The following is a 56,200-nucleotide window of genomic DNA, read 5'->3' on the forward strand; positions in this document are numbered from 1 at the left end:
CAGGCGCACGATCGGGTCGACGGTGATGGAAGCGGGGGCGAGAAGCTGCGAGGCGCCGTGCGGCATGCGAGGTCTCCTGGAATCGGAATGGAATGGCGGGGCGCGCGATGGCGGCGCTCCATCCCGAACGGCCGGAAACAGCCGGGGAGGAAGCCGCGCCGCGGCCGATGCTCTACTCTACGCGACGCCAGATGGCCGACCTCCGATATTTTCCGCCGCGATTCATTGAGGATTCGACTAAATCGACACGGCGTAGCGCCCGGCCGACCGGCTGATGAAAATGTTTATGCGCATAAACTTAAATTTCTTATATTTCTAGTAAGCGCAACACGATGCGGCCGGCGTTGACGACATTTTTACGCGGCCGCCCGATTTCTTAAGGTTGCGCGATCCGGCCGAGCGCTACGCTGCAAACATCTCGATTCCGGGGCATCGTCCATGCTCAAGCTGCTGGTTCCCGTCGGTCATTCGCCCCGCTCGCTTCAGGCGGTGCGCCACGCGACCTTCCTGTATCGCGAACGCTGCGCGTCGGAGATCGTGCTGATCAACGTACAGGCGCCGCTCGAAGCGACGCGGCTCGAGGCATTTCACCCGCTATCGCGGCTGCGGTCGATCGAGGACAAGTTCGCGTGCGACGATCTGGCGACGGCCGAGCGGGTGCTGCGGGAAGCCGGCGTCCGGTACAGCGTCGTGAAGAAGGTCGGGCCGGTGGCCGACACGATCGCGGCCGCAGCCGCCGAGACCGGCTGCGACGAAATCGTCGTCGTCGCGCCGCGGCACGATCCGTTTCACACGATGCTGTCGATGTTCCGCCGCAGCGTGATGAGCCGGCTCGTGCGGATTTCGAATGTGCCGGTGACGGCGGTGCGATAGCGGGCTGAATGCAGCCGCGTCGCCGTCGCGTCGTGCGGCACCGCGCCGCAAACCTCGATGCGCGCAGCCCGATCAGGTCGTCATGGACCCGCTTCGGCGGGTCGTTTCATTTGAGTCGACGCAACGATGCGTCTTGCACGACGCAAAGCCGTCGCATGCCATGCGCGAACGCTGCGATGCGCCTATGTGCGCCTTCGCGCGGGGCCGACATGCTTACTTGATGACCTTGCGCACGAAGACGAGATAGGTCGCCAGCGAAGACGCACCCAGCAGAATGACCCACAACGGCGCCATGCTGATCAGGACGGAAGAGACGTTAAGAATTTGGATTCCTCACTATTTCGATAGCGATGTTCAACACGTACAAGCTGCGTTCGGAACCGCTGCGCCCATCGCTTGCCGCGCATCGCGTTCCGCCAAAACATGCATCCATGCTATCGCTTTGACCGGTAGCGTGACCGGCTCGCCCTGCCGGTATCCTGACATTCGTCAAACTCGCGTCAATCGCGCGCCTGCCCGACGGACCGCCCTCCTTTTCCGCTGCTCCTGCGGAAAAAAGGACACGATCACTGCCGCCAGCCGCCGTTTCAGCAGACGTTTACCGGGGGAAGCCCCAAGTGCTTCGAGAAACGTGTCCGCGTTACGCTTGAGTGACGAGGAGACGAATCATGAGACGAGTGGTACACATCGCTTTTTTCGCGCTGCTGGCCTACCTGATCGGAGATCGGGCGCTGCTGCACGCGCAAGGCCGCGATGCCAGCCCGATGGCATGCTCGCAGGGCGCCGAGCAGGTGAAATACGACGCGCTCAGCCGAGGCTTCGGCAACGCGGCAGCCAGCAGCCAGAGCGAGGCATTCATGTCGGGCTGCCTCGTGAGCGGGCGCAGCAATCAGGACGTCGCGATGGCGGCTCGTTGAGGTCGAACGGGCGCCATGCCCGTTGTCCTCATGCCGCGCTGCGTGGCCGCGAGACGGTCGCGACCGGCGCTTTCCGCCTGTTCCGCTTCGCCCCGCCGCCATTGGCGCGCCGGTAGCCTGCAATACGCCGTCGGCCCGGCGCTCGACGCGACCGATGAGCGGTCGCCAGGACATGTCACGCACGTTCTCGTCATAGCGCCGGCAACGTCCATCGCTACCCCGGTCCGGTCGCGCTCGTTCACGTGCGCGCCATGCGCTCCCTCCCGTATCCCCGCTTCCCACGCGCCCCCCCCGAGACGGCACGCTGCCGTACCGCGCGTCGCGGCCGAAACGCATCGTCCGGTCGATGCCGACCCGCCGCCGGGCTGACCCGATTCGCGCGCTCTACTGGAGTGCGGTCATCAACGGGGTGACGGCTGTTCCGATCATGGTCGTGATGATTCTGATGGCCGGCAGCAAGCGCGTGATGGGCAAGTTCGCGGTCACGGGCGCGCTGGCATGGGGCGGCTGGGCCGCGACGCTCGCGATGGCGGTCGCGGCAATGGGTGTGTTCGTGCCGGGATAAGCCGCCTCGGCCACGCGCGCAGGACCGTCCGCGCGATCAGGCTGTCTCCGGGCGAATCACCAGTTCGTTGAACCCGGTGCCCGCGTCCGGTTCACGCGAGAAACGATGCGCGGGCAACAGCACGAGCAGGATCTCCGCGGTCGTGCGCACCACGCAGCCGCTCGCGACATGTCCGCCCGATACACGGCCGTGTGCGTCGGAGACCGACATATGCAGGTGTGCGCCGTCCGGCGAGACCGAACCGGCGAGCGTCAGGATCTCGAGGTCGCCGCGCAGTTCGGTTGGCGAATCCACGCCGGCAAAGCGCAACTGCGCGACGTTCAGGCTGCCGATGCCCTGGATCACGAATGCCGCGTGCGCGTCGAGGCGACGCAACGCTTGCTCGATCGACGCGCGCAGATCGTCGCCGGGGGAAAGGCGCAAAGGATGGGCTTGCATGGTCGATAACCTGCTGGCGGGTCCGGGTCTCGACCAAGAGTACGTTGGGCCCGGCAATCCGGCAAGCGGCCGCCTGCCGGATGGAACGCCGCGCGTGCGTGACCGCAACGCGCGGCGCTCGCCCTACACGGTGAACCGCTCGCTTGCGAACTGCGCGTCCGGGATGCCGGCGGCGACGGCGACTTCCCGCGCACCTTCGACGAGCGGCGGCGGTCCGCATACGTAGACATCCGGCAGCATGTCCGCCTGCGCGAGCGCCGCGTGCAGCGCATCGACCGGCGTCCCGCGGAAGCCCGCCCATTCGATACCCGGTCGCCACACGCACGGATCGACCCGCAGTTGCGGCAACTCGGTCCGCAACCGCTCCAGCTCGTCGAGCATGAACAGTTCGCTTTCCTCATTGACGCCGAAGAACAGCCGCGCGTCGCCCATCTCCTGATACTCGGCCATGCGCCGCAGCATCGACAGGATCGGCGCGAGCCCCGTGCCGCCCGCGACGAACCAGCGCGGTCGCAGGCTGTCCGCGAACAGGCCGAATCCGCCCATCGGCACGCGCACGGTCAGCGGATCGCCGGGCCGTGCGCGCTCGCGCAGATAAGTCGAGAACCAGCCGCCCGGCCGCAGCCGGATCAGGAACTCGAGGCGGCCGTCCCAGTTGCTCGTGTTCGCGAGCGAATACGGCCGGCGCAAGCCGCTGCCCGGCACCTCCAGCTCCGCGAACTGGCCGGCTTCGAACTCCGCCGCCGCGCCGAACGCGTCGTCGGGCTCGATCTGCAGCTCGACGCGCATCGTGTCGCGCGCGATCGTGTCGAGTGCGGCGATCCGTGCCGTGCGTACGGGCACCGGCTGCAGCAGCACCTTCGTCCGGTCGTACGGCGCAGCCACCCGCAGATCGCCGAGCGGCGTCGTCCGGCACAACAGCACCGCGCCGGGCTGGCCGGCCGGCAATGCCTCGGCGCCGTGCGCCTGCATCTCGTACGGGCCGTCGACGACAGTCGCCTGGCATGCGCCGCAGCTGCCGCGCCGGCATTGCGACGGCAGCGTGATGTCGGCTTGCGCTGCCGCCGCGAGCAGATCCTGGCCCGGCTCGCAGTCGAAGCCGAACGGCGCACCATCGCGCGTCGTGATCTCGATCCGGTAGCTCATCGAACGATCCCGCTCACGCAGCCCGGCGCGCGAGCGCCGCGGCCAGGTCCGCACCGGCATCGCCGATCGGCTGGATCCCGAACTGCTCGACCAGTACCGCAAGCACGCCCGGCGTGATAAACGCCGGCAGCGTCGGCCCGAGCCGGATGTTGCGGATACCGAGCGCAAGCAGTGTCAGCAGCACGGCCGCCGCCTTCTGTTCGAACCACGAGATGACGAGCGACAGCGGCAAGTCGTTCACGCCGCACTCGAATGCATCGGCGAGCGCGGTCGCGATCCGGATCGCCGAATAGCTGTCGTTGCACTGCCCGACGTCGAGCAGGCGCGGAATGCCGCCGATATCGCCGAACGCGTGCCGGTTGAAGCGATACTTGTTGCAGCCGAGCGTCATCACGACCGTATCGTCGGGCGCCTGTTCCGCGAACTCGGTGTAGTAATTGCGCCCCGGCGCCGCGCCGTCGCAGCCGCCGATCAGGAAGAAGTGGCGAATCTGTCCGGCCTTCACCGCATCGATGACCTTGTCCGCGACGCCCAGCACCGCATGCCGGCCGAACCCGACGGTGATCGTCTCCTCCGGCGCGGTGGCCGCGAACCCGGGCAGCGCCTGCGCGGCACGGATCAGCGTCGAGAAATCGTGATGCTCGAGATGGCGCACGCCCGGCCAGCCGACCGGCCCCGTCGTGAAGATGCGCTGCCGGTATTGCGGCAACGGCTCGATGATGCAGTTGGACGTCATCAGGATCGGCCCGGGGAAACGCGCGAAGTCGCTCTGCTGGTCCTGCCACGCGCCGCCGTAGTTGCCGGCCAGATGCGTAAAGGCCTTGAGCGCCGGATACGCGTGGGCCGGCAGCATCTCGCCGTGCGTGTAGACCTGGATGCCGGTGCCCGCCGTCTGTTCGAGCAACGCATGCAGATCGCCGAGATCGTGGCCCGACACGAGGATCGCCTTGCCGGCCACCGGCGACACGCGCACGGCGGTCGGCTGTTGCACGCCGAAGCGGCCGGTGTTCGCGTTGTCGAGCAGTTCCATCACCGTCAGGTTCAGCCGGCCGAGATCGAGCGCCTGCGCGAGCAGTGCGTCGACGTCGGTGGGATTGCTTGCGAGAAACGCGAGTGCGGCCTCGACGCCTTCGTAGATGTCGTCGCGTTCGTAGCCGAGCACCCGCGCATGATGCGCATACGCGCACACGCCCTTCAGGCCGTACAGCACCAGCGCACGCAGCCCGACGATGTCCGCGCCCACCGTGTCGAGGCCAGCGTCGATGCCGACGGTCGCCGCCTGCCTCAGCAAGCCCGCCAGATCGTCGGCCGGCTGCCATGCGGCCGGCCCCTGCAGCACCGGCACGGTCGTGCCCGCGGCGCGTGCGTGCGCTTCGCACGCGGCCTTCACGCGATCGCGCATCTGTGCCGCTTCACGCAGCAGCGCGACGAAGCGCGCCGCATGGAAGTTCACGTTGGTCAGCGTGGTGAACATCGCGTACAGCACGAACCGGTCGGCTTCGCGGTCGGGCACGCCCATCGTGCGCGCGATCGCGCCGTACTGCGCGATGCCCTTCACCGCATGGATCAGCAGGTCCTGCAGGTCGGCCGTCGTCTCGTCCTTGCCGCAGTTGCCCTTCGCCGATGCGCAGCCGGGCCGTGCGCCGGTCCGGTCGGTCTGTTCGCATTGATAGCAAAACACGGTGCTCTCCTTTATCGATCATGGGGGGCGGGTCGGCTCTGACGGCGGCTGGAAGCGTGTTCCAGGCCACCGGGCATTCCGCCCGCTTCAAGATGCTTGCTTTATGCATCTTTTCGCATGATGTTTCGGCGCACCTTCGGCCACCGTGACGCAGATCAACAAACCACCGGCGCACGGTGAGACAACTTGTCGCTACGACTGCCCACCCGCCGACGCCGCAGTTGCCTTGTCGCTTTCGTCATCCTCGCAGTCGATGCCCCAGTCGCCGTATCGATACCAGTCCTCGCCGAGCAGTTCGCACGGGTGCTGGGTCCGGCTGGAGCCATTGCCGCAACGCATCGCATGCGTCGGGCAGTAGTTGTCGCATCCCCAGCAGATCCGTTCCGGATGGTTGGGATGCAGCGGAAATTTCTTGGCCATGATTCGTTGTCTTCCCGGTGTCGTTGCGTCCGCACCGTTCGACTCTAGTGCACCGGTACACGCCTGCCATGCGGCATTCTTTCGCACCGGCCGCAGTGCGTCGGCCAGGCACGCGGAGGCGATTGATCTGGTCTGCACGGTATTGCGCGACGTAAGCCGACAACCTCAACCTTGCGTGATGGGTTCAAACATCGGCGTGGCGCTGGCATCTATCGGAAAAATGGACGATGGATTGGACCATGCCGGCAGCCAAGAACAAAAGGCCCGAGCATTGCCCGGGCCTTCCATGTCAACCGTTGCAGCCAGCCGTGCTTACGCTTCCAGTGCCTCCAGCACCTTGCCCTTCGTCTCGATCCCGACGAAGTGGACGGTCAGCGCCGCGATCAGCGGCACGACACCGATCAGGTAGAACGCCGGCGCGAGATTGCCGCCGATGATCGCGTGCGGCACGATCATCGGCGCGGCGAACGACGCGATCTTCAGCCACGCGCTGCCGAGCCCGCAGCCGGACGCACGGATGCTCGTCGGATACTGCTCCGGCGTATAGACGTACGCAGTGATGAAGCCCGACGCCATCAGCCCGAGCGACAGCGAGCAGAAGATCGCGACGACATACACCGACGATGCGTGATAGAGGCCCGCGAGCGCCAGCGACAGCGCGCACAGCACGAACGACCATACGATCACCGGCTTGCGGCCGAGCTTGTCGACCAGCAGCGCGGACGCGAGCGAACCGAGCACGCCCATCACGGAACCGATCACCGCGAGATTCAGCGCGAGCTGCAGCGGTGCGTGATAGAAGTTCTTGTAGATCGTCGGCAGCCAGGTGGACAGCCCGTACTGGATGAACCCGCAGGTCGCCCACAGTGTCGCCACCGCGAGCGTGCGCTTGCGATACGCGGCACTGAACAGGTCGCTCATCCGGCGCTTCGGGTGCTGACGCACCATCTCGTCGTATGCGGCCACCTGCGTGACCGGCGGCAGCTCGCCGCGCACCGACGCTTCGAACACGCCCACCGCCCGCCCGGCTTCCGCGAGCCGTCCGCGCGACGCGAGCCAGCGCGGCGATTCCGGCACGAGATGCGTGAGCACCAGTGCGAGGATCAGCGGCAGCCCGCCGACGAAGTACATGATCTCCCAGCCGAACCGCGGCACGAGCCACGCGCCGAGCGCCATCGACACCAGCAGGCCGATCGGGAACACGATCTCGTACAGCAGCACGAAGCGCCCGCGGCCGTGCGCGCGCGTGATTTCGTTGATGTACGTGGCCGCGACCGGCAGTTCGCCGCCGAGACCGAGCCCCTGCAGGATCCGCAGCAGCACGAACACCTCGAACGTCGGCGCGAAACCGCACGCGATGCTGGTAATGCCGATCACGGCCGAGCTCCATGCGATCGCCTTCACGCGGCCATGCTTCTCGGCGAGCGTGGGAAACAGGAACGCGCCGATCAGCTGGCCGATCGCGCCAGACGCGATCAGCATGCCGATCTGCGTCGGCGACAGCCCCCACTTGTGAATCAGCAGCGGCAGCGTCGCCGCGATCGTGATCACGTCGAAGCCGTCGAAGAACGTCGCGGTGCCGATCAGCACACGCGCGCGGATCTGCATCGAGTTGGTCGGAAGCCGCTCGAGCCGCGCGATGATCGCGCCGGGCGTGGAGGCGGCAGCTTCCATCGTGGCCCTGCCGGCCACGACGTTGTCGAAAGTGCTCATGCGGGGTGTCTCCTGGATCTTTTGGTCGTCTTGGCCGGTCAGGCCAGCGCTTTGGTCGTGTCCGCCAGGACTTCCGTATCCACTGCCCGGCCCTGGTTCATCCACTTGCGTGCGAGCTTCAGCTCGCGTGCGTTGTTGATGGCGATGACACCTCTCATATGCCCATCGCCCACGAAAAACAGCGTCGCGCGGCGCGCGGCAAGATCGCCGCGCACGACGAGCTGCGCATCGGCCGGCAGATCACCGAGGATCTGCAGGTTCACGTCGTACTGATCGGACCAGAACCACGGAATCTCCGCGTACGGTGCGCGCACGCCGAGCACGGCCTTCGCGGCCGCGATCGCCTGGTTCTGCGCGTTCGCCCACGATTCGAGCCGCACGCGCCGTTTCAGCCAGCCGTTGTGATGGTTCGCGACGTCGCCGCACGCGAAGATCGCCGGATCGCTGGTCGCGCCGAATTCGTCGACGACGATGCCATCGTCGATCGCCAGCCCGGCGTCGCTCGCGAGCGTCGCGTTCAGCGCAAGGCCGATGCCGGCCACCGCGAAATCGGCGTCGATCGTCGTGCCGTCGGCAAGCGTCGCGCGGACCTTCGATGCGTCGTCCGGCTGCGCGTCGAGCGATGCGAGCGCCGCGCCAAGACGCACGTCGACGCCATTCGCGCGATGCAGGCCGAGCAGGAAATCCGACACGATCTGCGGCACCGATCGCCCGCACAGACGCGGCGCGCCTTCGACGACGACGGCTTCGACACCGAGCTTGCGCGCGGTCGCCGCGACCTCGAGGCCGATCCAGCCGCCGCCGATCACGAGCACGCGCTTGCTGGCGCGCAGTTTCTCGCCGAGCGCGGCCGCTTCGTCGAGCGTGCGCAGATAATGCAGGTTCGTCGTCCTGACGATCGCATCGGGCAAGCGGCGCGACGTGCCGCCGGTCGCGATCACGAGCCGGTCGTATTCGATCTCGCGGCCACTATCGGTCTTCACCACGCGGCGCGCACGGTCGATCGATGCCGCGCGTTCCGGCTGCCACGCCTCGACGCTCAGCGCGTCGAATTCATCCGGGCGCACGACGCGCACGGTCTCGATGTCGGCGTCGCCGGCCAGCACGGCCTTCGACAGCGGCGGACGCTCGTACGGCAGGTGCGGCTCGTCCGCGATCATCACGAGGCGGCCCGCGAACCCTTCCGCGCGCAGCGTCTTCAACACCCAGCCGGCGGCCTGGCCGCCGCCGATCACGACGACGGTGCCGGGCGCGGCCTGATCCTGCGTGTTCGCTTCGATCATGATTTGCGCTCCGTCATGAACTTGCCTTCCGGCGCCTTCACGTTCTTCTGCCGGCGCGTGTTGCCGTCGAGGCCGCCGTCGACGGCCCATTCGGCGAACACGGTCGGGCCCGGTTCGAATTCGCGCGGCTGCCACTCGGGCGTCAGCACGTCCTCGTCCGCGTAGTACTCGATCAGTGCGCCGGCCGGATTCTGGAAGTACCAGAAGTACGCGGACGACACAGGGTGACGCCCCGGGCCGAGCTGCGTTTCCCAGCCGCAGCGGTCGATGTGCATGCCGCCGCCGAACACCTCATGGATGTCGCGCACGGTGAACGCGACGTGGTTCAGGCCGCGTTTGCCATTCGGCAGCGCGAGCAGGAACAGGTCGTGGTGGCCGCCGTGCGGTGCGCAGCGCATGAACGCGCCGCGGCCCGGATAGCGGTCTGAAGTCTCGAAGCCGAGCAGTTCGTGATAGAACTTTTCCTGCGCGTCGAGGCAGTTCGTGAAGAACACGACGTGCCCGACCTCGACCGGCTCGGCGCGCGCATAGATCGGGCTCGGCTGGTCGACCCGCACCGTCCGGCCCCACACGTTCGACGGCGAACCGGTGATGTCGAGCGCGCGCTTGCGCGTCACTTCGATGCGGATCGCCATCCCGTTCGGATCGATGCAGCCGACCGCATCGTCCCGTGCGTAATAGCCGGGCTGGCCGGCCAGCTTCGTGCGCAGCGCGTCGACTTCCTGCCGCGTCGCGACGCCCCACGTGACTTCACGCAGCGTCGGGCCCGCTTCGAACGCGGGCGGCAGCGACGGATCGTCGGCCTTGACGACCAGCACGGTGCAGCCGTTCAGCGTTTCGAAACGCGCGCGCGCGTCGTCGTGCGCGACTTCCTTCAAGCCCCAGTCGGCGAAAAAGCGCCGGCACGTCGCGAGGTCGTCGACACCGTACGTGATCTGCTCGATACCCAAGATGCTCATTGCGTCATTCCCCTTCGCTCAGTTCGCCCACGGCAGCGGCGCGTCGTTCAAGCCCCAGTAGAGGCTCTTCTGCTGCATGTACTCGCGGATGCCGAGACGCCCCTTCTCGCGCCCCATCCCGCTCTCTTTCCAGCCCGAGAACGGCGTGGAGATCGAGAACAGCTTGTACGTGTTGATCCACACGGTGCCCGTCTCGAGCGCGCGCGCGATGCGCCATGCACGCTTGTAGTCGCGCGTCCAGATGCCGGCGGCAAGTCCGAACACGCTGTCGTTCGCCTGCGCGATCAGCGACGCTTCGTCGTCGAACGGCATCGCGACCAGCACCGGCCCGAAGATTTCTTCCTGGCAGATGCGCGCGCTGTTCGGCAGACCTTCGAGAATCGTCGGCTGGTAGAAGAAGCCGTCCTCGCGCCCGTCGCCCGACGGCCGTTCGCCGCCGCACAGCAGGCGGCCGCCTTCCTCCAGCCCGAGCGCGACATAGCGCTCGACCGATTCGCGATGCTTCGCGGTGATCAGCGGGCCCATCTGCGTGTCGAGACGCGTCGGGTCGCCCACGCGCAGCTTGCGTGCGCCGGCCACCAGCCGCTGCATGAATTCGTCGTACACCGCACGCTGCACGAAGAGGCGCGAACCCGCGATGCACGCTTCACCCGACGAGCTGAAGATGCCGTAAAGCACGCCATTGACCGCGTGATCGAGATCGGCGTCGTCGCACACGATCGTCGGCGACTTGCCGCCGAGCTCCAGCGACACGGGCATCAGCTTCTCCGCCGCGATGCGCGCGATGCCGCGGCCCACCTCGGTGCCGCCGGTAAACGACACTTTCTTCACGAGCGGATGACGCACCAGCACGTCACCGATCACCGAACCCTTGCCCGGCAGCACGCTCAGCACGCCCTTCGGCACGCCGGCTTCCTCGCAGATGCGGGCCAGCGCGAGCGACACGAGCGGCGTGACTTCGGCCGGCTTGAGCACCACCGCGTTGCCGCCGGCGAGCGCCGGCGCAAGCTTCTGCGCGTCGGATGCGATCGGCGAGTTCCACGGCGTGATCGCCGCGATCACGCCGATCGGCTCGTGCACGCTCATCGTCAGGTAGTCGCCGCGCGACGGCGTCAGCTCTTCGTCGAGCGTTTCCAGGCAAGCCGCGAAATAGCGGAACGTGTTGGCCGCGCTCGCGACCAGCACGCGCGTCTCGCCGATCGGCTTGCCGTTGTCGCGACGCTGCAGGTTCGCGAGCGCCTCGTGACGCTGCATGATCAGGTCGGCGATCCGGTACAGCACCAGCGCGCGCTGATGCGGCTTGAGCCCGGCCCAGTCGGCGCGACGCCACGCGGCGTCGGCGGCCACGACGGCTTCGGCCGCGTCTTCCGCGTTCGCCGTCGATACTTCCATGTTCGGCGACTGGTCGGCCGGATAGATGCTCGCGTAAGGCGCGCCACGGCCGCGCCGCCACTCGCCGCCGATCAGGATGTCGCCGTTGGGTACGAGGCTCGTATCGAATGAAGTCATGTCGCAAGTCCCACAAATCTGTCTTTGCGCTGCCGCCCGCGCCGTGGCGCAGGCGGGCGCTCAATGGCCCGAAGGTCCGGATCGCACGCTCAGATCACGCAGCGGGCCGCGCGGTTGCGCAGCGCACGGATCGCGCAGTACGCGGTCAACGCGGACGTCTTCGGGTTGTCGGGCAACGGCTTGCCGCTCATTTCGAGCGACATCTCGCCGAACGCGCCACGGGCGGTGATGCGGTGCACGTTGCGCGCGACGGCCGGATCGGCAATCAGGCGCACGCGCGTCGCATCGAGGCCGAGGCCCGCGAGCGCGACGGTTGCAGCGACGTTCGCGTTCTTCGGATACAGCCGCGCGGCATCGCGTGCAGTGCCTTCGAAGATCACCTTCTCTTCGGTCATCGCACGCAGGTCGCACAGTGCCTCGGCGGGCGTGCCGAGCCAGCCGAGCGGCGGCTTGCGGCCGACGTACAGCACCTCGTCGAGGCCGCCCTGCTTCGCCGACGCCAGCGCGTCGATCCCGCCGATCGCGCCGGACAGCAGCGTGAGCGTCGCGTCGCCTTCGTCGGCGGCCTGCGCCAGCACGTCGAGCAGCGCAAGATCGGACAGCGCGCCGATCGACGCGACCGCGCAGTCGGTGCCGGCCTTCAGCAGCGGCACGACGTGATCGACGAGCGCGCTGTGGCCCGCGCATTCGAGCGCGAACTCGGGGCGGCGGGCCAGCGCGTCGACCGACGACACCACCTCCACCGCACCGCCGAGCTCGCGCTGCACCGCGTCGCGCTGGTGCTCGGGCACGATCACGTGCGCGACGCGCAACGACGCATCGTGCTCGACCGCGTGATACACGGCGGCACCGATCGCGCCGAAGCCGATCATCGCGACGTCGACGGGCGCATGCGCGTGTGCGTGGTCCGGGTTGCGTCCGTTAAGCATATTGGCGCTCCGACGGCGTTTCCTCCTTCTTCACCGGCGGGCCCGCGAACGCCGATGCGAACGAGCCGACCGACAGCATGTCGACCTCGACCATCACCGGTCCTTCCTTCGCGATCCCTTCGCGCACGATCGCTTCCGCCTGGTCGAGCGATGTGATCCGGTAGTGCGTGAGGCCGAAGCTCGCGCAGAACTGCGCGAAATCGGGCTGGTGCAGCTGGACGAAGCAGCGGCGGCCGCCGTAGTGCGCGTCCTGGATGTTGCGGATCACGCCGTAGCACTGGTCGTTCATCAGCACGATCATCACGTTCGCGTTTTCCTGCACGGCCGTCACGAGCTCGCCGACGTTGACCATCAGGCCGCCGTCGCCGACCAGGCAGACCGTCTTCGCCGCCGACCCGGCCAGCGCCGCGCCGATGCCCATCTGGATGCCCTGGCCGATGCCGCCGCCGAGCGCATGCACGCCCGCGCGCGGTTCGAAGATCTTCAGCAGGCGGTTGCCCCACGTGCTGTTCGAGATCGTCACGTCGCGCACCCAGTTGTAGTCGCGGCCCACCGCGCCCTGCAGCGTGTCGACCAGCGTCTTGTACGGCCCGAGACCTTCCGCCACGCTGGCGACGGCCTGCTCGCGCGCCGCCGCGAGATCGCCCGCGAACTGCGGATCGACGGACAGGCGGCCTTCGAGGCGATCGGCCAGCTCGGCCAGCACGCGCTTCGAATCGCCGTGCACGAACAGCTCGTTGCGATAGCCGCGGTTGTCGGCAAGCGCGTCGGCGTCGATGCGGAACAGCGGCTGCGGCAGCGCGAGCTTGTACTTCAGCGTCTCGTTGCCGCGCAGGCGCGAGCCGACCACGACGAGCGCGTCGCAGGTCTTGTAGAACGCTTCGACGGTCGAATGCACGTTGAACGCGCCGAGCGTCGCCGGGTGATCTTCCGGCAGCACGCCGCGGCCCTGCACGCTCGTCACGACGCCGAAGCCGAGCTTCACCAGGCGCTCCACCTCCGCACGCGCATGGCGCGCACCGCCGCCGAGCCACAGCAGCGGACGGCGCTTGGCCGCCAGCGCGTCGGCGAGCTTCGCAACGCGTGCGTCGTCGTGCTCGCGCACCGCGACGTGCGCCGGCGCGAGGTCTTCCGGCCATTCGATTTCGGCGGCCTGGATGTCGATCGGAATCTCGACCGATACCGGGCCAGTCGGCGCGGTCTGCGCGATGCGCACCGCTTCGCGGATCGTCGGCAGCACGGTTTCGACCGTACGCACGCGGAACGCGGCCTTCGAGATCGCGTCGAGCATCGAGAGCTGGTCCGGCGCTTCGTGGATGTAGGCCAGGTCCTGGTCGAGGTACGGCGTCTCGATCTGCCCGGTGATGTGCAGCAGCGCGGTGCCGGCCGTCAGTGCCTCGACCATCGCGCCGGCCGCGTTGCCCGCCGCCGTGCCGGTGCTCGTGAACGCGACGCCGAGGCCGCCCGACACGCGGGCCAGGCCGTCGGCCATGTTCAGCGCACCCGCTTCACCGCGCGCGCCGACGTACCGGATGTTGCCGCGCGAGTTGATCGCGTCGAGGATCGGCATGTTGTGGATCGAGATGACACCGAATGCGGTTTTGACATCGCACTGCTCGAGAAAGGCGGCAATCAGCTCGCCAACCGTGGTTTTTTTAGACATGGCGTGCAAAGCCTCCAGAAACGTCGATATGGCTGCCCGTCGTATAGGACGACAGATGCGTTGCGAGATAAAAAAGTGCCCAGGCTGCCTCGTCGGGCCTGCCGAAGCGGTTCAGCGGAATGTTCTTCTTGCGGGCGAGCGCGCCCGTCCAGTCCTCCCAGCTTTCGCCGGCCTGCGCCTGCGCTTCGTAGCGGCGGCGCCATTGACCCGACTCGACGATGCCGATCAGGATCGAGTTCACGCGGATGCGCTGCGGCGCCAGTTCGGTCGCGAGCGACTTCACGAGGCTCAGCACGCCCGCGCGCGCCGACGACGTCGCGACCATGTGCGGCTCCGGCTGCAGCGCGAGCAGCGAGTTCACGCAGGTGATCGTCGGCGCGGCCGCATCGCGCAGCAGCGGCAGGAACGCGCGCGTCGGGCGGATGATGCTGAAGTACTTCAGTTCGAGCTCTTCGCGCCACGCGTCGTCGGTCGTGTCGGCGAAGGTCGACACGCGGCCCTGGCCCGCGTTGTTGACCAGCATGTCGGCCCGGCCGAAACGGTCGGAGACGGCCTGCGCGAACGCGGCCACGTCGGCTTCGTCGAGCACGTTGCAGCGCACGGCGAGCAATTGCGCGCCCGGGTATTTTTCGCCGAGCATCGCTTCGGCGCGCGCGAGGCGTTCGCCGTCACGGCCGCAAATCGCGACCGACGCGCCGGCCTGCAGAAACCGTTCGGCAGTCGCGAGGCCGATGCCGGACGAACCGCCCGTCACCACCGCCACCTGCCCGGTCAGATCGATCTCAATCATGTCGTCAGCCCTCGCCGGGCCGCCCCAAGAGGGCCGGCAGCCCCCTCGGGGGGCAGTGAGCAAAGCGAACGTGGGGGCTGTTTCATCAGTCGCCGGGCCGCCCCAAGAGGATTGACCGCCCCCTCGGGGGGCAGCGTGCGAAGCATGCGTGGGGGTCTCATTTCAATCCTAAAGCCTTCAGAAACGTGTGCTCGTCATCCGAGCGGTAATTGAGCCGCCGCGACAGTTCCGCCGCCGCGCGCTGCACCTTGTCGAACAGGCCGTCGGCGATCAGCGCCGCGTCGATTTCCGGCCTCGGCACCGTCACCGTGATGCACGCGACGATCTTCTGCGTGTCGTTGCGCACCGGCGCCGTAACCACCGAGATCCCGCGTTCAAACGACGAATTGCTGATGCCGTAGCCGCGCAGTGCGTCCTCGCGGATCATTTCGTACAGCGCGTCGACCGTTTCGGGCGTCGCACTCGTCATCCGGTTCAGCGTGCCTTCCGGATACAGCGCACGCAGCTCCTTCAGCGACAGGTCGCCCATCAGCACGTGGCCGTGGGTCGTCGCATGCGCGGGCAGCCGCGTGCCGACGTTCACGCGAATCGAGCTGAACACCGGCGACTGGCTTTGCGCCTTCGCGACGAACACCACGTCGCGGCCGTCGCGGATCACGATATGCGTCGTGAAGCCGGTCGCATCGCGCAGGCTCTCGATCACCGGCAGGCCGAGATCGGTCAGCTCGAGCGAGCTCAGGTATTCGAAGCCGAGCCGCAGCACGGCAATGCCGAGCTTGTAGTTGCGATCCTTGTCCGCGCGCTCGAGAAAGCCGAGCGATTCGAGCGTCTGCAGCAGACGGAATACCGTCGTGCGCGGAATGCCGAGTCGCTTGGACAGTTCCGGCGCGCCGAGCACCGGCTCGCGCGGCGAGAATTCGGCGAGGATCCGCAATCCGCGTTCGAGGCCTGGCACGACGTAGCTGGCCTCGGACTTTGCGTTTTCCGCGTCCTCTTGTTGCAACGGTTCGCTCATGATGCCTCCCGCCGGGCCGCCCCAAGGGAGGCATCGGTCTTCTGGGGATGAGGGGGCTGCGCCCCCCCAAGCGAACGAATGTGAGCGTGGGGGTAGTTCATTCCAGCCCCCGTTGACGGTCGCATTGACGGCAGAACGCGTCGATCAGCGACGAGTAGACCGCCGGCGCTTCCACATAACCCGCATGCCCCGCTTGCGGAATCACCTGCAGCCCCACGTGCGCGGCCGCGGCGATCCGCTCGCATGCGGCGGGCGGCGTGATCGCGTCGTTCGCGCCGACAGCGACTGCCGTGCGGCCGCGAAAGCCGGCGAGATCGGTCGCGAGATCGGCGTTCGCGAGCAGATGCGTGGCCTGCGCGTAGCCGGCCGGCACGATGCGCGCCATGTTCCAGCGCACCCACGCCCGCGCATCCTCATTCGCGAATCCGGACAGCATGTTGCCGCTGCGCTGCTCGGCAAGCCCGGCCGGACCGAGTTCGGCGAGCATCGCGAGGCGCGCGTCGCGGCGCGTATCGCGCGTTTCCGCGGGCGCACTGCCGTAGCCGCCCGCAGGCGAGATCAGCAACAGGCCGGCAATCCGCGCGGGCATCACGCGGGCCAAACCGCCCGCGATGATCGCGCCGAGCGAATGCCCGACCAGCACGCAGCGTTCGATGCCGAGTGCCTCGAGCCACGCGTTCAGCGACACCGCATAGTCGGCGGCGGCCGGCGACGCGCCGTGCACGGCAGTCGACACGCCGTAGCCGGGCGCATCCCACGCAAGCACGCGTCGCGACGCGCCGAGCGTGTCGAGCTGGCGCACCCACGATGCGGCGCCCGAGCCGATCCCGTGCAGCAGCACGACGGGCAGCGCGTGGCCCGCATGCTGCGCGCCGGCCTCGCGATAACCGATCGTGCCCGCCGTGCCGGCCGCGCAGCGCTGTTCGGGAAACTGCCCGAGCAGCGCGGCGAACGCCGCGGTGCGGTCGCGTTCACGTTTGTCGATGACACTCATTGCTTGCTCCGCCCCGTCTCAGCGCTTGATCTTCGCGAGCGGCGAATCCGGCGGATACGTCGGCGTGATCGGCTTCGACGAACCGAGCATCACGCACATCAGCGCGTCTTCCTCGCCGATGTTGATTTCCGTGCGATACACGCCCGGCGGTACCGAGATCAGGTCGCGCTCGCCGAGGATCGCTTCCCAGGTCTCGCCGTCGCGCTCGCAGATCACCTTCATCTTGCCGCGCAGCACGAAGAAGATTTCCTCGACATCGATGTGGATGTGGCTCGGACCGATGTTGCCGGCCGGAATGACCATCGTCGAAAACGTGAAGTTGCCGGCCGGCACCGTGTTGACGTCCTTCGCGACGCCCGTGCCGCCCGTGCCGACATAGCGCATCTGCGCACGGCGGTACTTCGGGTCGTAGTCGGCCTGGAACTTCAGCGCGTCCCAGTCGTAGCGCCGCGTTTCGTAGCGCGCGACGCGCCCTTCCATCCAGTCGCCGAAGCTTGCGCCTTCCGGCTGGTCCCACGACTTGCGTTCGAGATCTGCGTCCGCCATCGTCCTCTCCTTTATTTCCAGTGAAAACTTCGATTCAATTCATTACGAAGCCGCCGTTCACCGGCAGCAGTTGACCCGTCACGAAGCGCGCGCCGTCCGACAGCAGGAACAGCACGGGGCCCGTCACGTCGTCGGGCACCTGCGCGCGCGTCAGCGCGCGGCCCTGCATGTAGAACGCATGCCGTTCGGCCGGCACGTAGGCCGTCGCCTCGACTTCGGTGAGCCCCGGCGCGATCGCGTTGACCGTCACGCCGTGCGCGCCGAACTCGCGTGCCTGCGCATGCGTCATCGCGATCACCGCGCCCTTGCTGGCGACGTACGCGAGCAGCTTCGGCGCGCCCCACAGCGCGGTGTCCGATGCGAGGTTCACGATCGCGCCGCGACCCGAGCGCGCAAGGTGCGGCAACGCCGCATTGCTGACGAGCCACACGCCGCGCACGTTCACGTTCATCACGGCGTCCCACGTCGACACGTCGAGTTCCGTCGACAGCTTGCCGCCCGAGTTCGTGATCGCCGCGTTGTTGATCAGCGCGTCGATGCCGCCGAGCGCTGCCGCGCCCTGCGCGACGAACGCATCGACGCTCGCCGGATCGGCCAGGTCGAGCGCGAAGAAATGGGCGGTGTGGCCGGCTTGCGCGAGCTGCGCGGCCAGCGCGCGGCCTTCTTCGGCGAGCACGTCGCCGAACGCGACCTGCGCGCCCGCTGCGACCAGCGCCTTCACGAACGCGGCGCCGAGACCGCGCGCACCGCCCGTGACGAGCACGCGGCGCCCCGGCAGCGACACGACCGGTGCGAGCTCAGCCATTCGCGGGCTCCGATGCGGCGTGCGCCGCGCGGTGCGCGTCGAGCGCGGACAGGTGTTCCTGCGCGCGCTGGCGCAGCATCCGGCGCACGCGCGTGATGCCGACGTCGTGCTGGTACAGGTATTCGTGATCGCGCGCGTGCGGCGCGAGGCTTTCGAGGACGTAGCGGTCCTGCTCGAGCACGTCCCAGTGCAGGCCCTCGAGGCGGTTGCGGTACATGAAGCGCCACACGTCGCGCTGCCAGCCGCTGACCTTGCGCGTACGCCAGAAGTAGACCTGGCAGTTGTCGCCGTCGACCGGCGTCGCGAAGCCGATGATCCCGAAGTTGCCGCCCGGGCCGAACTTCTGCTTGTACGGAATCGCGAGGCGCATCCACAGGCAGCCGGTTTCGCCGAGCTCGACCCAGTCGAAGTTCACGTCGCGCTGGCCGATCTTCTCGAACATCAGGCCCGTTTCCGTCTTGCGCACGCGCATGTCGGCCTGCTTGTCGCCTTCGGCCATCGAGTGCGACGTCGCGTGCAGGTACGCGCCGTGCATCGGGTCCATCACGTTGTCGATCGCGTACTGGTAATTGCACTTCCAGTTCGACACGCACAGGAAGTGGCCGTACTCGTCGGCAACCAGTTCTTCCGGCAGGTTCAGCGGTGCCGGCTCGCCGTGCGCTTCGTCGCCGAACCACAGGAAGATCGCGCCGGCCTTTTCTTCGACCGGATACGACTTCACGCACTTCGAGCCTTCGAGCGGACAGTTCGACACTGCCGGCACGCGGTTGACCGTGCCGCCGCCGTCGACTTCGACGCCGTGATACCAGCAGGCGATGCTGCCGCCGAGGTTCCAGCCGAGCGACAGGCGCGCGCCGCGGTGCGGGCAGCGATCTTCCAGCGCGTGGACCTTGCCCTCGTGATCGCGCCACAGCACGATCTGCTCGGACAGGCGCGTGAGGCCGACGGGCGCGTTCGACACCTGCCAGCTCGGGGCGACGGGATACCAGTAGTTCTTGATGCCGCGATCGAGGTAGTCGCGGACCGGGTCGTGTTGGGCTTCGTGTTGTGCGGGGGACGTCATCAGTGTGCTCCGGATGCGGTTGTCGTCGGGTCGGCGGTCACGCGGCTCGCGCGCTCATTCCGCCAGCGAGGCCATTTCGGCGCGGAAGCGCTCGGGTGTCCACGCGGTGCCGTCCGGTGCGCGGAAGCCGATGCGGTTCAGGCCCGCGACGACATCGTCCAGCTCGGTCGCACCGCTCTCGAACACGCGTTCGAGCGCATCGCCGAGATCGTTCTCGTACTGGGTCGGCTCGGCCTTGCGGTTCTGCCAGACCTGGTTCTCGACCTGCCCGGGGATCTCGATCTGCCCCTTGCCCGCGACGTTGTTCGGCTGCGGTGCCATCCACGGCTTCAGGAAGGGATTGAAGTTGACGGTCGCTTCTTTCATGTCATTCCACCTTGATCTGGATTTCCTCGCCGGCAAGGCGCACCGCGTACTGCTTCAGCGCACGCCCGCCCGGGCCCTTCAGGCATTCGCCCGTCTTGATGTCGAACACGGCTTCATGCAGCGGGCATTCGACCGTGCCTTCGTCGACGAACCCCTGCGTCAGCAGCGCGTATGCATGCGGGCACACGTTCTCGAGCGCATACACCTCGTCGCCGACGCGGTAGATCCCGATTTCGACGCCGTCGGTCCGCTTGAACTCGATCGGCGTGTCTTCCGACAGCGCGCCGGCGTGCCCGGCACAAATCCATTGTTCAGACATCTCACACCCTTCCTTCTGATCGACTCTCGGTTCGCCCCGGGTTTGTTCCATACCCGGAACATCAGTTTATGGATGGTGATTATAGGAGCGACTTTCCACGAGTAAAACAAAAAGCTGCATGTCCTAGGGAAAATACCGACCGCCGGGTCGGCAGTCGCTCTCGCCACCTCAGTCAGATGTAATTTTTTGTTTTATGACGGGGGTTTAAGTCATATTTTCAGGACTCTCGAACCCGTGTTTCGGATCGCCCTCGTCCGCATCCGGCCCGAAAAATTTATTTTTGATCCTGTGCGTGACACCTCTATACTCCATTCCATCAGAGGCACGCTGTTCCTTGTATGGAACGAAAGGAGTGCCCGCCCGGCGGTGAAGAGCGCGCGACGGCCGGCCGTCCCCGCGCCCGCCGCCACGGCACGTTTTCCATCAGGTTTGGAGAGTCAGGAGATCAAATGGTCAAGCATGCGGTAGCAGCAGCAGTCATCGGAATGGGCGCCGTGTCGGGCGCCTGGGCGCAGAGCAGCGTGATGCTGTACGGCAGCATGGATGCCGGCGTCGCGTACGTGAACAACGTCGGCGGCCACGCGAAGTGGGCGATGATCCAGGGCAACACGCAGCCCGATCGGTGGGGCCTGAAAGGCAAGGAAGACCTCGGCAGCGGCCTGTCGGCGATCTTCCAGCTCGAAAACGGCTTCTATACGAACAACGGCCAGTTCGCGACCGCGAACACGATCTGGAACCGCGCGGCGTTCGTCGGCCTCAGCTCGGATCGCTACGGCACGCTGACGCTCGGCCGCCAGACGCCGCTGACGTTCGACTATCTCGATCCGCTCAGCACCGCGTACCTCGCGATGAGCTGGTATGCATTCCACCCGGGCAACATCGACGGGCTCGCCGCGACCGGCAACGTGCCGTACAACAACGCGGTCAAGTACCGCTCGCCGAGCTTCGCCGGCTTCTCGGCCGCGGCGGCGATGGCGCTCGGCAACACGACGAACTTCGCGACCGGCAAGTCGGTCGGCGTCGCGCTGAACTATGCGAACGGGCCGTTCAAGGCGTCGGTCGTCTACTCGAACGAGCACGACCGCTCGATCCTGATCAGCCAGACGGGCATCACGTCGTTCCAGGGGCAAAACACCGCGAACGGCTATCTCGCGAGCAAGGTCGAGAACATCGGCGCGGGCGCGTCGTACCAGTTCGGCGACTTCCTCGTGCACGGCCTCTACACGCGCGCGAAGATGCAGTCGAACGGCTATTCCGACACGTTCCAGAGCTACGACGCGGGCGTGAACTACCGCAGCAGCGCGTTCAACACGATCGCGGGCGGCGCAGCGACGACGACGCTGGCCGGCCGCCGCTGGACGCAGGTCGAGCTCGGCGACATCTATTCGCTGTCGAAGCGCACGCAGCTCTATGCGAACGTGTTGTACGAGCACGGCTCGGGCGGTGCGAAGGCCGCATTCTTCACGGCCGGCACGTCGAGCACCGCGAACCAGGTGATCGTGCTGACCGGCATTCATCACTCGTTCTGAGCAGCACGGGTACATGCGCCCGGCCGCCGAAGCAAAAAGAGCAGCCCCTGGGCTGCTCTTTTTGCATGCGAAGCCGCGCGACGCGGCTCGCTCGACGGGATCAGAAATCAGAACATCGCGACCCGATGGCGTGCGTGCGCGAACGTCGGGTCGCTTTCGAGCGGCCGGTAGTTCAGGCGCTGCGACAGGTCGACCGCCGCGCCGCACACCGCTTCGACGAGCCGCTCCTTCTCGCCGGCCTCGCCGATCTCCGAGCGCGGCACCGTCGCCGTGATCGCCGCGACGATCGCGCCCGAATGGTCGCGCACGGGCGCGGTCACCGCCGAAATGCCGCTCTCGAATGCAGCCTCGCTGACCGCGTAGCCGAGCCGCGCGTAATGACGCACGCGCTCGTACAGCTCGTCGACGGTGCTCGGCGTGCGCTCGGTGAACTGCTCGAGCCGCTTTTCCGGATAGAGCTGGCGCAGCGCGTCGCGCGTGAGGTCGCCCATCAGCACGTGGCCGTGCACGGTCGCATGCGCGGGCAGCCGCGTGCCGACGTGCACCTTCACCGAACCGAACATCGACGTATTGCTCTGCGCCTTCGCGACGAACACGACATCGCGCTGGTCGCGGATCAGCAGGTGCGTCGACAGGCCCGTCGCGTCGCGCAGCCGCTCGAGCACGGGCGTGCCGAGGTCGGTCAGCTCGAGCGAATTCAGGTATTCGAAACCGAGCCGCAGCACGCCGACACCGAGCCGGAAATAGCGGTCGCCGTTCACACGCTCGAGAAAGCCGAGCGCTTCGAGCGTCTGCAGCAGGCGGAAGGTGGTCGTGCGCGGAATGCCAATGCGCTTCGACAGCTCGGGCGCGCCGAGCACCGGCTCGCGCGCGGAGAATTCGGCCAGGATCCGCAGCCCGCGTTCAAGGCCCGGCACCAGATACGACGACGCGCCACCGGACGAGTCGTCGTCGCCCGCACCCTGCTTCGACGCGTCGCGGTCGACGTCGTCGCCGACTGTCGCGCGCGGCGCGCTTGCCGGCTTCGCCGGCGGTTTCGATGCGCCGCTCATCGTTGGATTGACCCTGTGCACATGGACGGAATGGAAGCGTTCACGAAAGACCCGCAATGCTTGATTATGGATTTTCGACCGGACCGGATCAACACGATCCGGCGCAGGCGGGCCGGACAGCCGGACAGCCGGGCTGTCGCATAGCCTGATGCGATCGAAAGGATAACAGCGATAGACAGGACTGCCCACCGGAACATCGCCTGCATGGCGCGGCCGGCGAACGATGGGTGAACGCAAACGCGCCGCGTGCGACGTCGCATGCGGATCGATTCGGGCAAGTCGGATGGCGGGAAAAGGGCCAGGGAAAACGCGTGAACACGAACGACCGCACCGATCCGCGAACGGGATCGGCGCAATGCGACGTCAGGCCGTCACGGCGTCGTCATACTCGGCACGCGCGAGCTGACCGGCGGCGTACGCGTCGGCTTCGCCGCGAAAGCCGTCCGTGCTGAATGCAACGACTTTCACACCGACGCCGGACGCCCGCTTCACCGTCAGCGCCCATTGCCATCCACCGTCTTGTTCGAAGACGTGCAGCGAGGGTTCGAGGGATGAGTCCAGTACGGTCACGGGGTATGCTCCTGCCCTGCGCGTCGCATCGGCGACGCGTCGGGCATGTCGAAAAAAGCGCCGGCTCGCGGCGCGTTTCAGCCTTTTGACAGTCTAGTCAAGGAATGTTGCGACGCACCATCAGGGCTTACACCTGCCTATCAGAACCGGGCGGTCAATCAAATCCACCTGAAACCCGCCTGAAACCCATACGGAACGGGCCTCGCGAGCATATTCCCGAGGCGCGGCACACCACGCGTGCGGCAACGTGCCGCATGGGCGATCGACAGGCCGGATCGGTTGAAAAACGGGTCGCGATCCCGAGCGACCGAGGCATCGATCGACGCAGCTACCGGCCCGCCTCCGCCGACAATACCCGCCGGAACGTCAGGTTGACGCGCTCGCCCTGCACGGCCGGCGCCTTCGGCACGCGGTGCTGCCATTCGGCCTGCGTGCGGCCGCGCATCACGAGCAGGCTGCCGTGCGTCAGCCGGTACGCATGCACGACGCCGGTCGCACGGTGACGAAGGTCGAACACGCGCATCGCGCCGAGGCTCACCGACGCGATCACCGGCGCGTCACCGAGCTCCGGCTCGTTGTCCGCATGCCAGCCGAGGCTGTCCTGCCCGTTGCGGTAACGATTGAGCAGCACGCTGTTGAAACGCGCGCCGCAGGTCGCCTCGACCGCTCGCTTCAGGTCGAGCACGGCCGGCGTCCACGGCGCGGGTACGTTGCGAATCCCCGAATAGACGTAGACGGCATCGGGCTCGCCCTGCCACGCGGTCAACCGCGGCAGCGGAATGCGGCCGCGCGGCGTGCGGATCGTGTCCTGCCGCCACGCGACCTCGTCGATCAGCGCGGCCAGCACGCGATCGGCGTCGGCCGGCGCGAGCCAGTCCGGGTACCAGTCCACGTCGGGCACGGGGGTATCGGCGAAAAGATCGGGCGTCGACATGTCGGGATCAGGCAGCAAATGAACAAGGCTGGCGAATCATGTCTGCATGGTAGACAACGGCGACGCGCGCCGCCATGCGCTGTCATTCCGCCGCGCGACGAGGCCGCACGCACGCATCGCCGATCGCGAAGCCGATGCATGTTCGGCACGTCACGCTATCATCGCGGCGTGTCGCAAAGCGTCTATATCCGGGGCGCAGTCTTCTTCCGCAATGCCGGCCGGCGCGACTCGGCCGATTTCTTCCGTGACCCACCATGACGCTCTCCGATTCCGCCCTCGACCAACTGTTCCTCACCGCGCGCACGCACAACGCATGGCAGGACAAACCGGTCGACGACGCGCTGCTGCACCGGCTGATCGACCTGACGAAATTCGGCCCGACGTCGGCGAACGCAAGCCCCGCGCGCTTCGTGTTCGTCAAGTCGCCCGAAGCGAAGGCGCGCCTGAAACCCGCGCTGTCCCAAGGCAATCTCGCGAAGACGATGGCCGCGCCCGTCACCGTGATCGTCGGCATGGACTTCGCGTTCCACGAGCACCTGCCGCGCCTGTTCCCGCACGCCGACGCGCGCAGCTGGTTCGCCGGCAACGACGCGCTGATCGAAGCCACCGCATTCCGCAACTCGTCGCTGCAGGGCGCGTACCTGATCCTCGCCGCACGCGCGCTCGGCCTCGATGCGGGCCCGATGTCGGGCTTCGACGCCGCGAAGGTCGATGCCGAATTCTTCGCGGGCACCGCGATCCGCACCAACTTCCTCGTGAATCTCGGCTACGGCGACCCGGTGGGCCTGTTCCCGCGCAGCCCGCGCTTCGATTTCGACGATATCGCGCGCATCGTCTGACGCACGCTACCGCCCGCGCGTCAGACGGATCAGCGTGATTTCGGACGGCACGCCGAAGCGGTTCGGCGGCCCCCAGTAGCCGGTGCCGCGGCTGGTATAAAGCCACATCGCGCCGAACCGGTTCAGCCCGCCGATCACCGGCTGCTGCAGGCGCACGAACGGCGGCCACGGCAGGAACTGGCCGCCGTGCGTATGGCCGGACAGCTGCACGGTGAAGCCGGCGCGGCTCGCCGCGTCCGCGCTGCGCGGCTGGTGCGCGAGCAGGATCTTCGTCGCGACGTCGCGCGGCGCGCCCGCGAGCGCCTGCTCGGGATCGCTGCGATGCGCGGGATCGAACCCGCCCGCCGTGAAATCGGTGACGCCCGCGAGCACCGCCCGCGCGCCGTCGTGCTCGATCAGCACGTGCTCGTTGAGCAGCACCGTCAACCCGATCCGCCGGAATTCGTCGATCCACGCATGCGCGCCGGCGTAGTACTCGTGGTTGCCCGTCACGAGGAAGCTGCCATGCCGCGACTGCATGCGGCCGAGCGGCGCCGTATGCTCGCGCAGCCGCTTGACCGAGCCGTCGACCACGTCGCCCGTCACGGCGACGAGATCCGCATCGAGCGCATTGACCGCGCGCACGATCCGCTCGATATAAGGCCGTTTGATCGTCGGCCCGACGTGAATGTCCGACAGTTGCACGATCGTCAGCCCGTCGAGCGCCGCCGGCAGCCCGTCGACCGGAATCGACACGCGCTTGACCGCCGCCGTGCGGCGCGCGCCGACGAATCCGATCGCACTGACCAGTACCGCCCCCGCCAGCACGCCGAGTGCCGTGTCGGATGCCGCGCCGCTCCACGCGCCGTCGTGCCCGAACTGCCGCCCTATGAAGACGCCGAGCAACACCAGCTCGCGCAGGAACGTCAGCACCAGCAGCGACGAGAAGAAGCCCATCGCGACCGAGCCGGCCCAGCCGAACAGCGTCGCGACCCAGCCTTCGTCGAAGCGGCGCGAGAACATGCCGACCGGGATCAGCACGACGAAGCTCGCGAGTACCAGCGCCGCGATCGTGCGCGCGAGCGGCGACGCGAATGCGTCGGGAATGATCCGCAGCCCGACATACAAATGGAACAGCACGCCGATTGCAATGAACCGGACAAAGAAACTTCGCATGGAATACTCGTCCTCGTTGCGATACCGCTGCCGCGCGTCGGATGGGACCGTGACGCCAAGTCTCGTCATGCCCCGCGCCACGCGCCGCGCCATTCGCACGATGGTACACAGATACCGGCCGACACGACCGGTCACGACCGCGGCGGGCGCGCCGGACGTCCGGGCGTGCTGACAGGCACCGGCGTGCCGGTCGATCGCCGCACGACACGACGCATCGCAACGACGATGACGCGACGCAGAGCGTCGGTCATCGACCTGCATCGCGGACGAGCGCAGCCCACCTGGTCCGCCACGCCACGTCAGAATGCGGATTCGCTCGCGTTCACGCGGCAATCCGGTCTTCGCGCGGCGATTCCCACCGATCGGCGAACAAACGCCACCGGCTCGGTTTCGCCTGACGATCCTTTACAGTCCGTCAGCAACCCGACAAGCGCATGCGCTGGCAGAATCGCGCCCCGGTCATGACCTTCCCGGGATGCCCGCCGGGCGGCCCGCCGCATGCTGCCGATGCGCGCCGCATCGCTGGCGGTCCGCATCGCGCTGATTTATTATCGGCTCCGTATCGCGGAATCGTCGTCGCGGCGACGAACCGCCTTGCGCCGCGCCCGGCATCCACCCATCACGTCGAGCTCGTCACACCATGAGAAAAACAACGCCGCGCGCGACCCTGCGCGTCGCCGCCGTCCTGGTGCCAGCCCTGCCGCTCGCGGGCTGCACGTCGCGTGGTGCACCGTCGTACGTCCTGTTCGGCGCATATTTCCCGCTCTGGCTCGTCAGCGCGATCGTCGGCATCGTCGGTGCGATCGTCGCGCACCGCGTGTTCGTCGCGACCGGCTGGGCCGCCACGGTGCCCTACCAGCTTGCCGTCTGCACCGCGATCGGGCTCGTGGTCGCCGTGATCGTATGGCTCACCGGCACGGGGCCGTTCGCATGAAGGCCGCCGGAATCGCCCGACCCTCCACGAAAGGCCGCGTGATCGCGCTGGCGATCGTCGCGCTCGGCATCGCGGCGCTCGCGTACGCGTACCACCGCACGACGGCCTACCCGTCCACCGACGACGCGTCGATCGACGCGGACGTCGTCCACGTCGCGTCGCCCGTCGGCGGCCGCATCGTGCAGCTCGCGGTACACGAGAACCAGCACGTCGCGAAAGGCGACCTGCTCTATGAAATCGATCCCGTGCCGTACCGGCTGACGGTCGCGCAGGCGCAGGCCGATCTCGAACTCGCGCGCGCATCGCTCGACACGCGTCGCCGGTCGCTGATCGGCGAGCGTTCGAACGCGGCGGTCGCAGCCGAACAGGTCAAGCGCGCGACGCAGAACTACGACCTCTCGACACGCGACGTGAACCGCCTCGCACCGCTCGCCGCGCAGGGCTACGTCAGCGCGCAGCAGTTCGACCAGGCGAAGGTCCGGCAACGCGACGCCGCCGTGTCGCTCGCGCAGGCGCAGGAACAGCAGCGATCGTCCGCGCGAACGATCGGCGACGACGCCGACGCGATCGCGACGCTCCATGCGCGCGAAGCCGCGCTCGCCCGCGCGCAGCACGCGCTCGACGACACGGTCGTGCGCGCGCCGCACGACGGGCTCGTGACGGGCCTGACCGTGCTTGCCGGCGAAACCCTCGCGCCGAACCAGTCGATCTTCACGCTGATCGATGCGAGCGAATGGTTCGCCGTCGGCAATTTCCGCGAAACGTCGCTGAACCGCATCGCGGTCGGCGACTGCGCGACCGTCTATTCGATGATCGACCGCAGCCGTCCGCTGACGGGCAAGGTGGTCGGCATCGGCGCAGGCATCGCGGACAGCGATCGCATCAACCTGCCGCGCGCACTGCCGATCGTGCAGCGCTCGGTGAACTGGGTGCATGTCGCGCAGCGCTTCCCCGTGCGCGTGAAGCTCGACGAACCCGACGGCAAGCTCGTGCGTGTCGGCGCGAGCGCGATCGTCGAGGTCCGGCATGGCTCAGCCTGCCGCTGAGGTCCGCGCGCCGGGCCCGCGCGAAGTCCTGCGATTGCTCGCGTCGTTTCCGGGCCGCACGTCGATCGCCGTGCGGGTTGCACTGATCTGCGCGCTGACCGTGCTCGTGACGAGCGCGTACGGTACGCCCGAAGCTGCGCTGTCCGCCTACGTCGTGTTCTTCATGATCCGCGCCGACCGCATGACGAGCGTCGTGCTCGCGGCTGCGCTGCTCCTGATCGTCACGATCGTGATCGGGCTCGTGCTCGGCATCGCGATCTTCAGCATCGACTATTCGATCCTGCGGGTCGCGTGCATGGCCGTGCTGTCGGTCGGGCTGCTGTACCTGACGTCGGCCAGCAAGCTGCGCCCCGTGGGCGCGATCCTCGCGATGATCGTCGGCTTCGGGCTCGACCAGCTCGGCCTCGCGCCGTTCGGCGAAGCCGCGACGCGCGCGCTGCTCTATATCTGGCTGACGATCGCGATTCCGGTCGGCGTCGCGATCGTCGTCAACCTGCTGATCGCGCCGTCGCCGCGCCGTCTCGCGCTCGCGCAGCTCGCAAAGCGGCTGCGGCTCGCCGCGCTCCGGCTGCGCGACGACGACGACACGTGCGCGGCATTCGACGCGAGCCTGCGCGACGGCGACAAGCAACTCCTCACGTGGCTCAAGCTGTCGAAATTCGAAGGCTCGTCGACCGCCGCGGACGTCGCCGCACTGCGGCAGGCCATTGCGTCGAGCACGGCGCTGCTGGTCGGCGTCGCGCTGGCCGATCGCGAACCGGACGCGCGGCTGCCCGCCGCGTTTTCCACGCCGATCGCGGCCACGCTCGACGAGATGGCGGCGATTCTCGAACGCGGCGGCTATCCGGTCGACGTGACGCTCGCGCTGCCGCCTGCCGATGCGCTGCCACCGCTCGCGCGCATCGCCGCGACGGATCTCCATGCGGCGATCACGCGCTTCGCGGAACCGGGCGCAGTTGCCGACGCAGCGGCACACGCGCCGGCCGCCCCTGTCAGCACGTCCGCAGCCACCCGCCCCGAACCTGCCGCATCGCCCGCCAAGGCACCGGGCGGCGGCTTCTTCCTGCCGGATGCACGCAGCAATCCCGACCACATCCGCTATGCGCTGAAGACGACCGCCGCCGCGATCTTCTGCTATCTCCTGTATTCGCAGCTCGACTGGTCGGGCATCCATACGTGTGTCGTCACCTGCTACATCGTGTCGCTCGGCTCGACTGCAGAGACGGTCGAGAAGCTCACGTTGCGGATCGTCGGCTGCATCGTCGGCGCGCTGCTCGGTACCGCGGCGCTCGTGTTCGTCGTGCCGGCGCTGTCTTCGGTCGGCCAGTTGATGGCGCTGGTGTTCGCCGGCGCATGGCTGTCCGCATGGGTCGCGTTCGGCTCGCCGCGCATCGCGTACGCAGGCTTCCAGATCGCGTTCGCGTTTTTCCTGTGCGTGATCCAGGGCGCCGGCCCCGGCTTCGACCTGACGATCGCCCGCGATCGCACGATCGGCATCCTGCTCGGCAACGTCGTCGTGTATCTCGTATTCACGCGCATCTGGCCCGTGAGCATCGGCAAGCAGATCGACGTCGCGCTCGCCACGCTGCTCGAGCAGTGGCGCCGCGTCGTGCAGATCGCGCAGCCGGCCGAACGCCGCACGCTCGCCGCCGAAGCCTTCGCGCGGCACGGCGCAATCGCGCAGGAGCTCGGCCTCGTCCACTACGAGCCGTCGTGGGTTCGGCCGGCCGCCACGTGGCTCGCCACCCGGCGACGCGCACTTGCGGAACTCGGCGCGCTCGAAGGCCCGCTGTTCCTGCTCGCAGAACGTAGGCCGGGCGACGCGGCGATCGGCGCACGGCTCGCGCGCGTGATCGACCTGCGCGACGGCGACCCGGCTGCCGACGCCGCTTCGCCGGCGCCGTCGTCGACCGCAGGCGCCGCAGCCGTGCCGGCCGCCGCGCCCCTCGACCCTGCACGCGACGCGCTGCTGAACCTGATCGACACGCGGCTTGCGCACATCGCCGACGCCGCGCGTCAAGCCACCCCGAAGGAGCCTGCCCCTCATGCGCGTCCCTGAACCGCCGAGCGCGTCGATCGCCGCCGCGCTCGCGACCGCCATCGCGCTGACCGGTTGCGCAACGTCGTCGATCGATCTGGCGCCGGAGGCACCCGACCGCCCGTGGCAGCCGCAAACGTCGGCCGCGGGCGACATCGTGCCGGCGCCGCCGCTCGCATCCGCACAGCGCGCGCCGCACGACTACACACTGCCGGCCTCGCCCGCGCTCGCGTCGGTATCGCCGCCCGCCGCGCTCGATGCCACGCATCCGTACACGCTGCCGGAGCTGATCGACCTCGCCGAATCGACGAACCCGCTGACCCGCATCGCATGGAACGACGCCCGCAACGCAGCACTCGCGGTCGGTATCGCAAAGGCCGCGTACCTGCCGAACCTGTCCGCGACCGCGATGGGTGCATACCAGACGAGCCACGGCTCGACATCGACGATCCTCGGCGACGCGTCGAGCAACACGACCGTGCACGGCACGATCTCGGCGCTGTCGCTGCAATGGCTGCTGTTCGATTTCGGCGGCCGCGCGGCGCGCGTCGAGGCGGCCGAGCAGGCGTCGGTCGCGTCGAACGTCGCGTTCACGGCCGTGCACCAGCAGGTGATCCACGACGTGACCGTCGCGTACTACCGGTACGAAGCCGCCCGCTCGCGCGCGGCCAGCGCGCAGCAGGGTCTGTCGAATGCGGATGCAATCCTCGCGGCGTCCCGCGCGCGGCTCAGGCAAGGCGTCGGCACCGTTGTCGAACTCGCGCAGGCGACGCAGAACCGCGCACAAGCGAATCTCGCGCTCGTGCAGGCGACCGGCGCGCAAAGCGACAGCTATCTCGCGCTGGTTTCGGCGCTCGGCATCTCGCCGCTGTCGAAGCCGTCGATCGCCGCGCTGCCCAAGCGCCCGCTGCCGCCCGCACTTGCTTCGTCGGTCGACGCGATCGTGTCGGATGCGATCGCGCGCCGTCCCGACCTGCAGGGTGCGTATGCGCTCGAGCAGGCCAACCGCGCGAAGATCAAGGCTGCGGAAGCCGCATTCATGCCGAAGATCTTCCTGTCCGCGTCGACGTCCTATGCGAGTGGCGGCACCGCGATTACCGCGATTACCGCGCTGCCCGCGATCGGCGACCAGGCACCGACCGTGAACCTGAACGGCAGCCGCTACGGCGGCGGCGTGTTCCTCGGCGTGACGATCCCGCTGTACGACGGCGGCCTGCGCTCGGCGGTGCTGATGCAGGCGCGCAACGATGCGCAAAGCGCGTCCGCGCGCCTCACGCGAACCAAGGAGGAAGCCGTCCGCCAGGTCGTCGCCGCGCAGAATGCGGTGCAGACGAGCCTCGCATCGCACGACGCGGCGAAGGCGCTCGTCGATGCCGCGCAGACGAGCTACGACGCGGCGCTGACCGCGTACCGGCACGGCGTCGGTTCGGTCACCGATGCAACAATCGCGCAAAGCCAGCTGCTCGCCGCCCACAATGCGGAAGTCGACAGCTATGCCGGCGCACTGTCGGCCGCCGCCGCGCTCGCGCTCGCGACAGGGACGATCGGCTCGTCGCAATAACCGTCGCAGCGACGCGCCCGCCGGCCGCCAAACTGGTTGACGCGTGCGCGGGCGGCCCTCTAGAATGCCGCCCATTCTTCCTTCAGGAACCATCGTGGACAGTTGCAGCACTCCGTTGCGTGCGCCGCTTGCCGCCTGAACGCCTGTCCGACGCAGTTCTCCTGCCGCGGCTCGCGTTCCGCGAGCCCGCACGCCACTCGTTTCACATCGAATGACGCATTCGCGCGGTACAGTACCGCGCGATGACGGCCATCGTGCCGCGTTCGGCCTCGCGCCGCCGCGACGCGGGCCGGCATGCGCTCCTTGCACGGCAGGACAACCATGACTCTCGATTTCGCACTCCGTCTTTTCACCGCGTTCGCCTGCGGCGTCGCGATCGGCCTCGAACGCCAGATGCGGCAACGCACGGCGGGCCTGCGCACGATCACGCTCGTCGCGAGCGGCGCATGCCTGTTCGTCACGCTCGGCGTGCTGACCGGCAACGGCGTGGCCGGCGTCACGCAGATCGCCGCCTACGTCGTGTCGGGCGTCGGCTTTCTCGGCGGCGGCGTGATCATGCGCGACAAGGGATCGATCCAAGGCATCAACACGGCCGCGACGCTGTGGTGCTCGGCCGCCGTCGGCGTGCTGGCGGGCTCCGGCCACTTCGTGCCGGCGCTGGCCGGCACGGGCGTCGTGCTGCTCACCAACACGGTGCTGCGCGGCGTGAGCCAGGCGATCAACGCAACACCCGTATCGAATGCCGATCTCGTGCGCGAATACCAGATCACCGTGATCTGCCTGGCCGCCGACGAAGTGCACATCCGCACGCTGCTGTCGAATTCGATGTATGCGAAACCGCTGTCGTTCCAGAGCCTGACGAGCGAGGACGTGCCCGACCAGCCGGAGCGGCTGAAGGTGACTGCGACGCTGAAGCTGCATCCGAAGGATCAGCAGAAGCTCGAGCAGATCGCGAGCCGGATGAGCATGGAGAAGAGCATTTCCAGCGTCAGCTGGACAGCGAAGGAGGCGGAACCGATGATGGAGTGAGCGGCGGCCCGCACCACCGCCGCGCCGCCGATGCCGCGTCAGGGCGTCTCGATGAGCCCGGCCGCGATCGCCTTGACGACCGCCTGGACCTTGTTGGTCGCGCCGAGCTTCTCGAGGATGTTGTTTACGTGGAAGTTGACCGTGCGCTCCGAGATGCTGAGGATCTGCCCGATCTCGCACGCGGTCTTGCCTTCGGCCGTCCAGCACAGCACCTCGCGCTCGCGCGCGGTCAGCGTGACGTTCGACTCGGGCGACAGCTTCGGCACCATGAAGCGGCTCATCAGCGAATGCGACAGGTTCGCGAGCCAGTTGGTCTGCAGCGTCAGCATGTTGATCTCGGCGGGTGTGAGCCGGTCTGCATGGCGCGCGATGCTCAACAGCCCGAACGCGCCGCGCGCCGCCCAGCTCGACTGCGCGACACCCACCGACAGCCCGTGGTCGCGCGCGTCCTGCCACAGCGGGCACGGCTCGATCCGGTCGACGTCGGGCCAGACGATCATGTTGGTGCTCAGCGCGCCATCGCGAACCGTCGAATCGATCTCGATATAGTTCTGCGCCTGGTAGTGCGCCATCCAGCCGTCCGGATAGGTATTGAAGATCGCGACAGCCGGCTTCGACACGGGCAGCGGCACGCGAATGCCGTAACAGCAATATTCAAAGCCGAGGCGTTTAGAATAAGCGGCGATCCGCTGGAAGAGCTGCTGCTCGTCTTCCGCGGCACTGAATTGTTGGTAGGCATCCTGCCAGCGCAATTCCATTATTTCTCCGACAACGTCACGCTGTCATACCTGTCAGGTGCCAGCGCCGGTTCGGGGCTGATACATTCCGCGCATGACTTCACCTTTGTTGCACCCGGTCCGCGGCCCGTCTCCGGACGGCTACGTGCGTCTGTCCGAAAACGCACTGGCCGTGCTCGCGCTCGACCATGTCGCCAGCGGCCTCGATGCATCGCTGCTCGCGGAACTGCGCGACAGCGCCATCGACGCGCGCCTGGCCGGCTACACCGAATGGCACCGCCCGGCCAGCGCCGGCGTCGCGTACCTGACGGTCGGCTGGGACTGGTATCTCGAACGCGCAACGGGCACGTTCGTGATCGCGGGCGGCGACGTCCGCAGCAACATCATGGCCGTCGACGCCACCGGCGCCGACCTCGGCATGTTCCGCACCGCAGCAGCGCTCGCCGCGCGGCTCGCGTCCATCGACTGGCCGGCCGCGGTTGCATCGGCACTGCTCGGTCGCAACGACGCCTATCATGCCGGCCCCACGCTCCAGTGACAACCGGCCGCGCATTCCTCTGACATTTCCACAAGACTGGCGCTCTTTATAAGCAAAAGCCGCCCGTATTTCAATCCCGCCGATCAAGAAACCGCTTCCACCGGTCAAATGGCACCGGCGCACCCCCACCCTGTAAGAGTTACCAGTTACCGCCTCCTCGGGACGCGCGATGTAATGCGTGCATACCAAAGTACCGATCCGAGGACACCATGCGGACCTTCGTTCACGAGGAAGGGCGGTTGCCACACGAACTTGCAGCGGACCTGGGGCGCTATCGGCGCCGCGTGTTCGTCGAACAGCTCGGTTGGGCACTTCCGTCTGCGAACGAAAGCTTCGAGCGCGACCAGTTCGATCGCGACGATACCGTCTACGTGTTCGCGAGAAACGCCGGCGGCGACGTGTGCGGATGTGCGCGCCTGTTGCCGACCACCCGCCCGTATCTGCTGAAGTCGCTGTTCGCCGACCTGATCGCCGAAGACGTCGCGCTGCCGCAATCGGCCGCCGTCTGGGAGCTGTCGCGGTTCGCGGCGACCGGCGACGACGGCGGCACCGGCAATGCAGAGTGGGCCGTCCGCCCGATGCTCGCCGCGGTCGTCGAATGCGCGGCGCAGCTCGGCGCGCGGCAGTTGATCGGCGTGACGTTCGCGAGCATGGAGCGGCTGTTCCGCCGGATCGGCGTGCACGCGCACCGGGCAGGCCCACCGAAGCAGGTGGACGGTCGTCTGGTTGTCGCGTGTTGGATCGACATCGATCCGCAAACGTTTGCCGCACTTGGAATCGAGCCGGGACGGGCTGCCCGGCAAGCCATCGCCGCCTGAGCTGGAACGCGCGTAGTCCAGCCGAGCGGCATCGTAACGAAGGAGAACCACCGTGGACCAGTCTCAGGTCTTTCGCGCGATGATGCCCGGCTTGACGGGTGCCGGCGGCGCCCGCATCGCAGTCGCCTACCCGTCGTTTCCGCGGCCGCTGCCGCTCGTGCGGCTCGATCGCCGCGGGCTCGTGTTCCGGGCGGCCGGCGCCGCACCGCTCGTGTGCGGGCTGCCGCGCGCGGCGACGCTGCTGGTTGCCGACGAGCCGCTCTGCTCGCTGCGTCTCGTGATCCGCGACGTCGCCGCTGTCGGCGACGGCCGGCACGACCTGACGATGCAGCCGTCCGGTGCCACCGGCGACGAACTGCTGTGGCACGCGCTACGCGAGCGCAAACCGTACCAGCAGATCCGACAGCCGCTTGCGCCCGTCAATGCGGCCATCGCGCCGAACGGCGAGCCGCAGGCCACCAGCGACGCCGCGCAGCGTCCGTCGCGCAGCGCGGCGTTCCGTCTGCGCTGCCACAGCGATGCGCTGTTCTTCGCCGACTGGCTCGAATATCACTTCGACGAACTGCGCGCGCTGTCGCAGCGGCACGGGCCGCAACTGCAGCTCAACGAGTTGCAGCGCCAGGTAGCGGACGACGAGGTGGGCGTGCGCTTCGTCTACGGCATCGATGGACATGCGACACGGCACGCGCTGACCGACTGCGCGCGCGAGGCCTGCGCATGGATCGAGACGGAAATGCGCAACAAGTACGCGGTGCCGGTTGCACAGGAGCGGTTCGGCGCGTTTGCCGCGCACGCGCGGGCGGCGCGGCATGTGAGGGCGACGACGGTTGGCTCCGCGGATACGTGACGGCCGCCCCATCGAAAATCAAATGTTCTTGGCGGGGCCGGCGGAACGTCGCCACGGGGCGCAATACGCACTGCTCCGTACCCGTGCCAGAAAGGCCAGCCGACGCTGCGTTGCACAATTACAACTAGGGCTTGCCAGCCCTCGGGTTTTCCCTTAAAGTTACATCTGTCTCCTCCATGTCTCCAAACATGGATTCAGCCCGCTCCAGCAGCGGGCTTTTTCTTGCCAGCGATAATTTATCGGGGACACATCAAAACCGCTGCCATCCACCCGCAGCGCGCACAATCGCCGACCCCGGCGGCTTATCATCGGCGAATTCCCTCACGCACAGCCGATGTCGCCATGCATACCCACCTACGCATCGCCCGCCCAGTCGCCGACCTCGCCCGAACCGAGCGTATGTATTGCGGCGCGTTCGAGTGGTCGGTGCTCGCGCGCTTCGACGATCACGACGGCTTCTCCGGCGTCATGCTCGGACGTGAAGGGCTCGACTACCACTTCGAATTCACGCACTGCCCGGCGCATCCGGTCGCACCATCACCGACGCCCGAAGACCTGATCGTTTTCTACCTGCCCGACCACAGCGCATGGGAAGCCGCATGCGCACGCGCAACCGCGCACGGCTTCATGCGCGTGACATCGTTCAATCCGTATTGGGATGCATCCGGACAGACGTTCGAGGACGCCGATGGCTACCGGATCGTCCTGCAGAACGCGACGTGGCATTGACGGGCAAGCATGCCCGAACCGTTACGCGCGGACATCGCCGTCGGGACGAACAGTCATCGCACGCGCGACAAACACCCGATGCCGTCGCAACGCATGCCCTTGCGGCAACCCAGGATGATCGAAATCGCGCATCGGCTGCGCCAGCATTCCGAGCCGCTGCGCCACGTGCTGCGATCGCAGGTTGGTAGCAGCCGTCCACGCGAAGATCTCGCCCAGCCCGATCCGGCCAAAGCCGTCGGCCAATACCGCAGCGGCCGCTTCTGCGAGATAGCCATGCCCCCACGATGCGCGTGCCTGGCGCCACAGAATCTCGACACACGGCGCCATCGGATGCTCGCCGCGAACTTCACGAGACAAACCGCAGAGGCCGATCAGTGCGCCATCCGAGCGGCGCTCGATCGCCCACACGCCGAAACCGTACGCGTCGAAATGCGCTTCGATGCGTGCGATGGTGGCCCGTGCCTCATCAACGGTCATCGGGCCACGCGCGAGCCATGCGGTCACGTCTGGATCCGCATGCATCGCCACCAGCGCACCGGCATCGCCCGGGCGCCAGCGACGCAATGTCAAACGTTCGGTTTCGATCTTCAATGGCGGGTTCAGCCGTGATCGGGACGTGCGGGGAGCACGGGGCGCGCCAGGCCGCATGCGCGCAATTTCGATAGTGCAGCAACGAGCCCGAATGCAAAGCGAGGGAGTGAGGCAATTGCGATCGTCGCTTGCACCGGCAAGGAGCGTCGACGGTCGCAAGAACCGACGACGAGAATTGAATGCAGCGGGATGCATCTTCCCGCCTGGCTTTCGTCGAATACGCGCGCCACACCCGGGCGGGTGTCGGCGCATCGAACACGCTTACTCGTTCTCTTCGAAGTAGTGAATTGGCATTACGGGACGTGCTTCTGTCTATGAACCTACGCCAAAACCTACGCCGGACCATATCGCAGCTCGTTGGCAAACTAATGTTGCGTTTCAGCAACAAAAAAATGAAGGTGCCGGATGTGTTGCTACATGACCGGACAAACAGTCCCAGAGTAGAGCGTGCTCAGCCATGACTCAATGCCCCACTCGATCGTCAGTTGTTGGGCTGAACCCTTGCGGAGACGGCGCTTCCACGCCGTCGCGCAGCGATGATACCGTCAAAGATACCGAAGAATCCGGCTGGCAGTTACCGGTACTGGAGAGACCGCACCGGAAAATCATGGCATGCCTTCGTTGAAGATCCGCGAAGGCCGCACATCTCGATGACGGCCTTTTTAGAGATACCGTCATCGATACCGTCGGGTCACGCAAAGGATTGCGAAAGCTGCTACACGCGTTCTCGATGAGAGTGTCAATTGTATAAAGTAAGATCCTCTCGACGCGTTAACGGGCTATCGACGCGCCGAGCCGACACTCGCACGCCGGCCGTACGCCATGGCGCTGCGCCCGAGCGATGCGTCGGCCGTGCCGCGCGTGCCGATGACTCTGAACATCAGCTGGTCCATCTCCTTGATGATGTCGGCAAGGACTGTCGTGATGACCGCGAACTCTCGGCCGTACGAGCCCGCGCGCGCGGCCGCGATACGTGCATTCAGGGCGACGATGTTGGCCTGCATCGAGATGCTGCCCAGTTGCTCGGCGATGCTCACCTGACGTTTGAGCGCCTCAGACTCGATGCCGCGCATCTCGTTCTGGTACGCGAGCGTAATCTGCTGAAGCAGTTCGAGCAGCGGGGTGGCCTGCCTCACGAGCGCGTCAACCTGTTCGTCGGTGGCAGTGCTGTCCGATTCGAGACGCGCGAGCATTTTGGAAGTATGCGTGATGAAGCGCCGGACATGCTCGTCTGCACGCCGAGTGCCGAAATAGAGCTGCCTGAGCGCTTCGGAGAACGCTCCAGGTAATTGCTCATTGCCATCGACAAGATCGTCGTGTGCATTCGCGAACATCGCCACACTTTGCTTCGCGACGTCCAATGCGGTATCGTCTCCGCGCGAAGCGAGCAGCACGTGCAGAACGATACGTTGCGACAGCATCCGCTGCCGGCCGAATCGGGCAAAAAAAGTCCCGGAGCGACGCGTGCACGAATCGATCGGTCGATCTGCGCAAGAGTCGTTCCGGGACGCCATTGCCCCGCATCCGCTCGTAAGAGCGGAAGGAAAACTGGTGAAACGCAAAGGCCATCGTGGGCCTCTCCCAGATCCTACGCAATACCTGTGCCACTTCGTACCGCTTCGTGCACGCAGATGCGCCGACGCGCGCGACTCGACAGGTCCGCAGTGTTCAACGCCGTGCCACCGTTAGTAGACGGAACGGGGGTATGCCATTTCAATGCCGGTTCTGGGGAACGTCGGTTGAAAAGCGATTGTCGCCGAAGCGAAAGGAAGGCCGAGCCGCGCGTGTTGTGTACGGTGCAGCGAGAATGGAGATGGTGCAATTCAATAATGCGCTGCACCACGATTGCACACCGCTTGTAGCGCGCTTCGGTGTACCGGCCGGAAGGAGGGGTGTCCTCTGCACTCGTTTCTCTACATGGAGTTCGATTGGAGGGCGGACCTGCCGCGGCCAAGTGCAGGGGCCCTCAACTACCCGAGTTTCATGACCGACGCACTTCGCATGTCAGACGCGAAGCGACCGTTCCGACTCTTTATCCCGAACGATCTTTCTTGCGACCCACTGCGGTAACATTGCCTTGAACGACTCGTTTCTGTCGACCAAGTGATGCTTGAGCGCCATAAGGACGTGTCCAACTACGAGAAATGCAATTGCATACGCGAAACAAAAGTGGATTTGCTTGAGGGTTGGCGCAAGAGCCGGCGTCTTTGCCATCAATGGAGGCAGGAAAAAGAGCCCCGCAACGGGAATTTTGAAGCCAGCGGCCGAACTCCAGAGCCATCCCGAAAGCGGCAAAGCAAACATGCAGATGTAGAGCACGAAGTGGCCGACTTTGCCCGCGCGCCGCTCGAAGGATGGCAGGCCATTCGTCGTCTCGGGCGGGCGATGCGTCAGACGCCAAGGAACTCGCGCAGCCAGCAGAAAAATCGCTATCGTCGCGATAGATTTATGCAGCATGATGCTGTCGCTCTGGATTTTCTGTGGCAGGCTTAACGTGCTCGAGTAGTAGCCGACAGCCCACGCACAAATGATAACGATGGCCATCGTCCAATGCAGGACTTTCGCGACCGTTGTGTATTGCCTCGATTCCATACGCTCCTCCATCTTCCGTGTAGTCACTTCAACGAAAATCGCCCAATGCCTTGGTGTTCCTGCTGGATCTCGGGTTACGGCGCTCAATGTTCTGGCGTGCGCGCCCGGGCCCTACCTGTTCTCCTATTGAATCGGTGTTGATGCGGGTACGGCAACCTTGGGCTGACGAGCAGACTTGCGTTCGGCGTTCAACAAGTTCTCGGGATACTGCTCTGGAGAGGCCTGAGGCCCATATCCGTTCTTCTGGAGACCTTGCAGCTCGGCGTTCCTGGCCTGCCGCGCCTGGCGCCGTGCTTCTTTACGTTCCGCGCGCGCTTTCGCTCTTGCTTGCGCTTTTGTGAGCGGCGCTGAAGCCAACTGCAATTGTGCTGCCTCCCCATCAGCGCCGCTGGACGGATGCTGTTGTGCCATTGCGAAAATAGGAATGGCTGCGATAGTTGACACGATATAAAGTAGGACTAATTTTTTCATTTTTTCTCCAAGTTTTATGTGCAAGGCCCGCTATTTTTCATCAAAGTACGCAGGTTGTTATTTGTGTACCCAGTCCATCTACAGTGGCCTCGAGAATGTCTCCCGGCCGCAGATAGCGCGAGTAGTGAATGCCGATGCCGGCTGGTGTCCCGGTGCAGACGAGGTCGCCCGGCTCAAGGCCAACGAGGGACGACAGGTAGGCGAGCTGTTCGCCGATACTGAAAATCATGTCACTGGCGCTTCCCTCCTGCATTTGCTCACCATTCAGCCAGAGGCGCAGTCTGAAACGGGACGGGTCGTCGATGTTCCAGGAAGGCACCAGTACGGGGCCGGTCGGCAACCAACCAGGACGTGCCTTTGACTGAAGCCAGTCGGTCCCCATGTTCGGCATATCTGCACGGAACACCCGCTCCCGCATCGTGATATCGTTCACGACGCAGTAGCCAGCAATACCCTTGAGCGCCTCGGCGGCGCTGACATCCATCAGGCGGCGACCGATGACAACGCCCACCTCCACTTCCCAGTCGAGCGACGAGAGTCCTTCGGGGATGCGCAGCGACTCCCTTGGGCCGGTGACACAAGCGATACCCTTCATACATATGTACGGTTCGCCAGTGCGGCGCCGCGCCTCAATTGAGGCAAGCATCGCTTTTCGACGCTCCTCTACATCCTGCACGTCGAGGTGTTTCGCGGAATCTGTCGCGGCTTCGAGCAGCTGCGCACGGTAATTCGCAATCGTGCAGTACACCTGTGATGGTGCGACGGGCGCGTGAAGCGTCAACGTCGAGAGCGGTACACCTGCCGACGCCATCAGCTCCTGAGTAGCGAGCTCCTCCGTGATCACGCGCAGCAGCTCCGCATTCGCCTCCCACGCCTCCATCAGCGCCCGCATCGATTGAACACCGCGCAATCCACGCGGCGCCCAGTGTGCCAAGGCAAACGCCCGCTCTCCCATAACCAGCGCCGGGAACGACAATGAGCCAGCGAACGAAACGTTAGCAACTGCGCATTCCATGAACGTACCTTCCGTCAAAGTTCAAAGCACATCGGACACCGGCATCAACCACCATGGAATCAGTCGTTGCCTGCCTTGATTGGCCCACCTGCTCCAACCGCGGGCGCGCCGAGCCGGTCCGACCGTTCGTCGAGCACGGCACCACTCTTCCGGCGCCGCGGTGCTGTTTCCGCCAAGAAGCAGCTGACAATGACGCCGAGCAACAAGCTGTAGAGTGCGAAATCCAGTGTCTTGGCGATACCGTAGTTCTGAGCCACGAAACCGGCAATGACAGGGGCAACGCCACCACCAAACGTCTCACCCACGCCCGATACGAACCCGATCGTCGAGGCAATGAGCCCCAACGGCGCGGCCTCAGTCGCAACAGGACCGCTGAACAGGCTGAGAAGCCCCATCGCGAACAGCGCCACGCCGAAGAGCAGCACGAACAGCAGCACCGGGTTTGCTCCAACGCGGGAGAAGAGACATAGGAGAATGGCGGCACAGACGAAGCCGACCAATGCAGTGGGGCGACGCCCGATGTAGTCCGAAAGGCCCGGCAGGGTGAAGCAGCCAATGAAGCCACCAAAGCCTACTGCGGACGCCACGAACCCCATGCTTCGGCCGTCTAGCTGAATGACCTCTACAAGATAGGTCGGTACCATCGCCCCAATGACAAAGATGCCCCCCATGGCACAGAGAATCGCGACGGTCGCCACGGCAACGTTTCGACTGGAGAACAAGTCCAGCCAGCGTTGAGGCTTTTTGTGCCCGCTCACTTCAGCAATGGTAGGTGCCCGATCGTGGATGCAGCGCCAGATGCTGAAGGCCACAATGAACCCAGGAATCGCCGAAAGCGCGAACACCCAATGCCAGTTCGGGACCCACTGCAGAAGCTGCGTTGCCACGATGGGCGCGAAGCCAAGCCCCATCAGGGGGACCATGCTGATTTGCAGACCCAGATTCAACCCGCGACGCGACGGATGAGATGCTTCGCTATTCGCAGCGATGCTGGCGGGAGTAAAGGTGCCCTCTGCAATACCCATCGCGCCGCGCAGCAGCAGCAGGCTGATGAACCCCGTCGCGAAACCGGAAAGACACGAGAGCGCGGAGAACGTCACCATGGTGGCAACGAGTATCTTCTTTCGGCCCACTCGGTCAGCGAGCGGCCCCATGAGAACTGACCAGAGCCCCCAGGTCACGCCTATCACGCCAATCAGGCTTCCCAGCTCGGAGTAGCTGAGGTTGAGGTCGCGCATCATATGCGGAAAGAGCGGCGCCATCAGCCATCGGTCGAATCCGACGAGACCGAACCCTGCACCCAGCAGAAGCAATGTGCTGTACTCGTACCGCGTGTCGTGTCGAACAGCTGTCACGGGATGTCCCTCCATGGATATTCATGTAGTTCGGCCAGGCGAGCCGGTGAGGGACGCTCGAGCCATGTCTCGGTTGGTAAAGATCCGGATCGCATCGGGCGCCATACCTCGGCGCCAAATTGCTATCGTTAGCATTCAACGTCAAAAAAATGAGAAATCCCTGTTGGCGTGATGCCGTCGGGCGTCTGTGTATGACGCAATCGTCGGAGGGAACACAGCCCAACCCCCGTCTTGATGTCGAAAGAAGAACACTGTGATGGGGGAACCAGGGCGTGGCAAATCGACTCGCACACAGTGATGTCGATGCAGGCGGTCATTCGCCACGCGGCTCACGTGCAGCGATCCGAATTCAGCGCGCCCAAACCACTTGTGGACGACTTCCCTCAGCGATCTTTCTCGAGCCGACATGTTGCCCCCTTCCCTCCGGCAAGCGATGACGATGATGCGCGAACCCGATCGAGCAGATTCGTTGGGCACCACTTTCACCTGGATCCGGTGCGTTGCGACGATCAGTGCTAACGTTAGCAATATTAGAGTCGCAATAGTGACCCGTCAAAGAGTTCCTTGCTATCAGGGGAATGCCTACGTTAGCATTTAGCGCAATCAACCAGGCCACACTGATGGACGATTAGTCACGCCTGGTGCCGCCTGCGCGGGTCATCCGGTGTGCTATCGTTATACAAAACTGCATCCACTCGGGGCTCTCATGGTTACGATCAAAGACATCGCCGCTCGCCTTCAAGTGTCGCCATCGACGGTCGGACGAGCGCTGGCCGACGATCCACGAATCAGCGACGCGACGAAGAAGAAGGTCACGGCAGTCGCCGATGAAATGGGTTACGTCGCAAACCTGGCCGCACGCATGATGCGCGGTGTGTCGAGCAATCTCGTTGGCTTCGTGCTTCCGGACATTCGCAACGGGTTCTATTCCACGGTTGCACACGCGCTGTCGAAATGCCTCCAGGGAGCGGGTTTCCAGCTCATGCTCTCCGAAACCGACGACGAGCGCATGGTCGAGCTGCACCACATTCGCGAACTGATCAGCGCGAACGTCGCCGGCATCATCATCGTGCCCACGGCGAAACCGCATCGCGAAGCGATCCGACTGCTTGACACGGTGCCGCACGTGCAGTTGATTCGCCGGAATGCGGCGATCGGCAACCAGTGGTTCGGCATCGACGACACCCAGGCGATCTCCGAGGCGACGCGCCATCTGGTCCAGCTCGGTCATCGGCGCATCGCGTATATCGGCGGCACCGACGAGCTGCCCACTGGTGCGGCGCGCCTTCAGGGTTTTCACGACGCGCTGCCGCGCGACGCAAAAGTCGGCCCGTCGTTCGTGCACCTTGGCGTGCCCAGTTCAGTGGATTTCGGCCGCGAAGCCGCGCGCGCGCTGCTGACACAGGCCAAGCCGCCCACCGGCATCGTCGCGGGCTCGGTTCAGATCACGCAAGGCATCCTCGAAGAATTGACTGCGCAAGGCGTGCGTGCTCCCGACGACATTTCGATCGTCGGATTCGGCGATGAAATCGGTTTTCGCTGGTGGGGCCCCGGGCTGACAACGGTCGGCCTTCCGGTCTATGACCTCGCAACGGCATGCGGCCTCTGGTTCGTGCATCAGATCAAGCAGGGCGTCTCCAAGACAGCACCTTATACGTCGATTTCGCCGGCAACCATGATCGTCCGCGGCAGCACGCGCGCAGTCGGGGCCGCCACGCAGGAGCGAGCGGGCACGACGCTTCGCAACGCGGCCGTATGAGCGTGCGCCAACGTAAACACAGCACCGGCCGGGCCCTTCAATAGCGATAGAATCCGCGCCGCGTCTTGCGGCCGAGGTGGCCGGCCTCAACCATCTCGCGAAGCAGCGGTGCCGGCCGGTATTTCGCATCACCGAGGTCCCGCTGGAAGACTTCCATAATGGCAAGGAGCGTGTCGAGCCCAATGAGGTCAGCCAATGCGAGTGGGCCGATCGGGTGGTTGGCGCCGAGTTTCATCCCTGCATCGATCTGATCCGCGCTTGCCGTACCTTCCTGCAACACGAATACGGCTTCGTTGATCATCGGCACAAGGATACGGTTCACTACGAAACCGGGCGCGTTGCGGGTGCCGATTGGCGTCTTGTCGAGACGCTCGGCAAGTGCGACCGTTGCCGCGAATGTCGCGTCGCTCGTTGCGAATCCGCGTATCACTTCGACGAGCGTCATCACCGGCACCGGGTTGAAGAAATGCATCCCGACGAACCTACCTGGGTCGGACAGCGCCGCAGCAAGCCGTGTAATCGAAACCGATGACGTGTTGGTCGCGATGATGGCGTCCGGTCTGGCGATGGTGTCGACGCTCAGCAAAATCGCCCGCTTGAGGTCGACGTTTTCGGTAGCCGCCTCGATCAGGAAATCGCACGCACCCAGATCGGACAATGTCGCGGCCGCGCCGATTCGTGCGATGGCGGCGTCCGCCTCCGCCCTGCTCCAGCTTCCCTTGGCCACGCCTTTTTCGCAATTAGCCGATACCGCCGCAATACCTCGGTGCGCGGCCTGCTCGTCCACGTCGTTGAGCAACACGGTGAACCCAGCCGCTGCACACACTTGTGCGATACCACTGCCCATCTGTCCGGCCCCGATGATCCCGATCGTTCGTATCTGCATAGTCGTTTCACATGTTCGGATAATTTGGACCACCGCCGCCCTCGGGCACCGACCAGACGATGTTTTGCGTCGGGTCCTTGATATCGCACGTCTTGCAATGGACGCAGTTCTGCGCATTGATCCGCAGTCGATCAATGTCGTCGTCACCGCGCACGAATTCGTACACCCCAGCCGGGCAATACCGCTGCTCGGGCCCCGCGAAACGCGCAAGATTGACGTCGACCGGCGCCGACGCGTCTTTCAGCACGAGGTGGCAAGGCTGCGCTTCCGCATGATTCGTGTTTGATACGAATACGGACGACAGCCTGTCGAACGTCATCACGCCGTCCGGCTTCGGATAGTCGATCGGACGGCACCGGAGCGCAGGCCTCAATGCCTCATGATCGGGCCGTCTGTTGCGTAATGTCCACGGCACATTGCCACTGAGCAGCTTCTGCTCGATACCGGTCATCAACGTGCCGATGCCCCTTCCCTTCTTGAACCACTGCTTGAAATTGCGCGCGCGATGAAGCTCGGCATGCAGCCATGATCGTTCGAATGCGCGCGGATATTGCTCGAGTTCATCGCGCTGCCTGCACGCGCATATCGCGTCGAATGCGGCCTCGGCGGCCAGCATCCCGCTCTTGATCGCCGCGTGGCTGCCTTTGATCCGGCTCGCGTTCAGGAAGCCGGCGTCGCAACCTGCCAATGCGCCCCCCGGGAATACGAGCTTTGGCAACGACTGCAGGCCTCCCGCGGCGATGGCACGGGCGCCGTACGCAATTCGCTTGCCACCTTCGAGATGGAGCCGGATCGCGGGATGCGTCTTGTGGCGCTGGAATTCCTCGTAGGGAGACAGCCATGGGTTCCGGTAGTCGAGCCCGACCACGAATCCGACCGACACGTGGCCGTTGCCCATGTGATAGAGAAACGAGCCTCCATAGGTGCCGGCGTCGAGCGGCCAGCCGGCCGTATGAATGACGAGCCCCGGCCGATGCTTCGCCGGGTCGACTTGCCATAGCTCCTTCAGGCCGATGCCGTAGGTCTGCGGATCCCTGTCTGCCTGGAGTCCGAAGCGCTCGCTCAACTGTCTGCCGAGATGTCCGCGCGCGCCTTCGCAGAACAACGTGTATTTCGCATGCAGCGCCATCCCCGGCTGATAGTTCGCGGTTGGTCGTCCGTCGCGTGCTACGCCCATGTCGCCCGTAGCGACGCCCCGCACGCGCCCCTCATCGTCATAGAGGACCTGCGCGGCCGCGAATCCGGCAAACACGTCGACCCCGAGCGCTTCGGCTTGCGTGCCCAGCCAGCGTACGACGTTGGCGAGACTGACAATGTAGTTGCCGTGATTGCGGAAGCACGCCGGCAACAGCCAGTCCGGGATCTCCGTTGCGCGGCCGTTGCGTCGCAGGAACAAAAAGCGATCCTCGCTGACGGGCGTGTCGAGCGGCGCACCCTGATCCTTCCAGTCCGGCAGGAGTTCAGTCAGCGCAATCGGGTCCATCACTGCGCCCGAGACGATGTGCGCGCCCAGCTCGGAACCTTTCTCGAGCACGCACACCGACAACTCGCGTCGTTGCGCGAGCGCGAGCTGGCGCAGACGAATGGCGGCAGACAGTCCGGCCGGCCCGCCGCCGACAATCACGACGTCGTATTCGATGATGTCGCGTGCATGAGCCGACTTGTCGTTGACGAGGTCCATCGCGTTACCCCAACTCCGCCGCAAGCTGCGGCACGAGATCGAACAGGTCGCCGACGAGCCCGTAATCGGCGATCGAGAATATGGGCGCCTCGGCATCCTTGTTGATTGCCAGGATCACTTTCGAATCCTTCATGCCGGCCAGGTGCTGAATGGCGCCGGAAATGCCGACGGCGACGTACAGTTGCGGGGCGACGATCTTGCCGGTCTGACCGACCTGCCAATCGTTGGGCGCGAACCCCGCGTCGACAGCGGCACGCGACGCGCCGAGTGCAGCGTCGAGCTTGTCCGCCAGGGGCTCGAGAATGCGGAAATTGTCGGCCGAGCCCAGCCCGCGCCCGCCGGCGACGACGATCCGTGCGCCTGTCAGCTCCGGACGATCCGATCGGACAACTTCCCGCGACACGAAGCGAGTGAGACCGAAATCGTCGACCGGCGCAACGCACTCGATCGTCGCCGAGCCGGCGCCGCCGGCGGCGTCGAAGGCAGTCGTGCGCACGGTGATCACCTTCACGTGATCGACGGACTGTACGGTGGCCAGCACATTGCCAGCATAGACCGGGCGCTCGAACGTATCGTGCGAAACGACGCGCACGATGTCCGAGACCTGCCCGACATCGAGCTTCGCGGCCACGCGCGGCGCGATGTTCCTGCCATACGCGGTCGCCGGCAGAAGGATGTGCGAATAGCCGTCGGCCAGCGCGAGCGCCTGCTCGGCGATATTTTCAGCGAGACCTTCGGCGAGGTGCTGCGCGTTTGCCACGTATACGTGCGAAACACCGTCAATGCGTGCGGCGCAATCCGCCGCGCCCGCGCAGTCATGCCCCGCGACGAGGACGTGGACTTCGGCGGCACATTCGACGGCGGCCGTGATCGTGTTGAGTGTGCTGCTTTTGATGCTTTCGTTGTCGTGTTCTGCAATGACGAGCGCTGGCATAGTGAGTCTCGTAGCGGAGTGAATATGGATCGCCAACCGGTAAATCGGATACGCGACCGCGTCAGATGATCCTTGCTTCGTCCCGCAGATGCGCGACAAGTGCTTTCGCGTCGGACACCCGAATGCCTGGACGACGCTCGGGCGGCGGCGCGACCTTCAGCGTGCGGACGCGCGGTGCAATGTCCACGCCGAGCTCTGTCGGGCCGACGGTATCGAGCGGTTTCTTCTTGGCCTTCATGATGTTGGGCAACGTGACGTAACGCGGCTCGTTCAGACGGAGGTCCACCGTGACGACCGCCGGCAGGTCGAGCGCCAGCACCTGCGATCCGCCGTCGACCTCACGCGTGACCTCGACCGTGTCCCCGCTCACCAGGAGCTTCGATGCGAACGTCGCCTGGGGCCATCCGAGCATCGCCGCAAGCATCTGGCCCGTCTGATTGCAATCGCCGTCGATCGCCTGCTTGCCGAGGAGGACGAGCCGCGGCTGCTCGCGGTCGACCAGCGCCTTCAGAAGCTTCGCAACCGCAAGCGGCTGCAGCTCGGCGTCGGTCTCGACGAGCGTGCCGCGATCCGCACCGAGCGCCATCGCCGTGCGCAACGTCTCCTGGCACAACCGGGAGCCGCACGATACCGCGATGACTTCAGCGACCTTGCCTGCCTCCTTGAGGCGCACGGCTTCCTCCACGGCGATCTCGTCGAACGGATTCATCGACATCTTGACGTTGTCGGTTTCGACGCCGGAGCCGTCGGACTTCACGCGCACCGTCACGTTGTGGTCGACGACGCGCTTGACCGGGACCAATACCTTCATCTTCGCTTCCTTTTCCGTCTATCGATGCGCGTTGCTCATACGACACGCGCTGAACGCAGATCCGCGACCTGCGACTCGTTCAGGTCGAGCCAATCCTGTAGCACCTTGCCCGTGTGCTCGCCGAGGGTCGGCGGCGGCTGGCGGTATTGAACGGGCGTTTCGGACATCCGGATCGGATTGGCCACGAGCGGCACATCTTCCGCGATCGGATGCGACATTTCTATACGCACGCCGCGTGCCTTCACGTGCGGATCGGCGAACACTTCATCGAGGCGGTTGATCGGCCCGCACGGTACCCCGCGCGCTTCCATCACGGCGACCCATTCGGCCGTGGACCGGCCGACCGTGAGCGCTCGAATCGACGCAATCAGTTCGTTCCGGTGCTCGACTCGCGCGGGGTTGGTCGAAAACCGCGGATCATCGGCCCAGGCCGGCTGCGCGAGCGCGGCGCACAGGCTGCGGAATTGCCCATCGTTGCCCACGGCGATGATCATGTAGCCATCCGCCGTCGGAAAATCCTGATACGGGACGATGTTGGGGTGCGCGTTCCCCATGCGTCGCGGCGGGACGCCGCCGATTAGATAGTTCGCGGCCTGGTTGGCGAGACACGCGATCTGCACGTCGAGCAGCGCGAGATCGATGTATTGTCCCCGCCCCGTGCGCTCGCGATGCGCGAATGCCGCAAGGACAGCCACGCTCGCATAGAGTCCCGTCATCACATCGGTCAATGCGACACCCACCTTCAGCGGACCTTCGCCTTCGGTGCCGTCGGCACGGCCGGTCAGGCTCATCAGCCCGCCCATGCCCTGGATCAGGAAGTCGTAGCCGGCACGCTGGGCGTAAGGCCCCGTTTGGCCAAAGCCGGTAATCGAGCAATAGATGAGCCTGCTGTTCACCGACGCGAGACTGTCGTAGTCGAGACCGTACTGCTTCAGTCCGCCGACCTTGAAGTTCTCGAGCACGATATCCGCCTTGCTCGCAAGCGCCTTCACCAGACGCTGCCCTTCGGGATTCGTCAGGTCGATCGTGACCGAGCGCTTGTTGCGATTCGCGCTCAGATAGTAGGCGGACTCTCCATCTTCCGAACCGAGCCAGGGCGGCCCCCATGCGCGCGTGTCGTCGCCCATGCCCGGCCGCTCGACCTTGACGACATCGGCGCCGAGATCCGCCAGCAACTGGCCGGCCCACGGACCTGCCAGCACACGCGAGAGGTCCAGAACGCGCACACCGTCGAGCGCGCCTTGTCGAATCGTCTCTGCCATATCCGATCAGAACGCCGCAATGCCGGTCATCGCACGACCGAGGATCAGCGCATGAATGTCGTGCGTGCCTTCGTAGGTGTTGACGACTTCGAGGTTCACGAGATGCCGTGCGATGCCGAATTCGTCGCTGATGCCGTTACCGCCGAGCATGTCGCGTGCCGTTCTCGCGATGTCGAGCGCCTTGCCGCACGAATTGCGCTTCATGATCGACGTAATTTCGACTGCGGCCGACCCCTCGTCCTTCATGCGACCGAGGCGCAGACACCCTTGCAGGCCGAGCACAATCTCGGTCTGCATGTCGGCCAGCTTCTTCTGGATCAACTGATTGGCCGCCAGCGGTTTGCCGAACTGCCGACGATCGAGCACGTACTGACGCGCGCGATGCCAGCAATCTTCCGCGGCGCCCAGCGCCCCCCACGCGATGCCGTAGCGCGCGCTGTTCAGGCAGGTGAAAGGCCCCTTCAGGCCGCGGACGTCCGGGAAGGCGTTCTCGTCGGGGCAAAACACGTCGTCCATCACGATCTCGCCCGTGATCGACGCGCGCAGACCGACCTTGCCGTGAATGGCCGGCGCCGACAGTCCTTTCCAGCCCTTCTCGAGCACGAATCCGCGAATGGCGCCTTCGTCGTCTTTCGCCCAGACGACGAATACGTCGGCGATCGGACTGTTCGTGATCCACATCTTGCTGCCTGTCAGGCGATACCCGCCGTCGACCTTTTTCGCGCGCGTCACCATGCTACCGGGATCCGAGCCATGGTCGGGCTCCGTGAGGCCAAAGCAGCCGATCCATTCGCCGCTCGCCAGCTTCGGCAGGTATTGTTGCCGGGTCGCTTCCGTGCCGAACGCGTGGATCGGCACCATCACCAGCGACGACTGCACACTCATCATCGACCGATAGCCGGAATCGACGCGCTCGACTTCGCGCGCCACGAGTCCGTAGGACACCGCATTGAGCCCCGCGCCGCCGTATGCTTCGGGAATCGTGACGCCAAGCAGCCCGAGTTCACCCATCTCGCGGAAAATCGCCGCGTCGGTATGCTCGCGCCGAAACGCGTCGAGTACACGCGGTGCCAGCCTATCCTGGCTGTATGCGCGGGCCGATTCGCGCACCATGCGCTCTTCGTCGCTCAGTTGCCGATCGAGCAGCAACGGATCGTCCCACTGAAATACCGGTGAATTGTGATTTGAGCTCATTGGTTTCTCGCGATAACAGGAGGCATGGGTGCAATTTATCCCCATGTTTTCCGCATAACAAACGATTTGTTCTCATCCACTTGTGCAAAAATCTCACTCATCAATCGCCAAAGACAAACGAGTCCGATCATGCGCAGAAAGATTCCGTCGACCGTCGCACTCTCCGCGTTCGAGGCGGCGGCGCGACATCAGAGCTTCACCAAGGCCGCCGACGAACTGGCGGTCACGCAGGGCGCCGTATGCCGCCAGATCGGTGCACTCGAGGATTTTCTCGGCGTGAAACTCTTCCGTCGCGATCGACGTGGCGTCGCATTGACGGAAGCAGGCATGCACTACAGCCGGAAAGTCGCATTGAGGCTCGACGAGGTCGAACGCGACACGCTGGATCTCATGGCGAAAGGCGGGCAGGCGGCCACGCTCGAACTGGCCGTGGTCCCCACGTTCGCGACGAAGTGGTTGCTGCCCCGCCTGCCGCTGTTCGCCGGCGCACAGCCGGACGTTACCGTGAATCTCACGGCGCGCACGCGGCCGTTTCTGTTCGACGAGACCCAATTCGACGCGGCAATTCATGCCGGCCCCGCGGCATGGCCTGGTACGGAAGGAATTTTCCTGATGCACGAGAGCCTGATTGCCGTATGCAGCCCCGCACTGATCGCGCCGCGCGCGACCGTCACGCGGGGCGACTGGAAGCGCTATCCGCTCCTGCAGCAAAGTACGCGTCCCTACGCATGGCGCGACTGGTTCGCGTCACGCGATATGCACGTCGAAGGCGACATGGCGGGCCCGCGATTCGAATTATTCTCGATGCTCGCCGAGGCGGCCGTCCATGGCATGGGTATCGCGTTGATTCCACGTCTTCTCGTGGAGGACGAGCTACGCCGCGGCACGCTGATTCAGGCGTCGAAACACGAGTTGCCGAGTGGCCGGTCGTACTTTCTCATCTGTCCGGCGCAGAAGGCGGACAATGGCGCGCTTTCGATCTTTCGCGACTGGATCGAAACGCAGGCGAGGCAATACGCTCAAGCGGCGGGCCCCGTTCAGGGTTGAACGGCGCCGCGCGCCGGAACGGCGTGGCGGCGCAAGCGCAGGCGCTCTGTCCGTCAGAACTTGACGCGCAATCCCGCGCTGGTGAGGAATTGATGGTTCGTCGTCGACGGGCCTCCGCTGCCGCCGATGAAGGCACCGTTGAAGACCGTACCGGCAACGCCACTGACGGTCTGGTACTCCGCCATCAAGTAAAGATCCGTACGCTTGGAAAGCGAATACGATGTCATGATGTTGACCTGATTCCACCTCGGTCTGGCGCGGACCGACGCGTTCGAGTACGAACCGAGCGTGAACGTATACGACGCCGCGACGAGCCACGCCGGCGTGATCAGGTATCGAACGTTTGCCTCGAAGTTGTCGAAGCGCAGGTCAGTCGGCGAGCCGGTCGAAGCAGGCGCAAACGAGCTTCCTCGGTTCACGGCGGTGGCGCCGGCGAGACGTGATTCACTCCACACCAGGCCGAGCGTGGCCGCGCCCCATACGTAGCTCGCGCCTACTCCCCATACTCGCTGACGCACGGCATGAAACGTGGCGTCGCCCGAGCTAGACGAACCGTCGAGCGCACCGGCCGCGCCGTCGCCAGGATGGTCGATCTGCATGAACGCGGCACTGATCGTCAGCGGGTCGATGCTGTAGGTGGCGCCGACACTGAATGCCCGGTTGTCGGTAAATCCACCCGCCGTGTTGGAGAACGCGTAGAGGGCGCCGAACTTCAGCCCTTTGTAATCGATGCTGCTGTACTTGACCGCATTGTCGAGCCGAAAGAAATCGCCGAAGTTGTCGTTATCCATCGGATGAACGAACTCGAGGCCGCCGACGAAACTTTGCGCAAGACTGCGCGGCGCGAGATAGTCGACAACGGAATCGTATTGCCGTCCGAGCGTCACGGTCCCGTATGGCGGGCTCGAAAGCCCGACGTAGGCCTGCCGGCCGAACATGCGCCCACCCTGCTGAAACGTGCCGTTCGTCCCCGTGAAGCCGTTCTCCAGCCGAAATACGGCCTGGAGCCCGCCGCCAAGATCCTCGGTGCCGAGCACGCCCCATCGATTGCCGACGATATTGCCCGACGACGCGAACACGTTGCTGTGCCCGCGCTGGTTGTTCACATACGAAACGCCGTTGTCGATCAGCCCGTACAGCGTGACCGAACTCTGCGCGTGAGCGGCCGTGCTTAGGCAGCCACCGATCGCAAGGGCGAGATACTTGTTCATCCCAGTGTCTCCAATCTCTCTTGACGTCTTCACGTTGTCGTGGCGTGGCTGGATGTTCTGACATGCCGATGCATTCCGACCGGAGTTCTCGATCGCATCGCTGCCCAACCGCACCACGCACCAAAGTGCTATCGTTAGCACTGATGGCAGTCTAGAAACAGAATCTGATGAACCCAATTGGGGTTTTCGGCAATCCGAGTTTCTGGGATTTTCCTTACAGGCAAGTGCTATATGCATCTCAACCCCGGGAATCCACCCTACTTGAGATCGCGAAATCGTTATGCTAACGTTCGTGCAACGTTGCACAATTGACGTTGAGGCTAACCAACCGGCCCGCCGCCTCACCCGAGCTCGCCGAACGCGCAACACGGGGCGGAACGGCCACATCCGGCCGACGCCGGTCACACCATCGCATTCGAGGTCGACGCACACATGAACGACACGGTCTTTCTCACCGACTATGCCTGGCCCGACGACGACGTCGAGCGGGAAATCGTGGAATCAGCTGGCATGCGGCTGATCAGCGGCCCGGCAACGCCATTGCCCACGGCCGAAATCGAAGCGCTCGTGCGCGAGCATCGTCCGCACGGCATCCTCACTTGCTGGGCGCCCGTGTCCGCGGCAGCGATCAAGGCCGCACCGGCGCTGAAGATCGTCGCGAGGCTAGGCGTTGGGCTGGACAACATTGCAGTTGGCGTGGCGACGGCACAGGGCGTCGTCGTGACCAACGTGCCCGATTACTGCGTGGAGGAAGTCTCCGATCACGCGGTCGGCTTCGCGCTCGCCTGGACGCGCGGCCTCGTGCAGTTCGATCGCGAAGTACGAGCCGGGTGCTGGATCCCGGCCGATGCCAGGCTGCGCCGCCTCGCGTCGCTCACTTGCGGCCTCATCGGCTTTGGTCGCATCGGGCGTGCGACGGCGCGCAAGCTCGGCGTGTTCGGCTGCAAGCTGCTCGTTTGCGACCCACATTTGCAGGACGGCGCGCAAGGCGTAGAGCCCGCCACGCTCGAGCGATTGCTCGCGCAAAGCGATATCGTGATCGTGCATGCGCCACTTACCGACGGCACGCGGCATCTGATCAACCGCGAGCGTATTGCGCTGATGCGACCGGGAAGCCTGCTCGTCAACGTGAGCCGCGGCCCGATCGTCGATACCGATGCCGTCGTCGACGCACTGCAGTGTGGCCACCTTGGAGCGGCGGCGCTCGACGTGCTCGAATCGGAGCCAGCCGTTCCGGCCACCTTGCTCGCGCAGCGAAGCGTCATGCTCACGCCCCACGTCGCATTCTCATCGGATGCATCACTGCTTGAACTTCGCCGGCGTGCCGCCGAAGAAGTGGTTCGTGTGTTGCGTGGCGAACCGCCCCGGCATCCGTGCAATATCCGCCAACCATGAATTCCAATCCTCCCGAAATGGCCACGCCGCTCATGCCCGATCCGCAAGAGAGTCCCGACCCGCGGCTCGACCGCTTCCTCGTCGATCACGCGCTCGCGCAGCCGAACGAAACTGCTCGGTGGTCCGCACTGACAGGAGGCGTTTCGTCTGATATATGGCGGGTCGATCTGCCGGGACGATCGCTTTGCGTGAAACGCGCGCTGGCGAAACTGAAGGTGACTGCCGACTGGCAAGCTCCCGTGTCGCGCAACGCGTTCGAATGGGAATGGATGCAGTTCGCGTCGCAACATTGCCCGGACAATGTTCCCCGGCCTCTCGCACACGATGCCGAACTGGGTGTGTTTGCAATGTCATTCCTCGCACCGGACGAGCACCCTGTCTGGAAGCAGCAGTTGATGAGCGGCGAAGTCGTCCCGGAAACGGCCGGTGCAGTCGGCCGCCTTCTCGGCCGCCTGCATGCGAAAAGCGCCGCCGACGGCAGCCACCTTTCCGGTCTGTTCGATTCGGGCGACAATTTTCACGCGTTGCGGCTGGACCCTTACCTGCTCGCCACTGCAAAGCGTCATCCTCGACACGCCGAACGTCTGCAGCACCTCGCGCGACGAACCGCCAGCGTCAAGGCCGCGCTCGTGCACGGCGACGTGAGCCCCAAGAACATTCTCGTCGGCCCCAGGGGGCCCGTGCTACTCGACGCGGAATGCGCGTGGTTCGGCGATCCGGCGTTCGATCTGGCCTTCTGCCTGAACCATCTTCTGCTCAAATGCATCGCGCGGCCAGACAAGGCGGTAAGCCTCATCGCGTGCTTCAAGGCATTGACCGAGGCGTACTTCGACGAGGCCGACTGGGAGTTGCGATCATCGCTCGAGGCGCGCACGGCCGAACTATTGCCGGCGCTGCTGCTCGCTCGAGTCGACGGCAAATCGCCGGTGGAATACCTGACCGACGAGCAAGCGCGAAATGGGGTGCGCGCGGTCGCGACGGGCCTGCTCGATCGTCCTGTCGATTACCTTAGCCTCATATCCGCTGCATGGGCGCGAGGAATCGGACTCGAATCGTGAGCGCTACAGCGCAAGTCATCCGGTAATCGCATTGATCTGCCGGTCCGCGCCGCGATGCGGGCCGCGACAACAGTCCATCGTCGAGCGCGTGCTCGGCGATTCGGCCATCTGCATATCCAATGGAGACCCGTACGGCGCAAGTCCCTGCGTGCGTCAACCACGATTTCAGCGGAAATACGTGGACGAGCCGATGACGCGGACGCGCAATCGACACATGGCCACCGGCGCATTGTCGAACGCACCGAAGCGGCGTTTTGTAGGATGCACGCCCAGGCTGGCGCGCTCGCGCAGCTGGGCGGATCATTCCGGCTCTCGAATACCCAGTCGATTCCGCCTGTCACCGATCGCAAGCTGGCACGCACCTCGAGAACGGTTCACTCATCTGTTTCGTATGAACACCTGGGCCCACGCGTCGCAACGCCCGCGCGGTCCTGCGTGGACGTCGCGCGCGACGCGCGATTCACTGGCGTGGTGCGCCGGGACGATCCTCGGCAATCACGTCGTTGCGCAATATGCCGATTCCGGGAATTTCGACTTCGACTGCGTCGCCGACCTTGAGCGGCCCCACGCCGGCGGGCGTGCCCGTCA

The 56,200-nt window shown here is 65.6% G+C and carries 55 protein-coding genes and 1 pseudogene (2 of these 56 cut by a window edge); 18 read left to right on the plus strand and 38 right to left on the minus strand.

Features of this window, described 5'->3' with window-relative positions:
* Positions 1–66: the start of an amidase gene (locus DIE15_RS02535; protein ID WP_124832287.1), read on the minus strand. Its footprint begins 1,419 nt before the window's first position; only the first 66 of its 1,485 coding nucleotides appear in the window; it begins with the start codon at positions 64–66; the stop codon falls past the left edge of the window.
* 372 nt (positions 67–438) lie between these two features.
* Here DIE15_RS02535 and DIE15_RS02540 point away from each other — a divergent pair, with 372 nt between their 5' ends.
* The 3 genes and pseudogenes from DIE15_RS02540 to DIE15_RS02550 form a co-directional block, all read left to right on the plus strand.
* Complete coding sequence (locus DIE15_RS02540; RefSeq protein WP_057929349.1) at positions 439–873, plus strand: universal stress protein; 435 nt, start codon at positions 439–441, stop codon at positions 871–873.
* Positions 874–1,541: 668 nt separating this feature from the next.
* Positions 1,542–1,790, plus strand: a complete 249-nt coding sequence (locus DIE15_RS02545; protein ID WP_057929350.1) for a hypothetical protein — start codon at positions 1,542–1,544, stop codon at positions 1,788–1,790.
* A gap of 367 nt (positions 1,791–2,157) precedes the next feature.
* Positions 2,158–2,355: pseudogene (locus DIE15_RS02550) on the plus strand (divalent metal cation transporter); the annotation flags it as partial.
* 36 nt (positions 2,356–2,391) lie between these two features.
* Here DIE15_RS02550 and DIE15_RS02555 read toward each other — a convergent pair.
* The 18 genes from DIE15_RS02555 to DIE15_RS02640 all read right to left on the minus strand — a co-directional run bounded on the left by DIE15_RS02555 (position 2,392) and on the right by DIE15_RS02640 (position 19,994).
* Entirely contained in the window at positions 2,392–2,793 is a 402-nt protein-coding gene (locus DIE15_RS02555; protein ID WP_057929351.1) for a PPC domain-containing DNA-binding protein, read from the minus strand.
* 123 nt (positions 2,794–2,916) lie between these two features.
* Positions 2,917–3,939 (minus strand): 2Fe-2S iron-sulfur cluster binding domain-containing protein, encoded by a 1,023-nt coding sequence (locus DIE15_RS02560; RefSeq protein WP_057929395.1) that lies wholly within the window; start codon positions 3,937–3,939, stop codon positions 2,917–2,919.
* A gap of 13 nt (positions 3,940–3,952) precedes the next feature.
* The gene (hcp, locus tag DIE15_RS02565; protein WP_057929352.1) at positions 3,953–5,620 is read right to left on the minus strand and encodes a hydroxylamine reductase; all 1,668 of its coding nucleotides are present in this window, start codon (positions 5,618–5,620) and stop codon (positions 3,953–3,955) included.
* 192 nt (positions 5,621–5,812) lie between these two features.
* Positions 5,813–6,040, minus strand: a complete 228-nt coding sequence (locus DIE15_RS02570) for a DUF3079 domain-containing protein (RefSeq protein WP_057929353.1) — start codon at positions 6,038–6,040, stop codon at positions 5,813–5,815.
* A gap of 312 nt (positions 6,041–6,352) precedes the next feature.
* Positions 6,353–7,753 (minus strand): MFS transporter, encoded by a 1,401-nt coding sequence (locus tag DIE15_RS02575; protein ID WP_057929354.1) that lies wholly within the window; start codon positions 7,751–7,753, stop codon positions 6,353–6,355.
* Between the two features lie 38 nt (positions 7,754–7,791).
* Entirely contained in the window at positions 7,792–9,036 is a 1,245-nt protein-coding gene (locus tag DIE15_RS02580; protein ID WP_057929355.1) for an NAD(P)/FAD-dependent oxidoreductase, read from the minus strand.
* Positions 9,033–9,995, minus strand: a complete 963-nt coding sequence (locus DIE15_RS02585) for a VOC family protein (RefSeq protein ID WP_057929356.1) — start codon at positions 9,993–9,995, stop codon at positions 9,033–9,035. The genes DIE15_RS02580 and DIE15_RS02585 overlap by 4 nt, the downstream gene beginning before the upstream one ends.
* An 18-nt stretch (positions 9,996–10,013) precedes the next feature.
* Positions 10,014–11,504, minus strand: coding sequence for an aldehyde dehydrogenase (locus DIE15_RS02590; protein ID WP_124832288.1), 1,491 nt, complete (start codon positions 11,502–11,504; stop codon positions 10,014–10,016).
* An 89-nt stretch (positions 11,505–11,593) separates the two neighbouring features.
* Entirely contained in the window at positions 11,594–12,433 is an 840-nt protein-coding gene (locus DIE15_RS02595; protein WP_124832289.1) for an aspartate dehydrogenase, read from the minus strand.
* Positions 12,426–14,096: a thiamine pyrophosphate-binding protein gene (locus DIE15_RS02600; RefSeq protein ID WP_124832290.1), complete on the minus strand. Its 1,671-nt coding sequence runs from the start codon at positions 14,094–14,096 to the stop codon at positions 12,426–12,428. The genes DIE15_RS02595 and DIE15_RS02600 overlap by 8 nt, the downstream gene beginning before the upstream one ends.
* Positions 14,089–14,886 (minus strand): SDR family oxidoreductase, encoded by a 798-nt coding sequence (locus tag DIE15_RS02605; protein ID WP_057929360.1) that lies wholly within the window; start codon positions 14,884–14,886, stop codon positions 14,089–14,091. Before DIE15_RS02605 ends, DIE15_RS02600 begins: the two co-directional genes overlap by 8 nt.
* Before the next feature lie 157 nt (positions 14,887–15,043).
* Positions 15,044–15,901: an IclR family transcriptional regulator gene (locus DIE15_RS02610; protein ID WP_057929361.1), complete on the minus strand. Its 858-nt coding sequence runs from the start codon at positions 15,899–15,901 to the stop codon at positions 15,044–15,046.
* Positions 15,902–15,998: 97 nt separating this feature from the next.
* Positions 15,999–16,895, minus strand: a complete 897-nt coding sequence (locus DIE15_RS02615; protein ID WP_124832291.1) for an alpha/beta fold hydrolase — start codon at positions 16,893–16,895, stop codon at positions 15,999–16,001.
* An 18-nt stretch (positions 16,896–16,913) separates the two neighbouring features.
* Positions 16,914–17,441, minus strand: coding sequence for a cupin domain-containing protein (locus tag DIE15_RS02620; protein ID WP_057929363.1), 528 nt, complete (start codon positions 17,439–17,441; stop codon positions 16,914–16,916).
* 34 nt (positions 17,442–17,475) lie between these two features.
* Positions 17,476–18,246 carry an SDR family oxidoreductase gene (locus DIE15_RS02625; protein ID WP_057929364.1) on the minus strand — a complete coding sequence of 257 codons (771 nt, stop codon included), beginning with the start codon at positions 18,244–18,246 and terminating at the stop codon, positions 17,476–17,478.
* A complete protein-coding gene (locus DIE15_RS02630) occupies positions 18,239–19,309 on the minus strand; it encodes an aromatic ring-hydroxylating dioxygenase subunit alpha (protein WP_057929365.1) in 1,071 nt (356 codons plus the stop codon). The genes DIE15_RS02625 and DIE15_RS02630 overlap by 8 nt, the downstream gene beginning before the upstream one ends.
* Before the next feature lie 54 nt (positions 19,310–19,363).
* Positions 19,364–19,675, minus strand: coding sequence for a recombinase-like helix-turn-helix domain-containing protein (locus DIE15_RS02635; protein ID WP_057929366.1), 312 nt, complete (start codon positions 19,673–19,675; stop codon positions 19,364–19,366).
* 1 nt (position 19,676) lies between these two features.
* Positions 19,677–19,994 (minus strand): non-heme iron oxygenase ferredoxin subunit, encoded by a 318-nt coding sequence (locus tag DIE15_RS02640; protein ID WP_014898924.1) that lies wholly within the window; start codon positions 19,992–19,994, stop codon positions 19,677–19,679.
* Positions 19,995–20,443: 449 nt separating this feature from the next.
* Here DIE15_RS02640 and DIE15_RS02645 point away from each other — a divergent pair, with 449 nt between their 5' ends.
* Positions 20,444–21,523, plus strand: coding sequence for a porin (locus DIE15_RS02645; protein WP_057929367.1), 1,080 nt, complete (start codon positions 20,444–20,446; stop codon positions 21,521–21,523).
* A gap of 107 nt (positions 21,524–21,630) precedes the next feature.
* Here the strand turns inward: DIE15_RS02645 and DIE15_RS02650 are convergent, their stop codons facing one another.
* From DIE15_RS02650 to DIE15_RS02660, 3 genes are all read right to left on the minus strand, one after another.
* Positions 21,631–22,575 carry an IclR family transcriptional regulator gene (locus tag DIE15_RS02650; protein WP_057929368.1) on the minus strand — a complete coding sequence of 315 codons (945 nt, stop codon included), beginning with the start codon at positions 22,573–22,575 and terminating at the stop codon, positions 21,631–21,633.
* Positions 22,576–22,938: 363 nt separating this feature from the next.
* Positions 22,939–23,145, minus strand: coding sequence for a hypothetical protein (locus DIE15_RS02655; RefSeq protein ID WP_014898921.1), 207 nt, complete (start codon positions 23,143–23,145; stop codon positions 22,939–22,941).
* A gap of 328 nt (positions 23,146–23,473) precedes the next feature.
* Positions 23,474–24,079 (minus strand): alpha-ketoglutarate-dependent dioxygenase AlkB, encoded by a 606-nt coding sequence (locus DIE15_RS02660; RefSeq protein WP_057929369.1) that lies wholly within the window; start codon positions 24,077–24,079, stop codon positions 23,474–23,476.
* Between the two features lie 254 nt (positions 24,080–24,333).
* Between DIE15_RS02660 and DIE15_RS02665 the strand changes: the two genes are divergently transcribed.
* Positions 24,334–24,918, plus strand: coding sequence for a malonic semialdehyde reductase (locus DIE15_RS02665; protein ID WP_057929370.1), 585 nt, complete (start codon positions 24,334–24,336; stop codon positions 24,916–24,918).
* A gap of 6 nt (positions 24,919–24,924) precedes the next feature.
* Here the strand turns inward: DIE15_RS02665 and DIE15_RS02670 are convergent, their stop codons facing one another.
* Entirely contained in the window at positions 24,925–26,073 is a 1,149-nt protein-coding gene (locus DIE15_RS02670; protein ID WP_124832292.1) for a metallophosphoesterase, read from the minus strand.
* Between the two features lie 640 nt (positions 26,074–26,713).
* Between DIE15_RS02670 and DIE15_RS02675 the strand changes: the two genes are divergently transcribed.
* The 5 genes from DIE15_RS02675 (at position 26,714) to DIE15_RS02700 (ending at position 32,681) form a co-directional block, all read left to right on the plus strand.
* Positions 26,714–27,007 carry a hypothetical protein gene (locus DIE15_RS02675; protein ID WP_057929371.1) on the plus strand — a complete coding sequence of 98 codons (294 nt, stop codon included), beginning with the start codon at positions 26,714–26,716 and terminating at the stop codon, positions 27,005–27,007.
* Positions 27,004–28,053 carry a multidrug transporter subunit MdtN gene (gene mdtN, locus DIE15_RS02680; RefSeq protein ID WP_124832293.1) on the plus strand — a complete coding sequence of 350 codons (1,050 nt, stop codon included), beginning with the start codon at positions 27,004–27,006 and terminating at the stop codon, positions 28,051–28,053. The genes DIE15_RS02675 and mdtN overlap by 4 nt, the downstream gene beginning before the upstream one ends.
* Entirely contained in the window at positions 28,034–30,112 is a 2,079-nt protein-coding gene (locus DIE15_RS02685) for an FUSC family protein (protein WP_124832294.1), read from the plus strand. The genes mdtN and DIE15_RS02685 overlap by 20 nt, the downstream gene beginning before the upstream one ends.
* Complete coding sequence (locus tag DIE15_RS02690) at positions 30,099–31,652, plus strand: TolC family protein (protein WP_124832295.1); 1,554 nt, start codon at positions 30,099–30,101, stop codon at positions 31,650–31,652. Before DIE15_RS02685 ends, DIE15_RS02690 begins: the two co-directional genes overlap by 14 nt.
* 321 nt (positions 31,653–31,973) lie before the next feature.
* Positions 31,974–32,681, plus strand: a complete 708-nt coding sequence (locus tag DIE15_RS02700) for an MgtC/SapB family protein (protein WP_057929376.1) — start codon at positions 31,974–31,976, stop codon at positions 32,679–32,681.
* A gap of 38 nt (positions 32,682–32,719) precedes the next feature.
* Here DIE15_RS02700 and DIE15_RS02705 read toward each other — a convergent pair whose 3' ends face one another.
* The gene (locus tag DIE15_RS02705) at positions 32,720–33,439 is read right to left on the minus strand and encodes an autoinducer binding domain-containing protein (protein WP_057929377.1); all 720 of its coding nucleotides are present in this window, start codon (positions 33,437–33,439) and stop codon (positions 32,720–32,722) included.
* Between the two features lie 73 nt (positions 33,440–33,512).
* Between DIE15_RS02705 and DIE15_RS02710 the strand changes: the two genes are divergently transcribed.
* The 4 genes from DIE15_RS02710 (at position 33,513) to DIE15_RS02725 (ending at position 36,350) form a co-directional block, all read left to right on the plus strand.
* Entirely contained in the window at positions 33,513–33,956 is a 444-nt protein-coding gene (locus tag DIE15_RS02710) for a DUF4902 domain-containing protein (RefSeq protein ID WP_124832296.1), read from the plus strand.
* A 209-nt stretch (positions 33,957–34,165) separates the two neighbouring features.
* Positions 34,166–34,774 (plus strand): acyl-homoserine-lactone synthase, encoded by a 609-nt coding sequence (locus tag DIE15_RS02715; RefSeq protein WP_124832297.1) that lies wholly within the window; start codon positions 34,166–34,168, stop codon positions 34,772–34,774.
* A gap of 52 nt (positions 34,775–34,826) precedes the next feature.
* Positions 34,827–35,621 carry a hypothetical protein gene (locus tag DIE15_RS02720; protein WP_185734341.1) on the plus strand — a complete coding sequence of 265 codons (795 nt, stop codon included), beginning with the start codon at positions 34,827–34,829 and terminating at the stop codon, positions 35,619–35,621.
* A 342-nt stretch (positions 35,622–35,963) separates the two neighbouring features.
* Positions 35,964–36,350: a VOC family protein gene (locus tag DIE15_RS02725; RefSeq protein WP_057929381.1), complete on the plus strand. Its 387-nt coding sequence runs from the start codon at positions 35,964–35,966 to the stop codon at positions 36,348–36,350.
* A gap of 21 nt (positions 36,351–36,371) precedes the next feature.
* Here the strand turns inward: DIE15_RS02725 and DIE15_RS02730 are convergent, their stop codons facing one another.
* The 6 genes from DIE15_RS02730 to DIE15_RS02755 all read right to left on the minus strand — a co-directional run bounded on the left by DIE15_RS02730 (position 36,372) and on the right by DIE15_RS02755 (position 42,389).
* Positions 36,372–37,136, minus strand: coding sequence for a GNAT family N-acetyltransferase (locus DIE15_RS02730; protein WP_242431916.1), 765 nt, complete (start codon positions 37,134–37,136; stop codon positions 36,372–36,374).
* Between the two features lie 584 nt (positions 37,137–37,720).
* Entirely contained in the window at positions 37,721–38,362 is a 642-nt protein-coding gene (locus DIE15_RS02735; RefSeq protein WP_311771955.1) for a methyl-accepting chemotaxis protein, read from the minus strand.
* 583 nt (positions 38,363–38,945) lie between these two features.
* Complete coding sequence (locus tag DIE15_RS02740; protein WP_124832299.1) at positions 38,946–39,533, minus strand: cytochrome b; 588 nt, start codon at positions 39,531–39,533, stop codon at positions 38,946–38,948.
* A gap of 123 nt (positions 39,534–39,656) precedes the next feature.
* Positions 39,657–40,004 (minus strand): hypothetical protein, encoded by a 348-nt coding sequence (locus DIE15_RS02745; protein ID WP_124832300.1) that lies wholly within the window; start codon positions 40,002–40,004, stop codon positions 39,657–39,659.
* A gap of 40 nt (positions 40,005–40,044) precedes the next feature.
* The gene (locus DIE15_RS02750; RefSeq protein ID WP_124832301.1) at positions 40,045–41,019 is read right to left on the minus strand and encodes a fumarylacetoacetate hydrolase family protein; all 975 of its coding nucleotides are present in this window, start codon (positions 41,017–41,019) and stop codon (positions 40,045–40,047) included.
* 59 nt (positions 41,020–41,078) lie between these two features.
* Positions 41,079–42,389: an MFS transporter gene (locus DIE15_RS02755; protein WP_409364285.1), complete on the minus strand. Its 1,311-nt coding sequence runs from the start codon at positions 42,387–42,389 to the stop codon at positions 41,079–41,081.
* 649 nt (positions 42,390–43,038) lie between these two features.
* On the opposite strand from DIE15_RS02755, the gene DIE15_RS02760 reads away from it, so the two are divergent.
* A complete protein-coding gene (locus tag DIE15_RS02760; RefSeq protein ID WP_260428164.1) occupies positions 43,039–44,133 on the plus strand; it encodes a LacI family DNA-binding transcriptional regulator in 1,095 nt (364 codons plus the stop codon).
* Between the two features lie 37 nt (positions 44,134–44,170).
* On the opposite strand, the gene DIE15_RS02765 is transcribed toward DIE15_RS02760, so the two are convergent.
* The 6 genes from DIE15_RS02765 to DIE15_RS02790 form a co-directional block, all read right to left on the minus strand.
* Positions 44,171–45,019, minus strand: coding sequence for a 3-hydroxybutyryl-CoA dehydrogenase (locus DIE15_RS02765; RefSeq protein WP_124832302.1), 849 nt, complete (start codon positions 45,017–45,019; stop codon positions 44,171–44,173).
* 7 nt (positions 45,020–45,026) lie between these two features.
* Positions 45,027–46,700 (minus strand): electron transfer flavoprotein-ubiquinone oxidoreductase, encoded by a 1,674-nt coding sequence (locus DIE15_RS02770; RefSeq protein WP_124832303.1) that lies wholly within the window; start codon positions 46,698–46,700, stop codon positions 45,027–45,029.
* 4 nt (positions 46,701–46,704) lie between these two features.
* A complete protein-coding gene (locus tag DIE15_RS02775; RefSeq protein WP_124832363.1) occupies positions 46,705–47,634 on the minus strand; it encodes an electron transfer flavoprotein subunit alpha/FixB family protein in 930 nt (309 codons plus the stop codon).
* Positions 47,635–47,695: 61 nt separating this feature from the next.
* The gene (locus DIE15_RS02780) at positions 47,696–48,445 is read right to left on the minus strand and encodes an electron transfer flavoprotein subunit beta/FixA family protein (protein WP_124832304.1); all 750 of its coding nucleotides are present in this window, start codon (positions 48,443–48,445) and stop codon (positions 47,696–47,698) included.
* Positions 48,446–48,480: 35 nt separating this feature from the next.
* Positions 48,481–49,707, minus strand: a complete 1,227-nt coding sequence (locus tag DIE15_RS02785) for a CaiB/BaiF CoA-transferase family protein (RefSeq protein ID WP_124832305.1) — start codon at positions 49,705–49,707, stop codon at positions 48,481–48,483.
* A 6-nt stretch (positions 49,708–49,713) separates the two neighbouring features.
* On the minus strand, positions 49,714–50,901 hold the full coding sequence (locus tag DIE15_RS02790) for an acyl-CoA dehydrogenase (protein ID WP_124832306.1): 1,188 nt from the start codon (positions 50,899–50,901) through the stop codon (positions 49,714–49,716).
* Positions 50,902–51,030: 129 nt separating this feature from the next.
* Here DIE15_RS02790 and DIE15_RS02795 point away from each other — a divergent pair, with 129 nt between their 5' ends.
* Positions 51,031–51,948, plus strand: a complete 918-nt coding sequence (locus DIE15_RS02795; RefSeq protein WP_057929636.1) for a LysR family transcriptional regulator — start codon at positions 51,031–51,033, stop codon at positions 51,946–51,948.
* 53 nt (positions 51,949–52,001) lie between these two features.
* Here DIE15_RS02795 and DIE15_RS02800 read toward each other — a convergent pair whose 3' ends face one another.
* Positions 52,002–53,159 carry a porin gene (locus DIE15_RS02800; protein WP_124832364.1) on the minus strand — a complete coding sequence of 386 codons (1,158 nt, stop codon included), beginning with the start codon at positions 53,157–53,159 and terminating at the stop codon, positions 52,002–52,004.
* Positions 53,160–53,591: 432 nt separating this feature from the next.
* Here DIE15_RS02800 and DIE15_RS02805 point away from each other — a divergent pair, with 432 nt between their 5' ends.
* A complete protein-coding gene (locus DIE15_RS02805) occupies positions 53,592–54,554 on the plus strand; it encodes a C-terminal binding protein (RefSeq protein WP_124832307.1) in 963 nt (320 codons plus the stop codon).
* Positions 54,551–55,612 (plus strand): phosphotransferase family protein, encoded by a 1,062-nt coding sequence (locus DIE15_RS02810; protein ID WP_260428165.1) that lies wholly within the window; start codon positions 54,551–54,553, stop codon positions 55,610–55,612. The genes DIE15_RS02805 and DIE15_RS02810 overlap by 4 nt, the downstream gene beginning before the upstream one ends.
* 460 nt (positions 55,613–56,072) lie before the next feature.
* Here the strand turns inward: DIE15_RS02810 and DIE15_RS02815 are convergent, their stop codons facing one another.
* Positions 56,073–56,200: the 3' end of a fumarylacetoacetate hydrolase family protein gene (locus DIE15_RS02815; protein WP_124832308.1), read on the minus strand. The gene runs 676 nt beyond the window's last position; the window shows 128 of its 804 coding nt (coding positions 677–804); its start codon lies off the right edge, out of view; its stop codon occupies positions 56,073–56,075.

The organism is Burkholderia sp. Bp9031, from assembly GCF_003857965.1.
Taxonomy (GTDB): Bacteria; Pseudomonadota; Gammaproteobacteria; order Burkholderiales; family Burkholderiaceae; genus Burkholderia; species Burkholderia ambifaria_A.

Bases quoted from the DNA above. Each gene is read 5' to 3' on its own strand.
- DIE15_RS02540 (WP_057929349.1), top strand. From the start codon at position 439: ATGCTCAAGCTGCTGGTTCCCGTCGGTCATTCGCCCCGCTCGCTTCAG.
- DIE15_RS02545 (WP_057929350.1), top strand. From the start codon at position 1,542: ATGAGACGAGTGGTACACATCGCTTTTTTCGCGCTGCTGGCCTACCTG.
- DIE15_RS02555 (WP_057929351.1), bottom strand. From the start codon at position 2,793: ATGCAAGCCCATCCTTTGCGCCTTTCCCCCGGCGACGATCTGCGCGCG.
- DIE15_RS02560 (WP_057929395.1), bottom strand. From the start codon at position 3,939: ATGAGCTACCGGATCGAGATCACGACGCGCGATGGTGCGCCGTTCGGC.
- DIE15_RS02570 (WP_057929353.1), bottom strand. From the start codon at position 6,040: ATGGCCAAGAAATTTCCGCTGCATCCCAACCATCCGGAACGGATCTGC.
- DIE15_RS02575 (WP_057929354.1), bottom strand. From the start codon at position 7,753: ATGAGCACTTTCGACAACGTCGTGGCCGGCAGGGCCACGATGGAAGCT.
- DIE15_RS02580 (WP_057929355.1), bottom strand. From the start codon at position 9,036: ATGATCGAAGCGAACACGCAGGATCAGGCCGCGCCCGGCACCGTCGTC.
- DIE15_RS02585 (WP_057929356.1), bottom strand. From the start codon at position 9,995: ATGAGCATCTTGGGTATCGAGCAGATCACGTACGGTGTCGACGACCTC.
- DIE15_RS02590 (WP_124832288.1), bottom strand. From the start codon at position 11,504: ATGACTTCATTCGATACGAGCCTCGTACCCAACGGCGACATCCTGATC.
- DIE15_RS02595 (WP_124832289.1), bottom strand. From the start codon at position 12,433: ATGCTTAACGGACGCAACCCGGACCACGCACACGCGCATGCGCCCGTC.
- DIE15_RS02600 (WP_124832290.1), bottom strand. From the start codon at position 14,096: ATGTCTAAAAAAACCACGGTTGGCGAGCTGATTGCCGCCTTTCTCGAG.
- DIE15_RS02605 (WP_057929360.1), bottom strand. From the start codon at position 14,886: ATGATTGAGATCGATCTGACCGGGCAGGTGGCGGTGGTGACGGGCGGT.
- DIE15_RS02610 (WP_057929361.1), bottom strand. From the start codon at position 15,901: ATGAGCGAACCGTTGCAACAAGAGGACGCGGAAAACGCAAAGTCCGAG.
- DIE15_RS02615 (WP_124832291.1), bottom strand. From the start codon at position 16,895: ATGAGTGTCATCGACAAACGTGAACGCGACCGCACCGCGGCGTTCGCC.
- DIE15_RS02620 (WP_057929363.1), bottom strand. From the start codon at position 17,441: ATGGCGGACGCAGATCTCGAACGCAAGTCGTGGGACCAGCCGGAAGGC.
- DIE15_RS02625 (WP_057929364.1), bottom strand. From the start codon at position 18,246: ATGGCTGAGCTCGCACCGGTCGTGTCGCTGCCGGGGCGCCGCGTGCTC.
- DIE15_RS02630 (WP_057929365.1), bottom strand. From the start codon at position 19,309: ATGACGTCCCCCGCACAACACGAAGCCCAACACGACCCGGTCCGCGAC.
- DIE15_RS02635 (WP_057929366.1), bottom strand. From the start codon at position 19,675: ATGAAAGAAGCGACCGTCAACTTCAATCCCTTCCTGAAGCCGTGGATG.
- DIE15_RS02640 (WP_014898924.1), bottom strand. From the start codon at position 19,994: ATGTCTGAACAATGGATTTGTGCCGGGCACGCCGGCGCGCTGTCGGAA.
- DIE15_RS02645 (WP_057929367.1), top strand. From the start codon at position 20,444: ATGGTCAAGCATGCGGTAGCAGCAGCAGTCATCGGAATGGGCGCCGTG.
- DIE15_RS02650 (WP_057929368.1), bottom strand. From the start codon at position 22,575: ATGAGCGGCGCATCGAAACCGCCGGCGAAGCCGGCAAGCGCGCCGCGC.
- DIE15_RS02660 (WP_057929369.1), bottom strand. From the start codon at position 24,079: ATGTCGACGCCCGATCTTTTCGCCGATACCCCCGTGCCCGACGTGGAC.
- DIE15_RS02665 (WP_057929370.1), top strand. From the start codon at position 24,334: ATGACGCTCTCCGATTCCGCCCTCGACCAACTGTTCCTCACCGCGCGC.
- DIE15_RS02670 (WP_124832292.1), bottom strand. From the start codon at position 26,073: ATGCGAAGTTTCTTTGTCCGGTTCATTGCAATCGGCGTGCTGTTCCAT.
- DIE15_RS02675 (WP_057929371.1), top strand. From the start codon at position 26,714: ATGAGAAAAACAACGCCGCGCGCGACCCTGCGCGTCGCCGCCGTCCTG.
- mdtN (WP_124832293.1), top strand. From the start codon at position 27,004: ATGAAGGCCGCCGGAATCGCCCGACCCTCCACGAAAGGCCGCGTGATC.
- DIE15_RS02685 (WP_124832294.1), top strand. From the start codon at position 28,034: ATGGCTCAGCCTGCCGCTGAGGTCCGCGCGCCGGGCCCGCGCGAAGTC.
- DIE15_RS02690 (WP_124832295.1), top strand. From the start codon at position 30,099: ATGCGCGTCCCTGAACCGCCGAGCGCGTCGATCGCCGCCGCGCTCGCG.
- DIE15_RS02700 (WP_057929376.1), top strand. From the start codon at position 31,974: ATGACTCTCGATTTCGCACTCCGTCTTTTCACCGCGTTCGCCTGCGGC.
- DIE15_RS02705 (WP_057929377.1), bottom strand. From the start codon at position 33,439: ATGGAATTGCGCTGGCAGGATGCCTACCAACAATTCAGTGCCGCGGAA.
- DIE15_RS02710 (WP_124832296.1), top strand. From the start codon at position 33,513: ATGACTTCACCTTTGTTGCACCCGGTCCGCGGCCCGTCTCCGGACGGC.
- DIE15_RS02715 (WP_124832297.1), top strand. From the start codon at position 34,166: ATGCGGACCTTCGTTCACGAGGAAGGGCGGTTGCCACACGAACTTGCA.
- DIE15_RS02725 (WP_057929381.1), top strand. From the start codon at position 35,964: ATGCATACCCACCTACGCATCGCCCGCCCAGTCGCCGACCTCGCCCGA.
- DIE15_RS02730 (WP_242431916.1), bottom strand. From the start codon at position 37,136: ATGCATCCCGCTGCATTCAATTCTCGTCGTCGGTTCTTGCGACCGTCG.
- DIE15_RS02735 (WP_311771955.1), bottom strand. From the start codon at position 38,362: ATGCTGTCGCAACGTATCGTTCTGCACGTGCTGCTCGCTTCGCGCGGA.
- DIE15_RS02740 (WP_124832299.1), bottom strand. From the start codon at position 39,533: ATGGAATCGAGGCAATACACAACGGTCGCGAAAGTCCTGCATTGGACG.
- DIE15_RS02745 (WP_124832300.1), bottom strand. From the start codon at position 40,004: ATGAAAAAATTAGTCCTACTTTATATCGTGTCAACTATCGCAGCCATT.
- DIE15_RS02750 (WP_124832301.1), bottom strand. From the start codon at position 41,019: ATGGAATGCGCAGTTGCTAACGTTTCGTTCGCTGGCTCATTGTCGTTC.
- DIE15_RS02755 (WP_409364285.1), bottom strand. From the start codon at position 42,389: ATGGAGGGACATCCCGTGACAGCTGTTCGACACGACACGCGGTACGAG.
- DIE15_RS02765 (WP_124832302.1), bottom strand. From the start codon at position 45,019: ATGCAGATACGAACGATCGGGATCATCGGGGCCGGACAGATGGGCAGT.
- DIE15_RS02770 (WP_124832303.1), bottom strand. From the start codon at position 46,700: ATGGACCTCGTCAACGACAAGTCGGCTCATGCACGCGACATCATCGAA.
- DIE15_RS02775 (WP_124832363.1), bottom strand. From the start codon at position 47,634: ATGCCAGCGCTCGTCATTGCAGAACACGACAACGAAAGCATCAAAAGC.
- DIE15_RS02780 (WP_124832304.1), bottom strand. From the start codon at position 48,445: ATGAAGGTATTGGTCCCGGTCAAGCGCGTCGTCGACCACAACGTGACG.
- DIE15_RS02785 (WP_124832305.1), bottom strand. From the start codon at position 49,707: ATGGCAGAGACGATTCGACAAGGCGCGCTCGACGGTGTGCGCGTTCTG.
- DIE15_RS02790 (WP_124832306.1), bottom strand. From the start codon at position 50,901: ATGAGCTCAAATCACAATTCACCGGTATTTCAGTGGGACGATCCGTTG.
- DIE15_RS02795 (WP_057929636.1), top strand. From the start codon at position 51,031: ATGCGCAGAAAGATTCCGTCGACCGTCGCACTCTCCGCGTTCGAGGCG.
- DIE15_RS02800 (WP_124832364.1), bottom strand. From the start codon at position 53,159: ATGAACAAGTATCTCGCCCTTGCGATCGGTGGCTGCCTAAGCACGGCC.
- DIE15_RS02805 (WP_124832307.1), top strand. From the start codon at position 53,592: ATGAACGACACGGTCTTTCTCACCGACTATGCCTGGCCCGACGACGAC.
- DIE15_RS02810 (WP_260428165.1), top strand. From the start codon at position 54,551: ATGAATTCCAATCCTCCCGAAATGGCCACGCCGCTCATGCCCGATCCG.